45 protein-coding genes (1 of these 45 running past the window's edge) are annotated in these 57,671 nt (G+C 64.7%); 29 read left to right on the top strand and 16 right to left on the bottom strand.

Annotated elements, in window-relative coordinates; translation table 11 throughout:
- On the top strand, positions 1 to 270 hold the 3' end of the coding sequence (gene rhtA, locus PVZ78_RS18945; RefSeq protein WP_124301934.1) for a threonine/homoserine exporter RhtA. Its footprint begins 618 nt before the window's first position; 270 of the gene's 888 nt are visible here — the last part of the coding sequence; its start codon lies off the left edge, out of view; its stop codon occupies positions 268 to 270.
- Between the two features lie 169 nt (positions 271 to 439).
- Positions 440 to 721: a hypothetical protein gene (locus PVZ78_RS18940; protein ID WP_009050041.1), complete on the top strand. Its 282-nt coding sequence runs from the start codon at positions 440 to 442 to the stop codon at positions 719 to 721.
- 11 nt (positions 722 to 732) lie between these two features.
- Here the strand turns inward: PVZ78_RS18940 and PVZ78_RS18935 are convergent, their stop codons facing one another.
- Positions 733 to 1,302: a TetR/AcrR family transcriptional regulator gene (locus tag PVZ78_RS18935; protein WP_009050042.1), complete on the bottom strand. Its 570-nt coding sequence runs from the start codon at positions 1,300 to 1,302 to the stop codon at positions 733 to 735.
- A gap of 93 nt (positions 1,303 to 1,395) precedes the next feature.
- Here PVZ78_RS18935 and PVZ78_RS18930 point away from each other — a divergent pair, with 93 nt between their 5' ends.
- Positions 1,396 to 2,136, top strand: a complete 741-nt coding sequence (locus PVZ78_RS18930; protein ID WP_009050043.1) for an SDR family oxidoreductase — start codon at positions 1,396 to 1,398, stop codon at positions 2,134 to 2,136.
- A 37-nt stretch (positions 2,137 to 2,173) separates the two neighbouring features.
- Positions 2,174 to 2,764: a 2-hydroxychromene-2-carboxylate isomerase gene (locus PVZ78_RS18925; RefSeq protein ID WP_009050044.1), complete on the top strand. Its 591-nt coding sequence runs from the start codon at positions 2,174 to 2,176 to the stop codon at positions 2,762 to 2,764.
- Positions 2,765 to 2,833: 69 nt separating this feature from the next.
- Here the strand turns inward: PVZ78_RS18925 and PVZ78_RS18920 are convergent, their stop codons facing one another.
- The 3 genes from PVZ78_RS18920 to PVZ78_RS18910 form a co-directional block, all read right to left on the bottom strand.
- Positions 2,834 to 4,642, bottom strand: a complete 1,809-nt coding sequence (locus PVZ78_RS18920; RefSeq protein WP_124301935.1) for an aminopeptidase P family protein — start codon at positions 4,640 to 4,642, stop codon at positions 2,834 to 2,836.
- Positions 4,643 to 4,697: 55 nt separating this feature from the next.
- Positions 4,698 to 5,867 (bottom strand): aminotransferase class V-fold PLP-dependent enzyme, encoded by a 1,170-nt coding sequence (locus PVZ78_RS18915; protein WP_101283011.1) that lies wholly within the window; start codon positions 5,865 to 5,867, stop codon positions 4,698 to 4,700.
- Positions 5,868 to 6,187: 320 nt separating this feature from the next.
- On the bottom strand, positions 6,188 to 6,454 hold the full coding sequence (locus PVZ78_RS18910) for a hypothetical protein (RefSeq protein ID WP_009050047.1): 267 nt from the start codon (positions 6,452 to 6,454) through the stop codon (positions 6,188 to 6,190).
- 402 nt (positions 6,455 to 6,856) lie between these two features.
- On the opposite strand from PVZ78_RS18910, the gene msuE reads away from it, so the two are divergent.
- The 4 genes from msuE to PVZ78_RS18890 all read left to right on the top strand — a co-directional run bounded on the left by msuE (position 6,857) and on the right by PVZ78_RS18890 (position 11,064).
- Complete coding sequence (msuE, locus tag PVZ78_RS18905; protein WP_009050048.1) at positions 6,857 to 7,420, top strand: FMN reductase; 564 nt, start codon at positions 6,857 to 6,859, stop codon at positions 7,418 to 7,420.
- A 9-nt stretch (positions 7,421 to 7,429) separates the two neighbouring features.
- A complete protein-coding gene (gene ssuD, locus PVZ78_RS18900) occupies positions 7,430 to 8,581 on the top strand; it encodes an FMNH2-dependent alkanesulfonate monooxygenase (protein ID WP_053269619.1) in 1,152 nt (383 codons plus the stop codon).
- 165 nt (positions 8,582 to 8,746) lie between these two features.
- Positions 8,747 to 9,934: an acyl-CoA dehydrogenase family protein gene (locus tag PVZ78_RS18895; RefSeq protein WP_273829078.1), complete on the top strand. Its 1,188-nt coding sequence runs from the start codon at positions 8,747 to 8,749 to the stop codon at positions 9,932 to 9,934.
- Positions 9,935 to 9,957: 23 nt separating this feature from the next.
- Positions 9,958 to 11,064 (top strand): sigma-54 interaction domain-containing protein, encoded by a 1,107-nt coding sequence (locus PVZ78_RS18890; RefSeq protein ID WP_110175667.1) that lies wholly within the window; start codon positions 9,958 to 9,960, stop codon positions 11,062 to 11,064.
- Here the strand turns inward: PVZ78_RS18890 and PVZ78_RS18885 are convergent.
- Complete coding sequence (locus PVZ78_RS18885; protein WP_028683023.1) at positions 11,061 to 11,426, bottom strand: antibiotic biosynthesis monooxygenase; 366 nt, start codon at positions 11,424 to 11,426, stop codon at positions 11,061 to 11,063. The two genes, PVZ78_RS18890 and PVZ78_RS18885, sit on opposite strands and share 4 nt — an antisense overlap.
- 118 nt (positions 11,427 to 11,544) lie before the next feature.
- On the opposite strand from PVZ78_RS18885, the gene soxR reads away from it, so the two are divergent.
- The 11 genes from soxR (at position 11,545) to PVZ78_RS18830 (ending at position 20,356) form a co-directional block, all read left to right on the top strand.
- Positions 11,545 to 12,000 (top strand): redox-sensitive transcriptional activator SoxR, encoded by a 456-nt coding sequence (gene soxR, locus PVZ78_RS18880; protein ID WP_110175668.1) that lies wholly within the window; start codon positions 11,545 to 11,547, stop codon positions 11,998 to 12,000.
- A gap of 294 nt (positions 12,001 to 12,294) precedes the next feature.
- Positions 12,295 to 12,756 carry a VOC family protein gene (locus PVZ78_RS18875; RefSeq protein WP_009050054.1) on the top strand — a complete coding sequence of 154 codons (462 nt, stop codon included), beginning with the start codon at positions 12,295 to 12,297 and terminating at the stop codon, positions 12,754 to 12,756.
- Between the two features lie 308 nt (positions 12,757 to 13,064).
- A complete protein-coding gene (locus PVZ78_RS18870) occupies positions 13,065 to 14,276 on the top strand; it encodes a PepSY-associated TM helix domain-containing protein (protein WP_110175669.1) in 1,212 nt (403 codons plus the stop codon).
- 17 nt (positions 14,277 to 14,293) lie between these two features.
- Positions 14,294 to 14,815, top strand: a complete 522-nt coding sequence (locus PVZ78_RS18865; RefSeq protein ID WP_009050056.1) for a hypothetical protein — start codon at positions 14,294 to 14,296, stop codon at positions 14,813 to 14,815.
- Positions 14,812 to 15,156 (top strand): hypothetical protein, encoded by a 345-nt coding sequence (locus tag PVZ78_RS18860; RefSeq protein WP_041987762.1) that lies wholly within the window; start codon positions 14,812 to 14,814, stop codon positions 15,154 to 15,156. Before PVZ78_RS18865 ends, PVZ78_RS18860 begins: the two co-directional genes overlap by 4 nt.
- On the top strand, positions 15,153 to 15,725 hold the full coding sequence (locus tag PVZ78_RS18855) for a DUF6162 family protein (RefSeq protein WP_009050058.1): 573 nt from the start codon (positions 15,153 to 15,155) through the stop codon (positions 15,723 to 15,725). Before PVZ78_RS18860 ends, PVZ78_RS18855 begins: the two co-directional genes overlap by 4 nt.
- Before the next feature lie 35 nt (positions 15,726 to 15,760).
- Positions 15,761 to 16,690 carry a metal ABC transporter substrate-binding protein gene (locus PVZ78_RS18850; protein ID WP_273829077.1) on the top strand — a complete coding sequence of 310 codons (930 nt, stop codon included), beginning with the start codon at positions 15,761 to 15,763 and terminating at the stop codon, positions 16,688 to 16,690.
- Positions 16,687 to 17,442 (top strand): metal ABC transporter ATP-binding protein, encoded by a 756-nt coding sequence (locus PVZ78_RS18845; protein ID WP_273829076.1) that lies wholly within the window; start codon positions 16,687 to 16,689, stop codon positions 17,440 to 17,442. The genes PVZ78_RS18850 and PVZ78_RS18845 overlap by 4 nt, the downstream gene beginning before the upstream one ends.
- On the top strand, positions 17,442 to 18,341 hold the full coding sequence (locus PVZ78_RS18840; RefSeq protein WP_009044895.1) for a metal ABC transporter permease: 900 nt from the start codon (positions 17,442 to 17,444) through the stop codon (positions 18,339 to 18,341). The genes PVZ78_RS18845 and PVZ78_RS18840 overlap by 1 nt, the downstream gene beginning before the upstream one ends.
- Positions 18,342 to 19,322, top strand: coding sequence for a metal ABC transporter solute-binding protein, Zn/Mn family (locus tag PVZ78_RS18835; protein ID WP_124340551.1), 981 nt, complete (start codon positions 18,342 to 18,344; stop codon positions 19,320 to 19,322). It abuts the gene before it with no gap.
- Positions 19,323 to 19,528: 206 nt separating this feature from the next.
- A complete protein-coding gene (locus PVZ78_RS18830) occupies positions 19,529 to 20,356 on the top strand; it encodes a class I SAM-dependent methyltransferase (protein WP_273829075.1) in 828 nt (275 codons plus the stop codon).
- Positions 20,357 to 20,592: 236 nt separating this feature from the next.
- Here the strand turns inward: PVZ78_RS18830 and PVZ78_RS18825 are convergent, their stop codons facing one another.
- From PVZ78_RS18825 to PVZ78_RS18810, 4 genes are all read right to left on the bottom strand, one after another.
- Entirely contained in the window at positions 20,593 to 20,817 is a 225-nt protein-coding gene (locus PVZ78_RS18825) for an MbtH family protein (RefSeq protein WP_016704262.1), read from the bottom strand.
- Between the two features lie 81 nt (positions 20,818 to 20,898).
- Positions 20,899 to 22,311, bottom strand: coding sequence for an aspartate aminotransferase family protein (locus PVZ78_RS18820; protein ID WP_273829074.1), 1,413 nt, complete (start codon positions 22,309 to 22,311; stop codon positions 20,899 to 20,901).
- Positions 22,312 to 22,576: 265 nt separating this feature from the next.
- The gene (locus PVZ78_RS18815) at positions 22,577 to 23,899 is read right to left on the bottom strand and encodes an ATP-binding protein (protein ID WP_273829073.1); all 1,323 of its coding nucleotides are present in this window, start codon (positions 23,897 to 23,899) and stop codon (positions 22,577 to 22,579) included.
- Between the two features lie 3 nt (positions 23,900 to 23,902).
- Complete coding sequence (locus PVZ78_RS18810; RefSeq protein ID WP_009050065.1) at positions 23,903 to 24,580, bottom strand: response regulator; 678 nt, start codon at positions 24,578 to 24,580, stop codon at positions 23,903 to 23,905.
- 154 nt (positions 24,581 to 24,734) lie between these two features.
- On the opposite strand from PVZ78_RS18810, the gene dsbD reads away from it, so the two are divergent.
- The 4 genes from dsbD to PVZ78_RS18790 all read left to right on the top strand — a co-directional run bounded on the left by dsbD (position 24,735) and on the right by PVZ78_RS18790 (position 31,540).
- On the top strand, positions 24,735 to 26,474 hold the full coding sequence (dsbD, locus tag PVZ78_RS18805) for a protein-disulfide reductase DsbD (protein ID WP_053269627.1): 1,740 nt from the start codon (positions 24,735 to 24,737) through the stop codon (positions 26,472 to 26,474).
- A complete protein-coding gene (locus PVZ78_RS18800) occupies positions 26,474 to 27,346 on the top strand; it encodes a TlpA family protein disulfide reductase (RefSeq protein ID WP_009050067.1) in 873 nt (290 codons plus the stop codon). The genes dsbD and PVZ78_RS18800 overlap by 1 nt, the downstream gene beginning before the upstream one ends.
- Positions 27,322 to 28,089 carry a thiol:disulfide interchange protein DsbG gene (dsbG, locus tag PVZ78_RS18795; protein ID WP_016704291.1) on the top strand — a complete coding sequence of 256 codons (768 nt, stop codon included), beginning with the start codon at positions 27,322 to 27,324 and terminating at the stop codon, positions 28,087 to 28,089. The genes PVZ78_RS18800 and dsbG overlap by 25 nt, the downstream gene beginning before the upstream one ends.
- Before the next feature lie 148 nt (positions 28,090 to 28,237).
- Complete coding sequence (locus PVZ78_RS18790; protein WP_273829072.1) at positions 28,238 to 31,540, top strand: DEAD/DEAH box helicase; 3,303 nt, start codon at positions 28,238 to 28,240, stop codon at positions 31,538 to 31,540.
- A gap of 139 nt (positions 31,541 to 31,679) precedes the next feature.
- Here PVZ78_RS18790 and PVZ78_RS18785 read toward each other — a convergent pair whose 3' ends face one another.
- From PVZ78_RS18785 to PVZ78_RS18770, 4 genes are all read right to left on the bottom strand, one after another.
- The gene (locus PVZ78_RS18785; protein WP_009050070.1) at positions 31,680 to 32,024 is read right to left on the bottom strand and encodes a DUF6124 family protein; all 345 of its coding nucleotides are present in this window, start codon (positions 32,022 to 32,024) and stop codon (positions 31,680 to 31,682) included.
- A 554-nt stretch (positions 32,025 to 32,578) separates the two neighbouring features.
- A complete protein-coding gene (locus PVZ78_RS18780; RefSeq protein WP_009050071.1) occupies positions 32,579 to 33,631 on the bottom strand; it encodes a hypothetical protein in 1,053 nt (350 codons plus the stop codon).
- A gap of 286 nt (positions 33,632 to 33,917) precedes the next feature.
- Positions 33,918 to 34,736 (bottom strand): alpha/beta fold hydrolase, encoded by an 819-nt coding sequence (locus tag PVZ78_RS18775; protein ID WP_273829071.1) that lies wholly within the window; start codon positions 34,734 to 34,736, stop codon positions 33,918 to 33,920.
- Between the two features lie 196 nt (positions 34,737 to 34,932).
- Complete coding sequence (locus tag PVZ78_RS18770) at positions 34,933 to 47,949, bottom strand: non-ribosomal peptide synthetase (protein WP_273829070.1); 13,017 nt, start codon at positions 47,947 to 47,949, stop codon at positions 34,933 to 34,935.
- Between the two features lie 375 nt (positions 47,950 to 48,324).
- Between PVZ78_RS18770 and PVZ78_RS18765 the strand changes: the two genes are divergently transcribed.
- The gene (locus PVZ78_RS18765) at positions 48,325 to 48,873 is read left to right on the top strand and encodes an RNA polymerase factor sigma-70 (protein ID WP_009050074.1); all 549 of its coding nucleotides are present in this window, start codon (positions 48,325 to 48,327) and stop codon (positions 48,871 to 48,873) included.
- A gap of 56 nt (positions 48,874 to 48,929) precedes the next feature.
- On the opposite strand, the gene PVZ78_RS18760 is transcribed toward PVZ78_RS18765, so the two are convergent.
- The 3 genes from PVZ78_RS18760 to PVZ78_RS18750 all read right to left on the bottom strand — a co-directional run bounded on the left by PVZ78_RS18760 (position 48,930) and on the right by PVZ78_RS18750 (position 50,955).
- The gene (locus PVZ78_RS18760) at positions 48,930 to 49,367 is read right to left on the bottom strand and encodes a hypothetical protein (RefSeq protein ID WP_041987728.1); all 438 of its coding nucleotides are present in this window, start codon (positions 49,365 to 49,367) and stop codon (positions 48,930 to 48,932) included.
- A gap of 72 nt (positions 49,368 to 49,439) precedes the next feature.
- Entirely contained in the window at positions 49,440 to 50,231 is a 792-nt protein-coding gene (locus PVZ78_RS18755) for a substrate-binding periplasmic protein (RefSeq protein WP_009050076.1), read from the bottom strand.
- A 100-nt stretch (positions 50,232 to 50,331) separates the two neighbouring features.
- Positions 50,332 to 50,955 carry a TetR/AcrR family transcriptional regulator gene (locus PVZ78_RS18750; RefSeq protein ID WP_009050077.1) on the bottom strand — a complete coding sequence of 208 codons (624 nt, stop codon included), beginning with the start codon at positions 50,953 to 50,955 and terminating at the stop codon, positions 50,332 to 50,334.
- A gap of 210 nt (positions 50,956 to 51,165) precedes the next feature.
- Here PVZ78_RS18750 and PVZ78_RS18745 point away from each other — a divergent pair, with 210 nt between their 5' ends.
- From PVZ78_RS18745 to PVZ78_RS18725, 5 genes are all read left to right on the top strand, one after another.
- Positions 51,166 to 52,956 carry an acyclic terpene utilization AtuA family protein gene (locus PVZ78_RS18745; protein WP_009050078.1) on the top strand — a complete coding sequence of 597 codons (1,791 nt, stop codon included), beginning with the start codon at positions 51,166 to 51,168 and terminating at the stop codon, positions 52,954 to 52,956.
- Between the two features lie 12 nt (positions 52,957 to 52,968).
- Positions 52,969 to 53,838 (top strand): SDR family oxidoreductase, encoded by an 870-nt coding sequence (locus tag PVZ78_RS18740; RefSeq protein ID WP_101283037.1) that lies wholly within the window; start codon positions 52,969 to 52,971, stop codon positions 53,836 to 53,838.
- Positions 53,839 to 53,841: 3 nt separating this feature from the next.
- A complete protein-coding gene (atuC, locus tag PVZ78_RS18735) occupies positions 53,842 to 55,458 on the top strand; it encodes a geranyl-CoA carboxylase subunit beta (protein WP_273829069.1) in 1,617 nt (538 codons plus the stop codon).
- Between the two features lie 208 nt (positions 55,459 to 55,666).
- Positions 55,667 to 56,824 carry a citronellyl-CoA dehydrogenase gene (gene atuD, locus PVZ78_RS18730; RefSeq protein WP_273829068.1) on the top strand — a complete coding sequence of 386 codons (1,158 nt, stop codon included), beginning with the start codon at positions 55,667 to 55,669 and terminating at the stop codon, positions 56,822 to 56,824.
- Complete coding sequence (locus tag PVZ78_RS18725; protein WP_038634090.1) at positions 56,821 to 57,618, top strand: enoyl-CoA hydratase/isomerase family protein; 798 nt, start codon at positions 56,821 to 56,823, stop codon at positions 57,616 to 57,618. The genes atuD and PVZ78_RS18725 overlap by 4 nt, the downstream gene beginning before the upstream one ends.
- Positions 57,619 to 57,671: the final 53 nt, after the last annotated feature.

Genomic DNA, 57,671 nt, shown 5'->3' with positions numbered 1-57,671 from the left:
AGTCTGATTCCCATTGCCATCGGTGTGGCCATTCTCTCCACTGCCCTTCCCTATAGCCTGGAGATGGTCGCCCTGACCCGAATGCCAGCGAGAACCTTCGGCACGCTGATGAGTATCGAACCCGCTTTCGGTGCCTTGTCCGGGCTGCTGTTCCTCCACGAATACCTGTCTCTCGCACAATGGATGGCTATTGCCTGCATCATCCTGGCGTCAGTGGGTGCGACCCTGACCATGCGCAGCGAATCGAAACCTTTGGTAGCGGCGGATTGATTCTCGGTTGTACATAGCTCTGGCATTTGCCGCTCAATTAGGCCATGTTTAGGCGCTGTAACTCAGCGCCAGTCATGGATTTTTCGGGCAAGGACCGCACAGACGCCAAAGTGACAGCTAACGCAGTCGAACCCGGACAACAGATCCGGGATCAGCAATAGGGACAGGAATGAAACGTTTTTTGATTCTGTTAGCCGTACTTGCCATCGCAGGTTGCGCCGCAACTTCGAAAACCGAGGTCAAGCGCGGAAAGAAGGGCCTGCATATCAACTGCTCCGGCCTGTCCTCCTCCTGGGACAAATGCTACGCCAGTGCTGCTACCTCCTGTGGCCCCAAAGGCTACAAAGTGATCGCCAAGTCCGGCGATACGGTGGAGGATCCGGGCGATTACCCCTTCGGCCTGAACCCCGCCGGCTACACCAGCCGCAGCATGATCGTCATCTGCAAGTAGGCAGCACCTGCCTACTGCACATCCTGCGTTGGCAACTGACGAACAATTTCGTCATGGCTCGATTTCAGGACCTGGCGCTGAATGTCCGGACTGACCAACATTCGCGCCACCACCAACGCCCCTACACATTGCGACAGGATCGACCAGGCCAGGCTGTCACTGCCCAGGGTGTGCGCCCAGCTCTGCTGCAAGCGGCAAATCCAGTCTTCCGCCTGCTGTCGAACCACCTCGTCCGCCCGTGATATTTCCGCACCCAAGGTCGGCAGCGCACAACCCGTTTCCGGGCTCTCGACATGCGCCATGCTCAAGTAGTGCTTGAGGCAACGTTCAAGCCGCATCCGGCTTTGCTCGCCATCGGCGCCCAGGCGCTCAAGGCTCTGGCTCAGCTCCCGCTCGACAATCGAACCGAACAGCTCATCCTTGGACGAAAAGTGGCTGTAGAACGCCCCGCCGCTCAGCCCGATCGCTTTCATCAGGCCATCGACCCCTACAGTCGAAAACCCTTCCTTTTTGGCTGACACGGCGCTGCTCTGCAGCAACCGCTCCCTGGTTTCCTGCTTGTGACTGGCTGAATAACGCATGACGCCCCTCTCCTCTCTTCGCCTTGACGCTCGGCGAATCGTAGCATAACGTTCGTTTAGTTAACGACCGTTTACCAATAGAGCGATCCCACCATGACTACAGCTACAGAGAACAAGAAAGTCGTTTTGGTCGTCGGAGCCGGCGATGCCACAGGCGGTGCCATCGCCAAGCGTTTTGCCCGGGAAGGTCTTGTGGCCTGTGTCACCCGACGCAGCGCGGACAAGTTGCAGCCACTGGTGGAGGCCATCCAGCAATCGGGAGGCGAAGCCCACGGGTTCGCCTGCGACGCTCGAAAAGAGGAAGAAGTGATTGCCTTGATCGAACAGATCGAGAGCGAGATCGGCCCGATCGAAGCCCTGGTGTTCAATATCGGCGCCAACGTGCCGTGCAGCATCCTCGAGGAAACCGCGCGCAAGTACTTCAAGATCTGGGAGATGGCCTGCTTCTCGGGTTTCCTCAATGCGCGGGAAGTGGCCAAGCGCATGGTCACTCGCAAACGCGGGACCATCCTGTTCACCGGGGCCACCGCGGGATTGCGTGGCGCTGCGGGTTTTGCCGCCTTCGCCGGAGCCAAGCATGGCATTCGCGCGCTGGCGCAAAGCATGTCTCGGGAACTGGGACCGCTGAACATCCACGTCGCTCACGTGGTGGTCGATGGCGCCATCGACACTGACTTTATCCGCAACAGTTTCCCGGAAAAGTACGCGCTCAAGGATGAAGACGGCATCCTCAACCCCGAGCACATCGCCGACAACTACTGGCATCTGCACAGCCAGCCACGGGATGCCTGGACCTTCGAACTGGATCTGCGGCCCTGGAACGAACGCTGGTAGCCCCCTCCTCCACAACAACAAAAAAGGAGCATTACCGATGAGCAAAACCGTCGAGTTCTTTTTCGACCTGGGCAGCCCGACCTCGTACCTGGCCTACACCCAACTGCCGAAGATCTGTGCCCAGACGGGCAGCCAACTGATTTACCAACCCATGTTGCTCGGTGGCGTATTCAAGGTCACTGGCAACGCCTCGCCAATCAGCATCCCCGCCAAGGGACGCTACATGCTTCAGGACCTGGCGCGTTATGCCAGACGCTATGAGGTGCCATTGGCATTCAACCCGCACTTCCCGATCAACACCCTGCTGCTGATGCGCGCGGTGACCGGCATGCAACTGCGACACCCGCAGCGCTTTGTTGCCTTTATCGACTGCCTGTTTCGCGCACTCTGGGTCGAGAAGCGCAACCTGAATGATCAGGCCACAGTGGCAGCGGTACTCAGTGAGGGGGGATTCGATCCGCTGGAGGTGCTGGCCCTGACCAACGATGAAGAGGTCAAGAACGCCCTCAAGGACAAGACCGAACAAGCCTTGCAGCGCGGCGTGTTTGGCGCGCCGAGCATGTTCGTCGATAACCAGCTGTTTTTCGGCCAGGATCGCCTGGACTTTGTCCTCGAAGCCTTGAGTTAAGCCAAGACGTCGATATGACGAGCAACGCCATTCGCGCTGCCAGCCCAAAGCCGGCAGCGCGATTAACGTTCAGATAGTTGCGGTACGGGTATTCAGCCATTCCAGCGCCGCGCCTTGCAGCAGCGGGCTCAGGCGCCGACGCACTTCGGCGTGGTAGGCGTTGAGCCACTCACGCTCGTCCTGGGTCAGCAGCGAAGGCTCCAGGCAGCGGCTGTCGATCGGGCACAGGGTCAGGGTTTCGAACTTGAGGAACTCGCCGAATTCGGTGGTGCCCGCCTCACGGTTCATCGCCAGGTTTTCGATGCGCACGCCCCAACAGCCCGGACGATAGGTTCCCGGCTCGATCGAGGTGATCATCCCTGGCTGCATCGCGGTTTGCGGTGCCGGCGCCGCCTGATAGGCGATCACTTGCGGGCCTTCGTGGACATTGAGGAAGTACCCCACGCCATGGCCGGTGCCGTGCCCATAGTCCACGCCCTCGGCCCAGATCGGCGCGCGGGCGATGGCGTCCAGCAGCGGCGACAGGATGCCCCGCGGGAAGTGCGCCCGGGACAAGGCGATCACGCCTTTGAGCACCCGCGTGCAATCGCGTTTCTGCTCGGCACTCGGGGTGCCGACCGGCACCATGCGGGTGATGTCCGTGGTGCCGCCCAGGTATTGGCCGCCGGAGTCGATCAGCAGCAGGCCATCGCCTTCGATCACTGCGTGCTCTTCTTCGGTGGCGTGGTAATGCGGCATCGCGCCATTGGCGTTGAACGCGGCGATGGTGTTGAAACTCAGGGACACGTAGCCGGGGCGACGGGTGCGGGCCGCGGTCAGGTGCTCGTCGATCGTCAGCTCGGTGATGCGTTCACGGTCCCAGGCCGACTCCAGCCAGGCGAAAAACTCGCAGAGCGCGGCGCCATCCTGCTCCATGGCCTGACGGATATGCTCGGCATCAGCCAAGCTCTTCTGGGACTTGGCCAATGTCGTCGGGTTCAGGCCTTCCAGCAGCTTCACGCCGCTACCGAGGTTATCCAGCAAACCGGCAGTGACCCGCGCCGGATCCACCAGCAGGCTGGCGCCGTCGGGGATCGCACTCAGGGCCGCGGCCACTTCGCTGTAGTCACGCAGGGTGATGCCATCCTGTTCCAGCACGGCACGCAAAGCGTTATCGACCTTGCTCAGCGCCACAAACAACGTCGCCTGCTGCTGGCTGATCAGGGCGAAGGAGATGAATACCGGGTTGAACGAGACGTCACCGCCGCGCAGATTGAACAACCAGGCGATGTCGTCGAGGGTGGCGATGAAATGCCAATCCGCGCCTCGCTCTTTCAGGGTTTCGCGCAACTTGCCGAGCTTCTCGACCCGGCTGACCGTGGCCTGGGGTGGCAAATGCTGATAGATCGGCTGATCCGGCAGGCTCGGACGGTCGCTCCAGACTTCGTTCAGCAGATCGATATCGGTGCGCAGGCGAGCGCCACGTTCCTGCAGCTTGTTGCCCAGGGTACGCGCCGAAGCCACCGCCATCACCGCGCCGTCGACCGCGACCACGCCCCCTTCCGGGGTCTGCTCGGCCAGCCAGTCCAGCGGACCGGGCTGACCCGGCAACAGTTTGACCAGTTCGATACCGCTGCCCTTGAGCTCCTTGGTCGCCTGCTCCCAATAACGGCTATCGGCCCAGACCCCGGCGAAATCCGCCGTGACGATCAGGGTGCCGACCGAACCGTGAAAGCCCGACAGCCACTGCCGGCCTTGCCAGTAACCCGGCAGGTACTCCGACAGGTGCGGATCGGCCGACGGCACCAGCAGGGCATGAATGCCCTCGCGGCTCATCAGCTCACGGGTGCGCGCCAGGCGCTGGGGGACCACTCCATTGGTCAAGGGCTGCGTACTCATTGTGTCTCCTGCTACCAGGTGAATCATTGTTATTGGATACCGAGGGCATAAGCCCTCAGGGTTGGGCAACCGCCCAGAACGCCGGTGCACTGGCGGATGAAGCCTTGATCAGTTGGACGGCCTGATCGATGTCCTGCTCGGTGGTGAAGCGGCCCAGGCTCAGGCGGATGGTCCGCCCCGCCGTCCGGGCGTCGAGCCCCAGCGCCAGCAACACATGGGACGGCGCATTGCTCGCCGAGTTGCAGGCCGAGGTCGCGGAAAACGCGATGGAGGCACTCAGGGCCGCCGGATTGAACTCCCCTTCACCAAAGGTAAGGCTCAAGGTATGGGGAATGCGTTGGGCCGGGCTGCCGTTCAGGCACAGCCCCGGCAGGTCGGCCAGCTGTTCGAGCAGGCGCTCGCGCAGCCGAGCGATGGTCGCCGCTTCTTCATCGAAGTGTTCGGCGGCCAGGGCAAAGGCGGCGCCCATGGCGGCAATCTGATGGGTCGCGAGCGTCCCGGAGCGCAAGCCGCCCTCATGGCCGCCGCCGTGGATCTGCGCCTGCAAGCGCTGCTGCGCGCGAGGGCCGACGTAAAGCGCGCCGATGCCCTTGGGGCCATAAATCTTGTGGGCGGAAAAGGACATCAGGTCCACCGGCCACTGCGCCAGGTCGATCGCCACCTTGCCCGCGCCCTGGGCCGCGTCGACATGCAGCAGCGCCCCGCGCTCGCGGACCACGCGGCCAATGCCAGGAATGTCATTGACCGTACCCAGCTCGTTGTTGACCAGCATCAGCGACACCAGGAAGGTGTCGTCGCGCAGGGCTTCGCTGACCGCCTCGGGCGTGATCAGCCCGTCGCGGTCCGGCACCAGGTAAGTCACTGCCACGCCGGCAGCCTGCAGCTGGCTGGCGGTATCGAGAATGGCCTTGTGTTCGATCTGGCTGGTGATGATGTGCCCGCCGGATACGCCCCGGGCCTGAGCCACGCCCTTGAGCGCCAGGTTGTTGGATTCGGTGGCGCCGGAGGTCCAGACGATCTGCTCGGGCGCCGCCCCCACCAGTTGGGCGACCTGCTGCCGCGCCAGCTCGACGCTGCGCCGGGCCTGTTGGCCGAAGGCATGGGAACTGGACGCCGGGTTGCCGAAGTTACCGTTGAACCCCAGGCATTCCACCATCACCTGAATGACTCGCTCATCCACCGGCGTGGTGGCGGCGTAGTCGAAATAGAGAGGACGTTTATTCATCGCAAAAATACCCGCAGAGCCTGTTCCAGGATCAAGGTTCGCTCGGTGCCGAACGCTGATACGCGCCCTTTCGGCAACGCAAAAACGGCAGACCGTCAGCAATACCCGATCGGATGCAGTTAAAGAAGGACAACTTCATTTAAAAGTGCGTAGGAACGCTCCCGAGGGGCAGCTTAACAGGCTCCGGGAGCCGGGTTAAGCGAGGTTCGGCCAAGGGGCCGAAGAACAAGGCAGGAGGCGGGAAAATCATCACAGGGTTTTGCCGACTGTCACCGGCAGTCCGTCAGCCTCTGCGGGCAAGGCCACGGAAGATCGACAAATCAGCTGGCACGGCCATGCAGGGTCACGCTGTGTTCGGCGTTCATTTCGCCCTGCTGGTCGAAACCGAAGGTCCGTTGCGGGGCAAGCAGCTCGGCCTTCTTCTGCTGGTATTCGTCAAAGGAAAGTCCGCGCCGGTTCAGGGCTTCCAGCGCCAGTTCGCGAGTTTCCTCGGCGGTATAAGGGCGCGATTCCGGACCCGGCTGGCTGGCACAACCGGCCAGGACCGAAGTGACGACAAGCAGGGATAAGACGAGCGAACGGTTCATGGCAAAGGCTCCTGGATCTGGGCTGCGAGGCAATGGACACAGGCTACCGTCGCCCTTCCCGGGGCAGAAATCATCACGCTCGATAGTGGCTATCGATTCCCCCTATCGCAGCCCATAGCGCCCTCTCTTATTTCCAAAAGATCTATAAATATGGAAATAAAGTATTTTTTAGGAATATCAGTAAGCCTTTATAACAGGCCCATCGCGCCGCCTGCTGTTGCCTGAGCAACTGTTCGCCAGGCAACAGCCAATCAACAAAACAGTGTCTCCCCAACAACAGCCTGATCCTGCAACAGCGCCACGAGCCCCGCCACTCAAGGCTTTGCCCCGCTGGTACAGCTCTTGCTCAAGCCCTGGGACTACTCACTGCTCGTTGAGCCCTGTTCAACAAAGGAACTGATCATGTCGCGTCCATTAAAAGTCGTTGCCCTGTCCGGTGGAACCTGGCGCCCCTCGCGCACCCTGGTGCTGACCCAAGCGCTGCTCGCCGAACTGGCAGGGCAATTGCCGATCGAGAGCAAGCTCATCGAACTGGGCGACATCGCCCGCCCATTGGGCGCGGCCCTGTCCCGCCAGGAACTGGCGGCGGAAGTCGAAGCCGAGTTGCAGGCCATCGAAAGCGCCGACCTGCTGATCGTCGCAGCGCCCGTGTATCGAGGCTCCTACCCGGGCCTGCTCAAGCACCTGTTCGACCTGATCGACCTCAACGCCCTGATCAATACCCCGGTGCTGCTGGCCGCCACCGGAGGCAGCGAGCGTCACGCCCTGGTGCTGGATCACCAGCTGCGGCCGCTGTTCAGTTTCTTCCAGGCCCTGACCCTGCCCATCGGGGTCTATGCCACCGAGGCCGACTTCGCCAACTACCAGATAACCAGCGAGCCCTTGAAGGCCCGCATTCGCCTTGCGGCAGAACGCGCCGCGCCCCTGTTCGGCGTGCATCCGAAAAATCTGCTGAAAATCGCTTAAGGACCTGTCATGGATGTTTTCTGGTTTCTTCCGACTCACGGCGACGGCCATTACCTGGGCACCACCCAGGGCGCGCGTCCGGTCACCCTCAACTACCTCAAACAAGTGGCCCAGGCCGCGGACAGCCTGGGTTATCACGGCGTACTGATCCCCACCGGCCGCTCGTGCGAAGACTCCTGGGTGATCGCCTCGGCGCTGGTGCCCCTGACCGAACGCCTGCGCTACCTGGTGGCGATCCGTCCGGGAATCATCTCGCCGACCGTCTCGGCGCGCATGGCCGCCACTCTCGACCGGCTGTCCAACGGCCGCCTGCTGATCAACGTGGTGACCGGCGGCGACCCCGACGAGAACCGTGGCGACGGCAGTTTCCTCAGCCACAGCGAGCGCTATGAAGTCACCGACGAATTCCTGAGGATCTGGCGCCGCGTGCTGCAAGGCGAAGCCGTGGATTTCGAAGGCAAGCACCTGCATGTGCAGAACGCCAAGGCCCTCTACCCACCGGTGCAGAAGCCCTACCCGCCGCTGTATTTCGGCGGTTCCTCGGACGCCGCCCATGACCTCGCCGCCGAACAGGTAGATGTCTACCTGACCTGGGGCGAACCGCCGGCCGCGGTCGCCGCGAAACTCGCCGATGTGCGTGAGCGGGCCGCCCGCCATGGCCGCACGGTGAAGTTCGGCATCCGCCTGCACGTGATCGTGCGCGAAACCGCGGAAGAGGCCTGGAAGGCCGCGGACAAGCTGATCGAACACATCAGCGACGAGACCATCGCCGCCGCGCAGCAATCCTTCTCGCGCTTCGACTCCGAGGGTCAGCGGCGTATGGCTGCCTTGCACGACGGGCGGCGCGACAACCTGGAAATCGCCCCCAACCTCTGGGCCGGCGTCGGCCTGGTGCGTGGCGGCGCCGGCACCGCGCTGGTGGGCAACCCCGAGCAGGTCGCGGCGCGGATCAAGGAATACGCGGACCTGGGGATCGAGAGCTTCATTTTCTCCGGCTACCCGCACCTGGAAGAAGCCTATCGCTTTGCCGAACTGGTGTTCCCGCTGCTGCCGGAACCCTACGCCAGCCTGGCCGGACGTGGCGTGACCAACCTTACCGGGCCGTTTGGCGAAATGATCGCCAATGATGTGCTGCCGAGCAAAAAAGCGGCTGAGGCTTAAGGGTATTTATTGCCTGATAGAACGCTATCGCGGGCAAGTCGGATCGCCGCCCGCTCGCTCCTACAGGGTGCAGGTGTTTTCTGTAGGAGCGAGCTTGCTCGCGATCATCCCCACAGCCCCACCGATTTCACGGCCGCGCAACCGGCCCCCAACGAGGAACACCGCGTGACTGCCAAGCCGCAAAGCGCCCTGTTGTCCCCCTTGCAGACCGCCCGCCAGCTGGCGGCCGAGTTTGCCCTGACCGCCGTCGAACGCGACGAACGCGGCGGAACCCCCAAAGCCCAGCGCGACGCCCTGCGCCAGAGCGGCCTGCTGGCCCTGAGCATTCCCACCCTGTACGGCGGCCTCGGCGCCAGCTGGAGCGAGACCCTGAACATCGTCCGCGAGTTCGCCAAGGTCGACAGTTCCATCGCCCACGTCTTCGGTTTCCATCACCTGATGCTGGCCACCGTGCGCCTGTTCGCCCGCCCGGAACAATGGCAACCCTGGTTCGAACAGACCGCGCGCAAGAACTGGTTCTGGGGCAACGCCCTCAACCCGCTGGACACCCGTACCGTGGTGAAGAACCTCGGCGGCTGGCGCGAGTTCTCCGGCAAGAAGAGCTTCTGCTCCGGCGCCAGCGATTCGGAAATGCTCATCGCCTCGGCGGTCGACGAAGGCAACGGCGGCAAGCTGCTGATCGCCGCCATCCCCAGCGGCCGCAGCGGCATCACCCTGCACAACGACTGGAACAACATGGGCCAGCGCCAGACCGACAGCGGCAGCGCCAGCTTCGAACGGGTGCGGGTCGAGGAATCGGAGCTGCTGCTGGACCCGGGCCCCTTGAGCACGCCCTTTGCCTGTCTGCGCCCACTGATCGCTCAGTTGACCTTCACCCACATGTTCCTCGGCATCGCCGAAGGCGCCTTTGAAGAAGCCCGCCAGTACACCCTCAGCGAAACCCGGCCCTGGCATAAGTCCAGCGCACAGGAGGCCTATCAGGACCCTTACGTACTGGGCCATTACGGTGATTTCTGGGTGGCCCTGGAAGGCATGCGTCTGTTGGTGGAGCGCGCCGCGGAGCTGCTGGACAAGGCCTGGGCCAAGGGGCCGAACCTGAGCGCCGAAGAACGCGGTCACCTGGCCACGGCCATCGCCACCGCCAAGGTCGCCACCACGCGCCAGGGCCTGGAACTGTGCAGCCGCCTGTTCGAGGTCACCGGCGCCCGCTCCACCCACGCCTCCCTGCGCCTGGACCGGCATTGGCGCAACCTGCGCACGCAAACCCTGCACGACCCGGTGGATTACAAACTCCATGAGTTGGGCGACTGGGCCCTGAACCAGTCCCTGCCGACCCCGACTTTCTATTCCTAGCCTTCTGTTCCCGGAGCTTGTCCATGCAGCTTTTGACCTTACCGCCCTCGCCCGCCCTGGCCACCTCGATCCGGGCCACCGCCCAGGTATTCGAAGACCCGAAATCCCAGGCCTTGCTGGCGCATCTGCAGCAGGTCGCGCCGAGCGAGGCCAGTGTGCTGATCATCGGCGAGACCGGTACCGGCAAGGAGCTGGTGGCGCGCCATATCCACAACCTCAGCGCCCGGCGCAACCGGCCGTTCGTGGCGGTGAACTGCGGGGCGTTCTCCGAGTCGCTGGTGGAGGCCGAGCTGTTCGGCCATGAAAAAGGCGCCTTCACCGGGGCCCTGAGCGCCAAGGCCGGCTGGTTCGAAGAAGCCAATGGCGGGACTCTGTTCCTCGACGAGATCGGCGACCTGCCGATGGCGATCCAGGTGAAATTGCTGCGGGTGTTGCAGGAGCGCGAAGTGGTGCGCCTGGGTTCGCGCAAAAGCATTCCCATCGATGTGCGGGTGCTGGCGGCGACCAACGTGCAACTGGAGAAAGCCATCAACGCCGGGCATTTCCGCGAGGACCTGTACTACCGCCTCGACGTCGTCAGCCTGGAACTGAGCCCGCTGCGCGAACGTCCCGGAGACATCCTGCCGCTGACCCGGCACTTCATCGAAGCCTACAGCCAGCGCCTGGGCTACGGCGCCGTGACCATCAGCAGCGAGGCCGAGCACAAGCTGCGCAGCTACAGCTGGCCGGGCAATATCCGCGAACTGGAAAACGTCATCCACCACACCCTGCTGATCTGCCGCGACGGCGTGATCGAGCGCGACGACCTGCGCCTGTCGAACATGCGCATCGAGCGCCAGGACGACAGCCATCACAGCCATGACGACTCAGCCGAAGCCCTGCTGGAGCGGGCCTTTCACAAACTCTTCGAAGAGCAGGCCGGCGCCCTGCATGAAAAGGTCGAGGATACGCTGCTGCGCGCGGCCTACCGTTTCAGCCACTACAACCAGGTGCATACCGCCAATCTGTTGGGCCTGAGCCGCAACGTCACCCGCACCCGGCTGATCAAGATCGGCGAACTGGCGGTGAACAAGCGCCGTCCGCCGGAAAAAACCGGCCAGCATGAACGCACCCTGCAACTGTCGATCTAGCTGGCCAAACGGCAATGCAGCGCGTTATCCGGGCTGCGCTCGATGCTGCGCACCACCTGGAACGAGCCGAAGGTCACGGTCTTGGCCTGATAGGCGCGCAGCAGTTGCCAGAAGTCTTGTTCGCCCTTCTCGAAACTCTGGAAGGCCGCTTCGCCAGCTTCCCGGGTTTGCCATTGCAGGTAGTTGAGCACCCGCCGGCCGTCTTCGCTGGCCTGCACGCTGCCACTCAGGAACCCCGGGTAACCCTGGGCCAGGCGTTCGGTCTGCTCGGACAGCGCCGACACCAGGCCGGATTGTTGATGGGGTTCGATTTCGAATTCGATCAATTGCGTAAAGCTGCGATTTTGCGCAAACGCGTGCATGGCAAGTCCCCACTGACGGATAAACGGAATCTTGTGATTCGAAGGCCTGCAGGGTAAAACCTCCAGTTAAGTAAAGGTCAAGCGACTTTTGCTCATTCCCCACCCGCAGGAGTGCTGCATGCTCACCCCCGAAACCGTGCACAAGGAACTCACCGTCGGCCAAGTGGCCGCCCGCAGTGGCGTAGCGGTCACCGCGCTGCATTTCTATGAAACCAAGGGGCTGATCAAGAGCAACCGCAACGCCGGCAACCAGCGCCGCTATCCGCGGGAAGTGCTGCGCCGGGTGGCGCTGATCAAGGTGGCGCAGCGCCTGGGCATTCCCCTGGCCGAGATCGGCCAGGCCCTGCGCAGCCTGCCGGAGCACCGCGCACCGACGGCCGCCGATTGGAAGCGGCTGTCCGAACAGTGGAGCCATGAGCTCGATGAGCGGATCAAGCAGCTGACCCTGCTGCGCGACCGCCTCAATGGCTGCATCGGCTGCGGCTGCCTGTCGATGCAAGACTGCCCGCTGCGCAACCAGGGCGACCAGCTGGGCGAACACGGCCCGGGCGCGCAATTGCTGGAAACCGACTGAGCGGACGGCGCAGCGGTTTCCCCAGCCGGCAATCGGTGGAGCAGCCGCTGCTGGCGTCTTTTCAGGTCAAAACGCACTGCCAGGTCTGGCGAGCGCTACCTCGAAATGCCGCCCGGCCCGATCGCGGCCTGCGGCAGCGGCGACATATCTTCCCCTGATCGCTGGCTCACTGTTGCCTGGCGAACACCTCGTCAGTTCAAACCAGGCTGTGGATTCCCCGGGCCTATAGTGAACCGACCGGAAAACCGGCCAGGTTCACTTCGACGAACACCCAGACAAGAAAGGAGAACCGAGATGAGCGTCAAACCCATCCCCGAGGGTTACCCCAGCATCACGCCCTACCTGGGGATCACGCAGGCTGCCGAGGCTATCGAGTTCTACAAGAATGCCTTCGGCGCCACCCAGGTCATGCGCCTGGACATGCCCGACGGCAGTGTCGGCCATGCCGAACTGCGCATCGGCGACTGCCCGATCATGCTGGGAACGCCCTGCGACCAAGGGCCATTGAGCAATCCCGACCAATCGCCTTCGGTCGGCCTGCACCTGTACGTCAACGATGTCGACAAACAGTTCGCCCAGGCCATCGCCGCCGGCGGCCAGGTGGTGTCCGAGGTCAAGGACCAGTTCTACGGCGACCGCAGCGGCACCCTCAAAGACCCGTTCGGCCACCTGTGGTTTCTCGCCACCCGCAAGGAAGACCTGAGCGAAGAGCAGATCAAGCAGCGGGCCGTGGAGATGTTTAAACAGCAGGGATAAGCCCTGAGCCTGTAAACCGCTGATCGCGGGCCAGTCGGATCGCCGCCCGCTCGCGCCTACAGATGCGCGCTCCCTTGTAGGAGCGAGGCTTGCCCGCGATAGCGCCCTCAACGCCCCACAGCACCGGCCTTTTGCACGCCATTGGTCGCGCGGAAACATTTACTTTCATATCGTCTTTCGGGATTTACGATTCTCATTCGTCTTAATTAGATGCAGCAGGTCGCGTTGGCGAAGGCTACGCCGCGGGTTTATCTCCGGGCTCGGCAAACGCCCCGCAACTCCACTCCTCGAATCAAGACGCGTGCTCAATGTCGAAGAAGTCCCGCTCGAAAATCTGGTTTCTCGTTCACAGCTGGCTGGCGCTGCCCATCTGGTTCTTTGTGCTGATCGTTTGCGTCACCGGCACCCTGGCCGTGGTCAGCCAGGAAATCGTCTGGCTGGCCAACCCCGACATCCGCGCCAGCAAACCCACAGGCGATGCCCAGCCGCTGAGCTACGACCAGATCGTCAAGGCCATCAAGCAGGCCGAACCGCAGACCCTGGTCGAAAGTATCAACACCCCCGACGAAGCGCATTTCGCCCTGACCGTGGGCGTCAGCTACCCCGATGGCCGTTCTGTCGAGGTCTATGTCAATCCGTACACCGGCGTGATCCAGGGCGTCAGCCCGCCGTTCAACTTCCAGGCCTTCACCCGCGCCCTGCACGGCTGGTGGCTGGTGCCGTTCACCAATGGCTACAGCTGGGGCTGGTACCTGGTATCGCTGCTCGGCCTGCCGATGCTGGCGTCGCTGGTCACGGGCCTGGTGGTCTACAAGAAGTTCTGGAAGGGCTTTCTCAAGCCGACCCTGCGCCTGCGCCATGGCGCGCGGATTTTCTGGGGCGATTTCCATCGCCTGAGCGGCATCTGGTCGATCTGGTTTATCGCGGTGATCTCCATCACCGGCACCTGGTTCCTGATCGAGGCAATCCTCAGCGACAACCAGATCACCATTTCCAGCGAACCCATAGTGCCGGTGATCGCCCGCGAAAACGTGCCGACCTCGGCCGACGGCAGCCCGGCGTCGATGATCGGCGTCGATGAAGCCATCCGCATCGCCACCCAGCAGATCTCGGGCTTCGAGGTCGGCTTCGTCATGCTGCCGAGCAACGCCTACAGCCATATGTTCATCGGCGGCCGCGGCTGGTACCCGCTGATGTACCAGACCGCCAACCTCAACCCTTACAGCGGCTCGGTGGATACCGCGCACCTGCTGTCCCATCGCTCGGCCCTGGAATTCGTCACCGAGTCCATGCGCCCGCTGCACACCGGTGACTTCGGCGGCCTCTGGATCAAGCTGATCTGGTTCTTCTTCGGCCTGCTACTGAGCATGATGGTCCTCAGCGGCCTGCTGATCTGGACCAAACGCACCGCCCTGGCCACCGCCGCGGCCCTCAAACGCAGCACCAAGACGCCGCGCCCCGCCCTCGCCCCGCGCCCGCTTGCGGCCCTGCACAGCGACACGCCGGAGGGCAACCTGTGAGCAAGACAGACAACCCAATGCCGGTTTCGCCCCTGCGCCAGTTCTGGCTGAAATGGCGTTTCCACCTGAACATCCTGCTGTTGCTGATCCCCCTCGGTTTCATGCCCAAGTACTTTGCCGACGCGGCGCTGGCCCGTGGCGACAGCGGCCTGGGCGAACGCGAGGTGGGCGAGATCCAGGTCGGCCCCTGGAGCCTGCGCCTGGCCGAACTGCGTAACGAAGCGCCGCAACTCCAGGGGCCGGCCGGTTATATGAAGGGCTTCAATGCCGCCCTGTGCGATGCCTGCATCGACCAGGTCAAGGCCACCTACCTGCGCATCGGCAAACCCCGCAGCCTGCGCGCCGCCGGGGTGATCTTCTTCGGCACCCCATACCGCATGGGGGCCAGCCTGCCCGTTGCGGAAAAGACCAAGGCCGACGCCGAGCTGTGGATCACCATGGAAGGCTGGGACGGCAGCATGCACCAGGCGGCCATCCCCCTGGGCCAGGCATCCCCGGCGACCCTCGCCTGGCTGAACAAACAAGGAGGCAAACCATGATTGCTGTATCCACCGCCCGCCTGCGCCTGCTCGGCGCCGGCGCGCTCCTGCTTGCCAGCGCCGTGTTCAGTGGCGGCGCCCTGGCCCACAACCCGATGTGCGAGTGCAAGCAGATCGACGGCGAGCAGATCCGCTGCACCGGCGGCTTCTCCGATGGCAGCGGCGCCCCGGGGGTGACCCTGGACGTGATCGGCTACGACGAAACCATCCTGGTGCCCGGCAAACTGGGCGCCGACTCCACCCTGACTTTCAAGAAACCCGACGCCGAGTTCTATGTGCTGTTCGACGCCGGCCCCGGCCATGTGGTCGAGATCGACCAAGCCGACATCGAGGCCCCATGAGCACCTCCCCTCCCCAAGTCGTGCGCCCGGCCGGCGCCGGCCATGAAACCCTCTACGTCCTGTTGTTGTGCCTGTTGATCCTCAGCGTGGCCGGCTCCGTGGTGCTCTGGCGCGGCGAAACCCGCGAAGTGGCGAGCGTCGACAGCCACCAACTGGACGCCCGCCGCGACCTCACCGCCGGCGAACAGGGCCTGTACGCCGACCTGCGGGTGACCCTCGACGAAATCCGCCTGCTGCGCGAAGAAGCCCAGGCCCTGCCGCCCCCCGAGCAACTGGCCGAGGAAGGCTTCGCGCCCTTTGCCCAGGACGCCAGCTCGGTGAGCCGTGGCGGGCATGTCTGGCAACTGCGGCAACAGGCCTATGTCGGCCTCAGCCAGAACAACGCAGTGGCCGGTTCCTTGCTGATGCGCATCGCCACCGACCCGGCCGCCACCCCGGACATCTGGCTCAACCGCGGCCCGTCCCTCGCCGCCCCCGACGACCTCAGCGACGCCGCCCTGGCCAGTGCCGGCTGGCAGCAGGTGGTCGCGCAATTCGATGCCGGAGTGACCCGCCAGCATCGCCACTGAACCCACGCATTCACCCGAGAGAAGACCGCTAGCCCATGCCTATTTCATCTCAACGCCGCCCGTTCCTGCGGGTGCTGCTGGTCAGCCTGTTCGCCCTGTTGCTCAGCCCTCTCGCCATGGCCGACCAGGCCAAGCGCCTGCGTATCGGCATCACCCTGCATCCCTACTACAGCTACGTGGCCAACATCGTCGGCGACAAGGCCGAGGTCGTGCCGCTGATTCCCGCCGGCTTCAACCCCCACGCCTATGAACCGCGCGCCGAAGACATCAAGCGCATCGGCACCCTGGACGTGATCGTGCTCAACGGCGTCGGTCACGACGACTTCGCCGACCGCATGATCGAGGCCAGCGAGCGCCCGGACATCCCGGTGATCGAGGCCAACCAGAACGTGCCGCTGCTGGCCGCCACCGGCATCGCCGCGCGCGGCGCCGGCAAGGTGGTCAACCCGCACACCTTCCTGTCCATCAGCGCCTCCATCGCCCAGGTCAACAACATCGCCCGCGAGCTGGGCAAGATGGACCCGGCCAACGCCAAGGCCTACACCCAGAATGCCCGCGCCTACGGCAAACGCCTGCGGCAGATGCGCGCCGACGCCCTGGCCAAGCTGACCAAGGCGCCCAACGCCGACCTGCGGGTGGCCACGGTGCACGCCGCCTACGATTACCTGCTGCGCGAGTTCGGCCTGGAAGTCACCGCCGTGGTCGAGCCGGCCCACGGCATCGAGCCCAGCCCGAGCCAGTTGAAAAAGACCATCGATCAACTGCGTGAACTGGACGTCAAGGTGATCTTCTCCGAGATGGATTTCCCGTCCACCTACGTCGACACCATCCAGCGCGAGTCCGGGGTCAAGCTGTACCCGCTGTCGCACATTTCCTACGGCGACTACAGCGCCGAGAAGTACGAGAAGGAAATGGCCGGCAACCTCAATACCGTGGTCCGGGCGATCCAGGAGGCCGGCGCATGACCGCCCTGCACACTCTGGCCCGCGGCCCGTCCATCGAGTTCGACCAGGTCAGCCTGACCCTGGGCCGCACCACCATCCTCGACAACGTCAGCTTCAAGGTGCAGCCCGGCACCCTGCATGCCCTGGTCGGCCCCAACGGTGGCGGCAAGAGCTCGCTGATCAAGACCCTGCTCGGGCAGATGCCCCACCAGGGCCGGTTGAGCCTGCACTGGCCGGGCGAACCGGGGGTGATCGGCTATGTGCCGCAAGCCCTGGAATTCGATCGCGGCCTGCCGATGACCGTCGATGACTTCATGGCCGCCATGTGCCAGCGCCGCCCGGCCTTCCTCGGCCTCAGCCGGCATTACGCCGCGGCCATAGGCGAGGCCCTGGAGCGGGTCGGCATGCAGGACAAACGCAAGCGGCGCATGGGCGCCCTGTCCGGCGGCGAACGCCAGCGGGTGCTGCTGGCCCAGGGGCTGATCCCGGCGCCGCAGTTGCTGGTGCTGGACGAACCGATGTCGGCCCTCGACGAGGCCGGCATCCAGGTCTTCGAGCGCCTGCTCGGCGACTGGCGCCAGGCCGGCATCACCCTGCTGTGGATCGAACACGACCTGGAAGCGGTCGGCCGCCTGGCGGACCGGGTCACCGGCCTGCATCGCCGGGTGCTGTTCGACGCCCAGCCGCAACAGGCGCTGACCCCGGAACGTCTGCTGACGCTGTTTTCCACCCACCCGCGCAGCACGGACATTGTCAGCGGGAGTGTTGCCTGATGAGTTACGAAGCCTTTCGTCTGATGATCCAGGGCTGGGCCTCCTCCGGTTACCTGCCGGAAGCCCTGGCCTATGGGTTTGTGGTCAACGCCCTGCTCGCCGGATTGCTGATCGGCCCGGTGCTCGGCGGCCTGGGCACCTTGGTGGTGGTCAAGCGCTTTGCCTTCTTCTCCGAAGCGGTGGGCCACGCGGCCCTGACCGGCGTGGCCATCGGCATCCTGCTCGGCGAGCCCTACACCGGCCCGTACGGCAGCCTGTTCGGCTACTGCCTGTTGTTCGGCATCCTGCTCAACTACCTGCGCAACCGCACCGGCCTGGCGCCGGACACCCTGATCGGCGTGTTCCTCTCGGTGTCCCTGGCCCTGGGTGCCAGCCTGCTGCTGATCCTCGCCGGCAAGATCAACGTGCACATCCTGGAAAACGTGCTGTTCGGCTCGGTGCTCACGGTCAACGGCAACGACCTGCTGGTGCTGCTGATCGTCGGCGCTTTGGTGATGGGCCTGAGCCTGCCGCTGTACAACCGCATCATGCTGGCCAGCTTCAACCCGCAACTGGCGGCGGTGCGCGGCGTCGCGGTGAAAACCCTGGACTACCTGTTCGTGATCCTGGTGACCCTGATCACCGTGGCCGCGGTGAAAGTCATAGGCGCGATCCTGGTGGGCGCCCTGCTGGTGATCCCGGCGGCGGCCGCGCGCCTGTTGAGCCAGTCGCTCAAGGGCTTTTTCTGGATCTCGGTGCTGATCGCCACGGTCAGCACCCTGTGCGGCATCCTGCTGCCGATCCTCTTCGACCTGCCGGTGCCCTCCGGCGCCGCGATCATCCTGGTGGCCGGTGTCGCCTTCGCCCTGGCCGCCATTGCCCGCGGCATTGTCCCCAGCCTCAAAGGGAATATCGGATAAATGCACAGTTCATTACGTCACCTGACACTACCCTTGACCCTCGCCCTGGCCGGGCTGAGCAGCGCTCCGGCCCTGGCCCAGCCGGATCGTTTCGAACCCATGCGCGTCACCGCCAACCAGAGCCTGGGCACCACGGCGCTGCACAGCGCCAGCTCACACAAGCCGCTGACCGTACTGGCCTCGCTGCCGGTGACCTTCGGCCTCGGCCAGTTGCTGCTGCAAGGCACCGATGTGCAGCTCGAGCGCGCCGCCCCCGACAACCTGCCGGGCTCGCGCCAGACCGCTTACTTCACCGGCCGTGGCGCCCCGGCGCTGCACAAGCTGGCCCTCGACGCCGACGCGGTGATCGGCCTGCGCTCGATCTGGCCGGACGACCCGCTGTACCCCAACGCGCGGCGCAGCAACATCCGCATCGTCGAAATCGATGCCGCGCGCCCGGTGGACGGCGCCCTGCCCGGCGTCGCCCTGCAACCCGGCAAGAGCGATGGCCTGAACAGCCAGCCGTGGCTGTCGAGCAACAATTTAGGGCGCATGGCCGATGTGCTGGCCGCCGACCTGGTGCGCCTGGCCCCCGCCGCCAAGCCGAAGATCGACGCCAACCTGGCCAGCCTCAAGCAACGCCTGCTCAAGCTCAGCGCCGATACCGAGGGCCAACTGGCCAACGCCGACAACCTCAGCGTGCTCAGCCTCAGCGACCACTTCGGTTACCTGGTCAGCGGGCTCAACCTGGAACTGCTGGAGGTCGACGCCCGCGCCGACAACGAGTGGACGGCCGAAGCGCTGCAGCAGTTGCAAGCCCGGCTCAAGGACAACGACGTGGCCATCGTCCTGCATCACCGCCAGCCGTCCGACGCGATCAAGGCCGCCATCAGCGCCGCCGGCAGCCAGTTGCTGGTGCTGCAAACCGACAGCGCCGACCCGCTGGCGGAGCTGGAGAGCAACATCAGCCAGATCACCAGCGCCCTCGCTCCGAAAACCTGACCCGCCACTACCTCTGTAGGAGCGAGCTTGCTCGCGATAAACGTCAACGATGATGCGTATTGCCTGAGTGAACGCGTTGTTCTTGCGCTCATCGCGAGCGAGCTCGCTCCTACAGGGGAAATGGCGCGGCTTACAAATTCCCCCAAGAAACGCCCGCCTCGCCGGTGCTAGCCTGCTGCTCCCTTGAACGGACAGGAAGCCCCGCCATGAGTGATTACCTCAAGCTCAACCAGGCCAACTGGGACGAGCGCGCACCGCTGCACGCGGCCTCGCCGGACTACCAGGTACAGATGTTTGTCGACGACCCGCGGCACCTGTCCGAGGTGGTGCGTTTCGACCTGCCGCTGCTGGGCGACATCAGCGGCCTGCGCGGCGTGCATCTGCAATGCCATATCGGCACCGACACCCTGTCGCTGGCGCGCCTCGGCGCGCGGATGACCGGGCTGGATTTCTCCCCCGCGTCCCTGGCCGAAGCCCGCAGCCTGATGGCGCGCACGGGTACCACTATCGAGTTCGTCGAGTCCGACGTCTACAAGGCCTCCGAAGTACTGCCCAAGGGAGCCTTCGATCTGGTCTACACCGGTATCGGTGCCCTGTGCTGGCTGCCCAGCGTCGATACCTGGGCGCGTAATGTCAGCGAACTGCTCAAGCCCGGTGGCCGGCTGTTTATCCGCGAAGGCCACCCGATGCTCTGGGCCCTGGACGAAAGGCGCGAGGATACGCTGCTGGTGGAGTTGCCCTACTTCGAGCACAGCGAACCGCTGGTGTGGGACGACGACAGCACCTACGTCAGCACCGACCGGCCGCTCAAGGCCACGGTGACCCATGCGTGGAACCACGGCCTGGGGGAAATCGTCAGCGCGCTGCTCAAGCACGACCTGCAGATCAGCGGCCTGGTGGAACACCAGAGCATCCCCTGGGACGCCCTGCCCGGGCAGATGCGTTGTGACGAACACGGCGAATGGCACCTCAAGGAAGCGCCCTTGCGCCTGCCATTGAGCTACACCTTGCAAGCCATCAAGCGCCCGATCTGACGCCCACAAAAAAAGCCCGCAGGACTGTATCTCCAGCGGGCTTTCCACATCCCCACACTCCCTGTAGCCGCTGCCGAGCCCTGGCGAGGCTGCGATCGGGCTGGGCGGCATTCCGACGAAGCGGCCGCAATGGGGCCAACGCGATTATCCTGACCCAACGCATTCTCAGGTTTTGCGCCTGCTGCGCAGTCGATCGCAGCCTCGCAGGCTCGGCAGCGGCTACAGCGGCGGGGTAATCAGTTGGTGGCCGCCTGGGCGTCCATCTTCTGCCGCAGGCTCAGCGGGCGCATGTCGGTCCATACCTCTTCGATGTAGGCCAGGCACTCCTTCTTGAAGCCGCTCTTGCCCACGGTGCGCCAGCCTTGTGGCACAGCCTTGTAGTCCGGCCAGATCGAATACTGCTCCTCATGGTTGACCACTACCTGAAAGAGGATGTCCTCGCGGTCAAATACTGAAGTCATTACGTGTCTCCATCGCTGTAAGGCTCGCTGCGCCGAGCGCGCAGCGGTTGTGAATAAGGAACGTTCGAGGCCCGTGGAAAATTAGAGGCTGGCGACCGCCGCCGCCAAAGCCCGGCTGAAAATATCCGCCACCTGGTCGATCTCCGCCGCGGTGATCACCAGTGGCGGCAGGAAACGCACCACGCTGCCATGGCGCCCGCCCATTTCCAGGATCAACCCGCGCTTGAGGCATTCACGCTGCACCAGCGGCGCCAGGCGACTGAACTGCGGCGGATGGCCCAGGGCGTCTTTCTCGCCGGCCGGGTCCACCAGCTCGATCCCCAGCATCAGGCCCCGCCCGCGAATGTCGCCCATCTGCGGGAAGTCGCGCTGCAGGATCCGCAGGTGCTCGCGCAAGCGCTCGCCCATGGCGGCGGCATGCTCGGCCACCTTGTGTTCCTTGAGGTAGCGCATCACCGCGGAACCGGTGGCCATGGCCATCTGATTGCCACGGAAAGTGCCGGCATGGGCGCCCGGCAGCCAGGTGTCGAGCCAGTCGCGGTAGACCACCACCGCCATCGGCAGGCTGCCGCCGATGGCCTTGGACATCACCACCACATCCGGGATGATCCCGGCGTGCTCGAAGGCGAACATCTTGCCGGTACGGCCGAAACCGCTCTGGATCTCGTCGACGATCAAGGCCACACCGGCCTTTTCAGTGATGCGACGCACACCGCGCAGCCAGTCGAGGTCGGCGGGAATCACCCCGCCCTCGCCCTGCACCGCCTCGACGATGATCGCCGCCGGCAGTTGCACGCCAGCTTCCGGATCGCTCAGCAGGTTTTCCAGGTAGCTCAGGTTGGCCTTCACCCCCGCCTCGCCACCCAAGCCGAACGGGCAGCGGTAGTCGTAAGGAAACGGCAGGATCTGCACGCCATTGGTCAGCAGCGCACCCAACGGCCGCTTCGGCCCCAGGCTGCCCATCAGGCTCAAGGCGCCCTGGCTCATGCCGTGGTAGGCACCCTGGAACGACAGCACGGTGCTGCGGCCGGTGGCGGTACGGGTCAGCTTCAATGCCGCTTCCACCGCATCGGTGCCGGTGGGGCCGCAGAACTGGATTTTCGCCTCGGCGGCCAGGGCCGGCGGCAGCAGGCCGAACAGGTCCTGGACGAACTGGTCCTTGACCGGGGTGGTCAGGTCCAGGGTCAGCAGCGGCAACTCATCGGCCAGCACCTGCTGGATCGCCTCGATCACCACCGGGTGGTTGTGGCCCAGGGCCAGGGTCCCGGCACCGGCCAGGCAGTCGATGAAGCGCCGGCCTTCGACGTCCTCGACATAAATCCCGCGCGCGCGCTTGAGCGCCAGGGGAATGCGCCGCGGGTAGCTGCGGGCATTGGATTCCTGCTGGTTCTGCCGGGCCAGCAACGGCGATTCGGTGAACTGGTAAAGCGTTTCGGCCGGCGCGGGACTGGTCCGCGCGGGCTGATCGTCGACAAGGCTGGTAGCAACTGACATCTCTCGAATCCTCACGCTGATGAGTTGAGCGAAACCGCACACCACACAGGTACGCAGCCGGTTCAGCGCGCACTCGCAGGTTTTCCTGTTCTGGAAACGCATCAGCGACGAGAGGATTTACACCCGGGAGAGGGTTTATTGCGTATCAACCGCGAAGGTGGTGGCGAACATCAGAATGTCATCGCGGGCAAGTCGGATCGCCGCCCGCTCGCTCCTACAGATCGGCGTGACCTCGTAGGAGCGAGGCTTGCCCGCGATAAGGCCGTCAGGCCGATTGCAGAGGCATGGTCAGCTCGACCCGCAAGCCATCCGGCCGGCTGTCGAAATGCAGCACGCAACCGCAGCGCTGGACAATCGCCTGGACGATGGCCAGGCCCAGGCCGCAGCCGGTGCTCTGGCCGTTGCGCCAGAAGCGTTGGGTCAGGTGCTGCAAGTCATCCTCGGGAATGCCGCTGCCATGGTCGCGCACCTGGAAGCGCACGCGGTTGCCGAGGGCTTCCAGGTTCAGCTCCACCGGCGCATCGCTCGGGGTATGGCGCAGGGCGTTGTCCAGCAGGTTGCGCAGCGCGGCGATGGCCAGCACCGAGGGCATTTCCAGCGGTGCCGCCGACACCCGCTCGTCGATATGCAGCCGGATCCGTTGCCGGGCACCGCTGGCGGCGTCCTGGATCGCGGTTTTCGCCACCTGTTCGGCGCTGCACTGCACGCCGTCCTCGAACGACAGGCTGCCCTCGACCCGCGCCAGCAACAGCAGCTGCTCCAGGGTCCGGTGCAGACGGTCGGCGCCTTCTTCGGCGCGCGCCAGGGATTGATCGCGGGCCGCGCCGTCGGTCATGCGCGCCACTTGCAGGTGGGTCTTGATCGCCGTCAGCGGGCTGCGCAATTCGTGGGCGGCGTCGCCGGTCAGGCGGCGCTCGCGCTCGATGGTCTTGCCGATGCGCTGGAACAGCTGGTTCTGGGTTTCCAGCAACGGCCGCAACTCGCTGGGCAGCGGCTGGATCTGCAACGGCTCCAGGGAGTCGGCGCTACGGCGCATCAAGGCATCGCGCATGCGGTTCAGCGGCGCCAGGCCCTGGCCGATCCCCAGCCACAACAACCACAGGCAGCCCAGCAACGCCACGCCGACTGGCACCGAGGCAGCCAGCAGCACCGACATGTTCAACGCCTCGCGCTCGACCTGCCGATCGGCAGTGGTGATGCGCAGGTCGCCCCGGGCCAGGGTGAAACTGCGCCAGCGCACGCCATCGATCATCTGGTCGTGAAAGCCCATGCGTTCGGCTTCGAGTTTCTCGTCAGGGTGGTTATGGCTGCGGGCAAGGATCTCGCCGCGCAGGGAGCTGACCTGGCAGGCCATGCCCCCGGGAATGTTCAGTTGTTCGGCGCTGAAATGGGTGCCTTCGCCCTTGCTCGACAACGGCGGCAATTGTTCCAGGAGGCCGGCGACCATGCGCGCCGAAGCCACCAGGCGCTGGTCGAGGGAAAACATCATCTGGTTGCGCAAGTCGCTGAACATCCAGGCCGCGGCCAGTGCCCAGATCAGCACGAAGGCCGCGCCGATGGTCAGGCTCAGGCGCAAACGCAGGCTCATCACTTACGACTCCTCCCCGCCATCCGCCGGCCCCAGGCGATAGCCCAGGCCGCGCACGGTCTCGACGATGCCGTTGCCGAGTTTGCGTCGCAGGTGGTGGATGTGCACGTTGAGGGCATTGCTTTCCAGTTCGTCGTTGAAGCCGTAGACGCTGTCCTTGAGCTGCTCGCTGGACAGCACCCGGCCACGGTTGTGCAGCAGTGCCTGGAGCAGCGACTGCTCGCGCCGCGACAGGTCCACCGGCTGGCCGCCGAGCAGGGTTTCGCGGGTGCTCGGGTCGTAGGTCAGGCGGCCGTGTTCGATCAGGTTGACGCTGCGCCCCGCCACCCGGCGCAACAGGGTATGCAGGCGCGCCGCCAGTTCCCGCAGGTCGAAGGGTTTGAGCAGGTAATCGTCGGCGCCGGCCTGCAGGCCGTCGACCCGGTCGCTGACCGAGTCCCGCGCGGTGAGGATCAGCACCGGGATTTCCAGGCCGTTGTGGCGCAGCTGCTTGAGCAGCTTCAGGCCATCTTCGTCGGGCAAGCCGAGGTCGAGCACCATCACGTCGAACTCCGCCACGCCGAGCATGGCCCGCGCCGCCGAGGCGGTGGCCACGTGTTCGACCGTCAGGCCCTGGGCCGTGAGGCCGGCCACGATCCCGCTGGCAATCAGTTCATCATCTTCACAGACCAGTACGTGCATGGTGAAACCTGTAGAAAAGGGGTGCATTAAAACTATCGCCGATTAAGCCGACATTATGCCCGCACCGCCAGTGTCACAAGGCGTGCAGGGTTAATCATCGGTTAATCGCCGTCGGCCATTGTGCCCCCCACTTGCACCGGTTTAAGGCTTTTCCATGCGTCGTCTGTTCATCCTGTTGTTCATGCTGCTGTCGGGCCTGGCCCAGGCGGGTAACAACCCGTTCGAGGTCAAACCCGACTTTCTCCCGGTCGGCAAAGCCTTCGTCTTCACCTCCGAACGCCTGGCCTCGGGGGAAACCCAGCTGTTCTGGCAAATCGCCGACGGTTATTACCTGTATCAGCAGCGGCTGAGATTCGACGGCCTGGCGGACGCGCAAAAACCGGCGCTGCCCGAGGGCGAGGCCCACAGTGACGAATTCTTCGGCGCGCAGCAGGTGTATCGCCAGGGCCTGGAACTGAAAATCCCCGCCGGCGCCACCGGCAAGGTCAAGCTCGGCTGGCAGGGCTGCGCCGACGCCGGCCTGTGCTACCCGCCGCAATCCTTGGAAGTGGACCTGGGCGGCAGCCCGGCCGCCGCCAATGCAACCAATACCCCTGAGGCCAGCGACCAGGTCCTGGCCAGCGGCCTGCAACAGCGGGCCCTGGGCTGGAGCCTGCTGGTGTTCTTCGGCCTCGGCCTGCTGCTGGCCTTCGCCCCCTGCTCGCTGCCGATGCTGCCGATCCTCGCCGGCCTGGTGGTAGGCAGCGGCGCCAGCCCGCGTCGCGGCTTCGCCCTGGCCGGCAGCTATGTGGTGTGCATGGCGTTGGTCTACGCCGCCATGGGCGTACTGGCCGCGCTGCTCGGCGCCAATCTGCAAGCCCTGCTGCAACAGCCCTGGCTGCTGGGCAGCTTTGCCGCGGTGTTCGTGATCCTTGCGTTGCCGATGTTCGGCTTCTTCGAGCTGCAACTGCCGGCGGCCCTGCGCGACCGCCTGGAAAACGCCAGCCGTTCGCGCCGCGGTGGCAGCCTGGTCGGCGCCGGGGTGCTCGGCGCCCTGTCCGGCCTGCTGGTCGGCCCGTGCATGACCGCGCCGCTGGCCGGCGCCCTGCTGTACATCGCCCAGAGCGGCAACGCCCTGCATGGCGGGCTGATCCTGTTCGTCATGGGCCTGGGCATCGGCCTGCCGCTGTTGCTGCTGGTGACCCTGGGCAACCGCTTCCTGCCCAAGCCCGGTCCGTGGATGAACCTGCTCAAGGGTGTGTTCGGCTTCCTGTTCCTCGGCACCGCCATCGTGCTGCTGCGCCCGGTGCTCGACGAGTCGCTGTGGATCGGCTTGTGGGGCGCGCTGGCGCTGGTCCTGGCCTACACCGCCTGGTATCAGATGCGTGCCGCCGGGCGCGCCGGGCACCTGTTCGGCGCCGGCTCGGTGGTGTTCGGCCTGTGGGGCAGCCTGCTGCTGGTGGGCGCCGCCGGTGGCAGCGACGACCTGTGGCGACCGCTGAAGGTCTACAGCGGCGGCAATGCCGTGGCGGCGGTCAGCGCCCACGACGCCTTCACCACCGTCAAGGCGCCGGCCGACCTGCAAGGCGCTCTCGACGCCGCCAGGGCCCAGGGCCAGTGGGTGCTGCTGGACTACTACGCTGACTGGTGCGTGTCCTGCAAGATCATGGAGAAACAGGTGTTCGGCCAACCCCAGGTCCTCGACGCCCTGAAAGACGTGCGCTTGCTGCGCCTGGACGTGACGGCCGACAACGCCGCCAGCCGCGAACTGCTCAACCGGTATAAAGTGCCGGGGCCGCCGAGCCTGCTGTGGATCGGCCCGGACGGCGAAGAACGACGCAGCCAGCGGATTACCGGCGAGGTAGACGCCGCTGGCTTCCTGCAACGCTGGACCGCTACCCGAGAAGCCCGTTGATGCTGACCTTTACCATCGGCACCTTTGCCATCGCGCTCAACCACCTGCTGCTGATCAGTGCCCTGGCGCTGGCCACCTTGGTTGGCTGGCGAGTCGCCAAGCGCGGTGGCGAGAACCCGGAATCGGTGCTGTTCGGCCTGTTCCTGCTGGGCATGCTGGCGGCGCGCATCGGCTTCGTGGTCGCCTACTGGAAGCATTACCGCCACGACCTGTGGCAGATCATCGACCTGCGCGACGGTGGTTTTCTCCCTTGGCCGGGAGCGATCGTCCTACTGCTGGCCGCCCTCGCCTGGGGCTGGCGCCGCCCGGCCCTGCGCAAGCCGCTGGGCGCCGGGGTCGGCAGCGGCCTGGCGTTCTGGCTGCTCGCCACCCTGTCCCTGAGCATTTTCGAACAAGGCACACGGCTGCCGGAGATCGCGCTGCGCAACGCCGACGGCGGCACCGTGCAACTGACCAGCTACCAGGGCAAGCCCCTGGTGATCAATCTCTGGGCCACCTGGTGCCCGCCCTGCCGCCGGGAAATGCCGGTGCTGGAAAGAGCCCAGCAGCAGCGCCCGGACCTGACCTTCCTGTTCGTCAACCAGGCCGAAAGCATGCAGAGCGTCAGCACCTTCCTGGCCACCCAGGACCTCAACCTGAACAACGTGCTGTTCGACGGCAGCGGCCGCCTGGGCCAGGCCGTGGGCTCCATGGCGCTACCGACTACGCTGTTCTACAGCGCTGACGGGCGCATGCTCGGCAGCCACCTGGGCGAGCTGTCCGAGGCCAGCCTGGCCCGCGCCCTGGAACATTTCGACCGACCGCATTCGACCACGGCCACGCAGGCCGCCCCTTCAAGGAAACTGCCATGCCCTTCATCCGCCACCTGCTGAGCCTGTCCCTGGGCGCGGCGCTGCTCCAGGCACCGTTGCTGCACGCCGAAGAACTGCCCCAGGCGATCAAAAACATCGAAGCCAAAGGCGCCAAGATCGTCGGCCGCTTCGACGCCCCGGACGGCCTCAAGGGTTATGCCGCGCAGTACCAGAACCGTGGCATGGCCCTGTACCTGACCCCGGACGGCAAGCATGTGCTGCTGGGCAACCTGTACGACGCCGACGGCAAGGACCTGAGCGCCGAGCCGCTGCAGAAACTGGTGTATGCACCGATGGCCAAGGAAGTCTGGGCCAAGATGGAAAAGAGCAACTGGATCGCCGACGGCAAGGCCGACGCACCGCGCGTGGTCTACCTGTTCAGCGACCCCAACTGCCCCTACTGCAACATGTTCTGGGAACAGGCGCGGCCCTGGGTGAACGCCGGCAAGGTCCAGTTGCGGCACATCATGGTCGGCATCATCCGCGAAGACAGCCCGGGCAAATCCGCCGCCCTGCTGGCCGCCAAAGACCCGCAAAAAGCCCTGCAGGACCACGAAAAAGCCGGCAAGGGCAGCAGCCTCAAACCCCTGGACAAGATCCCCGCCGAAGTCCAGGCCAAGCTCGACGCCAACATGGCGCTGATGGACGAACTGGAGCTGTCCGCCACCCCGGCGATCTTCTACATGGACGACCAGGGCGAACTGCAACAGCAACAAGGCGCGCCGGCACCGGGCAAGCTGGTGAAGATTCTCGGACCTAAATGAATGAGATGCGCCAAGACCTGACCCGTAATGGCCTTTAGCCTTACCGACAGCGTTACACTACTGCCTTTATTCACGCAGACAGGGAAGTGACGTTTTGATAGCTCAAGGACAAGCTAGGCTTTTAGACATTCTCGATTACTGGCACAAGGTGGAGTTCTTTCTACCTTATGCCCTCGAGAAATATGTCGAGGACTTCAAGGAATGGGAGACCCGATGGCTCTCCCAGGAAGATCTCCAGCAGAGCAAGGACAGCCGCTGGCGCAACTTTTCCATCCCCGACGACCTTCAAGTCAAAGGCTTCAACCTCTACATCGGAGTCTTTGATGCCTCCGTCATTGCAACTCTTTGCGAACCGCACCTGGCCGCTTTATCGGTAGACGAGAACACCTTCTATGAAGAGCAGGAACGGGTGGAGCTTGAAGGGCTGACGTGCTTTGCCAAGATCAAGCTCAACGCTCAAGCCGTCCCGCAACTGGATGCCGTGTCACTGTCGACGGCTCCCTGGGCCCTGGGGCAAACGGTGAGCAAAGGGCTTGGCGCTCTTGGCCATCAAGCCTTCGAAGACGCCAAGGAGCAGTTGATCAAACTGCTGCACAACTTCCATGGACAGCGCCAGCAAAACGATGACCCGAGCTTGATGGCTGAGGAAGTCCTGCATTTACATCAACTGCTGTGCAACTGGGCCAGTTTCACGCCTGAGCAGAACAGCGGTACCGCGGTCGCATTGCTTCAAGTCCTGACCCAGCCCAAGGTCGAGAAACCACTCACCCAGCCCTCTGCGGCACAGGCACCGGAAGTCGAGGATGAAGAAGAACCCGATACCGAGATCGACATTCTCAACAGCTTTTTCATAAAAGACATCGAGCGTGCGATCGCCAGCTTGCAGCGCGCAGAGCAGCCGCTGCCTTTGCTTCAGTACCTGGGCGAAGCCGACCCGAGCAAAAGAATCGACCTGTATACCGATCATGGCCGCACGGCCATTTACCAGGCCCTGCAACCGCAATGCATAAACCCCGGGCATTGGCCGGATGAGCCCGGCCATGCCATGAGCCTGATGCAACAGTTCGCGATCAATACCGCGCTCGGCACCTTGGAAAACAGCGGGGTGTTCTCCGTTAACGGACCACCCGGGACAGGCAAAACGACCTTATTGCGCGACATGTTCGCCGAGAACATTGTTCGTCGAGCGCGGGTATTGGCGGGATACAGCGAGGCGGCAGACGCTTTTGTTGGCGGGAAAAAACCGCAGGTCACCTTCAAGGGCATGCCGAATACCTACACCATCCGCGCGCTCAAGCCTGAGCTGACCGGCTATGAAATGGTGGTGGCCTCCTCCAACAACGCCGCCGTGGAAAACATTTCCCGAGACCTGCCCAAACGCAAATCCCTGGGAAAATGCTGGAACAACGTGCAGTACCTGCAACCGGTCGCCCATAAGATTGCTGCCCAGAAAAGCGATGGCAGCATCAGCCCCCTGTCCGATGAGGACAAACCCTGGGGGTTGATCTGCGCCGCACTCGGTAACAGCAGCAACCGAAAAGCCCTGCAGGAACGTTTGTTTTTCAACCCGGTAGACACCACCGAGCCCAATCCGCCCCTGACGATTCGGCAATGGGTGGATGACTATAAGGGCCCCACCTTCAAGGAGGCCTGCGCAGCCTTCAAAAAAGCCGACGAGGAGGTCAGCAAGGCGCTGGAGGAGCGAGCCCGCTACGCCAGCCTGCTGGAAGAAATGGCGGCTACCGATGAGCCGGCCTTCCTGCACCCTCAACAGCAGTCATTCAATCAGGCCGAACAGACCAGGGCGTCCGCCCAGCAAGCCCTCGACCGCCAGCAACAGCAACTTCAAGCAACGGCGCAACACCTGAGCAGCCTGCAGGAACTGGAGCGCCTGATAGATCGCAGTCGTCCGGTCTGGTGGAAGCGCTTGTTCAATACTCAAGCAGCTAAAACCCACCGTAATGAACAACTGGAAAATGCCCGGCTCCAGCGTCTGGCGCATGAAGAGATCAACCGCGCGAAAAGCCTTCTGAACAATAGCCTGAGACCGGAACTTGAAAGCGCGCAAACCGCATTGCTGTTCTGTAAAAGCGAACTCGATGCCCGTAAAGCGCAATGGCAAGGCAAGTGCCAATGCCTGGACGATTTCGCCAGCCGCCTGGGCCGTCCGAACCTGCCAGGCCAACTGAGTGAACTGGAGAACAGCGACTTCCAGATCAATGGGCTTTGGCATGATGCCGCGCTCAACCGATTGCGCTCGACCGTGTTCGCCGCGGCGTTGACCCTGCATGAGGCCTGGCTTGCCGAGGTCGCGCCCTCAGGCTCGAACGGCAAGGGCTTCAGCGCCAACCTTGCAGCCATCAGCCTGTTGCTGAGCAACAAGACACCCGAGGATGAGCGACTGACCCAGGTGCTCTGGCAAAGCCTGTTCATGGTGATCCCGGTGGTCTCGAGCACCTTTGCCTCCTTTGGCAACCAGTTCCGTGGGCTGGGTGCCGGCTCTCTGGGCTGGCTGTACATCGACGAGGCAGGGCAAGCCGTGCCCCAGGCCGCCGTCGGTGCCTTGTGGCGGGCGCAGCGCGCCATGGTGGTGGGCGACCCCCTGCAAATCGAGCCGGTCTTCACCCTGCCGCAACGCCTGGTCAAGACACTGGGCCAGCTATCGGCGCACACGGCAAACGATGCCTTCGCCCCCAATCGCGTGTCGGTCCAGAGCCTGGCGGACCAGAACAATCGCTATGGCAGCGTGTTCAAGAACGACACCGATGAAGAGCTGTGGATCGGCAGCCCGCTGAGGGTCCACAGACGCTGCATCGAACCCATGTTCAGCCTGTCGAACCAGATCGCCTACGGTAACAAGATGGTCTTTGGCCTGCCCAACGCCCACGCCGAACAGGACGCCCCGGTGTACAGCTCCAGTTGCTGGGTCGATATCCCTGGCAATGTCGAACACAAACAGGTCGTCCCCAGGCAGATCGAGTTCATGGTCGATCTTCTCGGGCAGCTGTACCTGCGCGATGGAGAACTGCCGCAGCTGTACGTGATCTCGCCGTTCAAGGCCGTGCGCCTGGCCCTGCAGAAAGCCATACGCGCGGCGGCCTGGGCCAGGCCCAACCATCGCCCGAAATTACCCGCGGGCGAGTTGAAACAGTGGTTGAAAGCCTCCATCGGCACCGTGCATACCTTCCAGGGCAAGGAACAAGACACCGTGTTCATGCTGCTGGGGGCAGACCCCGAGCATGCGGGAGCGGCGCAGTGGGCCGCCTCCAAACCCAACCTGTTGAACGTTGCCCTCACCCGGGCCAAACGTCGGGTCTATCTGGTGGGGGATTTTGACCTCTGGGGGTCGCTGCGCTATTTCGATGCGGTGAGTCGCGGCAAATTCCCGCTGCAAAGAATGGGGCCTGCTGCCTTTCTGGCAAAACTGAATGCTCTGGAAGAGCAGGCCTAACGTTGAACACTGTCAGCGCCTGACGCTGACCTGAAGATATTTGGTGAACGCGCTCGCCCCCCACGGATACCTGATTGTGAAAAAACGATCAGGCCCCTGTGGGGGCGAGCCCGCTCAGGATGAACGCTTCAAAAACGACTCAACGGGCGCCGCGCCCATCCAGCAACGCATCCACCACCGCCCTGGCCATTTCCACGGAATGGACCATCGACCAGATCAACCCACGCTCCAGGCCACTGCCGCGTTCGGTGATTTCATCGCTGACTTCTTCAGCGCATTTGAGCAGCAACGACACATGCACCAGGGCTTCTTCGGCGCTGATGCCTTCGCGTACACAAAAAAGAGAATCCGGACCTACCGGCCCTGCCGTAGTGGCGTGGAGAGAATCAAATGCTTCAGGAGGCGAACTGGCCAGCGCCTGACGCAAGGTTTGATTGGCGGTTTTCAACTCAGGGTAACGATATACAGGGATTGGCTTTTTCATGGATGCGGTCCTCAACACAGTGGATATGAACACCCAGCAAATACTTCTGGGTCTTCGTACGTTCCCGATATGTTTCGGACTTGCACATCCGGCCATTGATTTCGCAATGACCTGTGCAGGCTAGTGCGTCAGGCCCCCCGTATTCAAGCGGCAAACCACTTCCCGGAAATGCCCTACAAAAGAAAGCGAATCGGCCCCCTGTAGCCGCTGCCGAGCCTGCGAGGCTGCGATCGACTGCGTAGCAGGCGCCAAACCTGCCCATGCGGTGTGTCAGGAAAAATACCGTCGCCTGGTTTGCGGCCGCTTCGCGCCCGATCGCAGCCTTCGGCAGCGGCTACAGGGGAGTGTCAGAATTCGGCGCCTGTGGATAAGCGACTGCCGACGGCGCGATCGGCTCGGTCCGCGTTCGGGCGCAGCAAGTGCCAAACCTGCCAATGCGGTGTGTCAGGCAAAACCCCATCGCCTGGTTTGCGGCCGCTTCGCGCCCGATCGCAGCCTCGCGGAGCTCGGCAGCGGCTACAGGGGCGTCAGCATTCGGCGTTTGTGCGTAAGGCTCAGGCGAACTCGTCTGGTGCTTCGCGGGCAAGGATGTTCTCCAGTTCGTCCGTGTCTCCCCGTTCGTTGAGGATGGCGCTGACCTGATCGACCCAGACCTTTTCCGAGGCAATCCCGGCCCACGACTGGCTGCCGAAGCCGTGATATGGACGGTCATCGAAGGTGCTGATCAGTAGTTGGTTGAAGCGCACCGTCTCCAGGTTCTTGCGCTGGATCTGCATCTGCAGGGCCCCCAGCACCTTCTGCTGCTCTTGCGGGTTCGGGCGATAGCTGAAGAGCCGCGGCGAGCTGAGCACCAGGAACTGCGGTGGAAGGTTTTCATCGATGGCCGCCTGCAAGCGGTAATGGCCATCGAGAATCAGGTGGCAGCTCAGGCCGCTGACGTACCACAGCAGGATGGGCGGCAAGCTGCCTTCACGGGCTTTCTTGCGCCACCATTTGAGGCGCCCGGAATGCGGGTCCACTGCATGCAGGCCGACCACTGCGCCGCCACTCTCGCCCAACTCGACCCAGCGCGCCGCGCCGGGTTGCCGGTTGTCGAGGATGTTGCGGCCGTAGATCGCCCACTGCGGCATATGGCTCAGGGCGTCTTCACCGCCCTTGAAGTACCAGGCTTCGGTGCCGCTCAGCAACGGCCGCATCGGTTTGAGGGATTCCGGGCGCAGGGCCCGTACCAGCCAGTAGCCGGGGTAGAAAAAGTCCGGCTGATGCTGCATCAACTGCTGGACGAAGAAGCGGCTCCAGGCCTTGAGGCGCAGGGCCGGGTCGAGGCGTATCTGTTGCTCCACCTGAGGCGAGTCGATGGGGCCCACCAGGGTTTGCGGCAATTGCTCCAGCAGGTGATTGCGTACCAGCCACACGCCGTAAAGGCAGCGGGACATGCTGCCCCACAGCAGCGTCTGGTCACCCAGCACCAGTTGCATGCGTCGGTTGTTGCCACTGAGCAGGCGCAGGTTCGGCTTGCCGCTGGCCGGGCGCTTGACGTCCACCCCGAGGCCGTTCCAGTTGCCGGCCAGGTCCTCGATATCGCGCCAGTAAATCTGTTCCGTCATGGCCCCTGTCCCTGAATGAAAACGCCCGACGCAGGTGCTTGGACCTGCGCCGGGCGCGACTATAGCAGAGGGGTCGGGTGGTAGCCTTGAGATCGAATCGCGGGCAAGCCTCGCTCCTACAGAAGCGCCGTCAACCGGAAGATTCGGCGGCATTACGCAGTCGCATCGCGGGCAATCGAGCATCGACCGGCCGCTCCTACAGAAGCCGCGATCCACCAGGGAAAATACGGCTTCTGTAGGAGCGAGGCTTGCCCGCGATGACGTCAGCCCAGACGCCGCCGAGGCATCAGCAGGAATACCGCTCCGCCAAAAACGCCAACAACGCCTCGGTGACAAATTCCGGGTTCTCCAGGTTGGAGATATGCCCCGCCTCAAGCACCAGCTGATAAGGGCAGCCAATCAGCTCGGCCATTTCCCGGGTTTCCGACGGTGGGCGCGGTTTGTCCTGGTCGCCGCACAGCAGCAAGGTGGTGTTGGGGTCCAGTTGGTTGAGGCGCGACAGCAGGTCTGCGCGGCTGAAGGTGATACGACCCATGGGCACCACGCTTTCGCGCAGGCGTTCGCTGGGCAGTGCCGCGAGGACTGCGCGGAAGTCCTGGTACAGCGCCGACTGCGGGTCGATGCCCGGACGGAAGAAAATCGGCACCACGATGTCCAGCAGTTGCGGGGCGATCGTCCCGCTCTCTTCGATCTGCTTGAACAACGAGAAGTAATACTGGCGGGTCGGCTCCGGCTCGGCCCCGAGATAGGTGTCCATCAGCACCAGGCCATTGATCCGTTGCGGCGCCGCCAGGGCCAGGCGCGCGCCCCACATGCCGCCCACGGACAGGCCGACCAGGGTGATGCGCTCGATCTGAAGATGATCCAGCAGCGCCAGCACCTGCCGGGCGATGTCATCCAGCGAAGCAGTGCCTTGCGGCAGCGCGCCGGATTGGCCGTGGCCCCACAGGTCCGGGGCGATCACCCGGTACTGCCGGGACAGCGCCTCGATCTGCGGCGCCCACATGTTCAGGTCCCACAGGTAACTGCCGGCCAGCAGCACCGCGGGGCCGCTGCCCTGGTCCAGGTAGTGAAGGGCTTGTCCATCAATAGTCGCGAAGGGCATCAACTGTCTCCTGTCAGGTGGGCTGCGAAAAAACTTCGGTAGACTGTGCCGGTGAAGGGTTGCCGTCAATCGGACAAGTCCTAAGGGCCGTGCAAGCCTGGAGGTTTTTCGCGAGCAAGCTCGCTCCTACATGGGACATATCGCCTTCTGTAGGAGCGAGCTTGCTCGCGATAGGGCCAGCACTGACAACACTGGATTACAGCCCCTCCAGCTCCGCCATCAGATCGCTCAGGCGATCGACTTTCTCCTCGCTGATTTCACTGCTCGCCAGGCTGTCGATGTACTGCGCCAGTTCCTCCACTGTGCTGCACTCGAACATCGCCCGCAGCGGCACGTTGCGTTGCAGGGTCTTCTGCACCCGCGAGGCGATCTGCGTGGCCAGCAGCGAATGCCCGCCCAGTTCGAAGAAGTTGTCCCGGACCCCGACCCGTTCGACCTTGAGTACCTCGGCCCAGATAGCGGCCAGGGTCTGCTCCAGCTCGCTGCGCGGCGCCAGGTAGTCCTGGCTGTGCAGCTGGCCGATCTCCAGGGCCGGCAGGACCTTGCGGTCGAGCTTGCCGTTGGCGTTGAGCGGCAGGCGTTCCAGCCACAACCAGTGCAGCGGCACCATGTATTCCGGCAGCTCGGCGCGCAGGCGTTGCTTGATGCGCTCCAGGCGTTCCGTCGGGTTCAGCGCCGAGTCGCTGGCCACCAGATAACCCACCAGATGCTTGCCGTTGACGCCTTCCTGCACGCCGACCGCCGCGTCGCGGACTTCCGGTTGTTCGTGCAGGCGGGCTTCGATTTCCCCCAGCTCGATGCGGTAGCCACGGATCTTCACCTGGTGGTCGATGCGCCCGACGTATTCCAGCACGCCATCGGCGCGACGGCGTGCCAGGTCGCCGGTGCGGTACAGGCGTTCGCCCGGGGCACCGAACGGATGGGGCACGAACACCTGCGCGGTGCGCAGCGGATCGCTGACGTAACCACGGCCGACCCCGGTACCGGCGACGCACAGCTCGCCCACCGCGCCCAGCGGCACCAGATCCAGCGCGCCATCCATCAGGTACAGGCGGTTGTTGTCGGTCGGCGTACCGATCGGCAAGTAGCTGCCACGGGTCGAGGCCATATCGACGCGGTAGAAGGCCACGTCATCCGAGCACTCGGCCGGACCATAGGCGTTGACCAGGCCGATCTGCGGGTAACGCAGCAACCATTGATGCGCCAGCTCCGGCGGCATCGCCTCGCCGGTGGGCAGCATCCAGCGCAGGCCATCAAGGTGGATGGACTCCTGGGCGAGCATGCCCTGGATCAGCGACGGCACGCTTTCCAGCACGCTGATGCGCTGCGCCTGTACATGGGCCAGCAAACCTTGCGGGTCATGGGCGATGGCGTTCGGCACGATGTCCACCCGCGCGCCGAACAGCGGCGCGGCGAGGAACTGCCAGACCGAAATGTCGAAGCTCTGCGACGCGGTCTGGGCGATCACGTCGGCTTCGCTCAATTGCAGGTACGGCACCTTGCTCAGCTGGTTGTTGAGCATGCCGCGCTGCTCGACCATCACGCCCTTCGGCAGGCCGGTGGAACCCGAGGTGTAGATCACATAGGCCAGGTTGTCCGGGCCGCTGTAAATGCCTGGGTTGTCCAGCGAATGATCGGCCGCTTGCACCTCTTCCCAGACCAACAAACGGGGTCGGTTGGCGCAGGCGAATTCGTCCAGCAAGGCTTGCGCCTGTGCCTGGCAGGCCGCGGTGCACACCAGCAACGGCGTGCGGCTCAGCTCGATGATCCGCCCCAGGCGCTGGCTCGGCAGGCCCGGGTCCAGCGGCAGGTAGCCGGCGCCGGCCTTGAAGCTGCCGATGATCATGCCCAGCAGGTCCAGGCTGCGCTCGGCCAGCAGGGCCACCGGCTGGTCCAGGCCCACGCCGTTGGCGATCAGGGCGTGGCCCAGGCGGTTACTGCGCTGGTTCAGTTCGGCGTAGCTGTATTGCAGCTCCTGGCAACTGGCGGCGATGCGTTGCGGATGGGCCGCCACCTGCGCTTCGAACAGTTCGACGTAGCTGCGCTCCAGCGGGTACTCATGTTCGCTCTGGTTGCAGCCGGCGAGCAGGAAGTCCTGTTCTTCTGCGCCCAGCAGCGGCAGCTCGGCCATGTCGCCATGGAAGCCCTGCACCAGCGCCAGCAGCAGGCGCTTGAACTCGCCGAGCATGCGCTCGATGGTCGCTTGCTCGAAGTAGCGCTGGTCGTAGGACAGGTGCAGCCCCAGGTCATCCCCCGGGTAGCACACCGCGGTCAGCGGGAAGTTGGTGTGGGTGCGGCCGGAATCCGAGGTGGCGTTCAGGCTTTGCGCGCGGTCCAGCACCGAGACTTCCACCGGCGCGTTCTCGAACACGAACAGGCTGTCGAACAGCGGCTGGCCCTTGGGCAGTTCGCTGTTCTCCTGGATCGCCACCAGCGGCAGGTATTCGTACTCGCGCAGCTCCATGTTGCGTTCCAGCAGGCCGCCCAGCCATTGACGCACGCTCAGGCGCTGACCGTCTTCCGGCAACTTCACCCGCAGCGCGATGCTGTTGATGAACAGGCCGACGGTGCGCTGCATCTCCGGCATTTCCACCGGGCGCCCAGCCACGGTGACGCCGAACAGCACGTCACGCTCACCGCTCAGGCGCCGCAGGACCAGGGCCCAGGCCGCCTGGGCGAAGGTGTTGACGGTCAGTTGATGCTGCTGCGCCAACTCGCGCAGTTGCGCACCGTCGCGGGCATCGAGACGGGTGTAGCAGTCACCGACGATCATGCCGCCGCTGTCGCCGGCGTGTTCGCGCAGGAACGGCCGGTCGCTCGGAATCGGCGTGGTGCGCTCGAAGCCTTGCAGGTTGTTTATCCACCACTGGCGCGCCTCGGCCAGGCTCTGGCGTTGCAGCCAGCCGATGTAATCGCGGTAGCGCGGCGGCACGCTGAGCTGGGCTTCGCGACCTTCGCCCAGGGCGGTGTAGATCTCGAAGAAGTCGTTCATCAACAGCGAACGGCACCAGGCATCGATCAGGATGTGGTGGTTGCTCATCATGAACCAGTAGCGCGCGGCCCCCACGCGGATCAGCCGCAGGTGGAACGGCGCCTGCTCGAGCAGATCGAAACCGGCCTCGCGTTCGCTTTTCAGCAGCGCCTGCAACTTCGGCTCCTGCTCGTCTTGCGCGACGGCACTCCAGTCCAGGAACTCGATCGGCGTGCCGCCCGGCTTGTGGATAACTTGCAGCATGTCTTCGCCGACGTTCCAGCAGAAGGACGCGCGCAGGGCTTCGTGACGAGCCACCACCGCCTGCCAGGCCTGGGCGAAACGCGCAGGGTCCAGCTCGCTGTTGATGCGGTAGCGGTCCTGCATGTAGTACAGGCCGGTGCCCGGCTCCAGCAGGGTGTGCAGCAGCATGCCCTCTTGCATCGGGGTCAGCGGGTAGACGTCTTCGATGACCCCGGCTGCTACTGGCAGCGCGTCCAGCTGCGCCTGGGTCAGGCGCGCCAGGGGGAAGTCCGACGGCGTCAGGCCGCCGGCATCGTCCTCCAGACAATGGGCGATCAGGCTGTGCAGTTCGCCGAGGTAGGCCTGGGCCAGCTCGTCGATGGTCTGCGGGTCGAAACGCTCGCTACTGAAGGTCCAGCGCAACACCAGCTCGCCGGCGTAGACCTGGCTGTCGACGCTCAGCTCGTTGGGCAGCGGCGCCTCCGGCGAATGGGCGGCGCCCACCGGCTCGTCCAGCGGACGGAACAGCGCGTCGCTGGCAAAGCTCTGGTCGAACTGGCCCAGGTAGTTGAAGGTGATCGGCGCCTTCGGCAAGGCCGCCATGCCTTGCTGGATCGCCGCGTCGGCCAGGTAGCGCAGCACGCCATAACCCAGGCCTTTGTGCGGTACGGCGCGCAGCTGCTCCTTGATCGCCTTGATCGAGGCGCCCTGCCCGGCCGCTTCCTCTATAGCCAGCGGGGTCAGGCGCAGCGGGTAAGCGCTGGTGAACCAGCCGACCGTGCGGGTCAGGTCGATCTCGTCGAACAGGGTTTCGCGGCCGTGGCCTTCGAGCTGGATCAGCGCCGAAGCCTCGCCGGTCCAACGGCACAGCACGCGGGCCAGGGCCGTCAGCAGCAGGTCGTTGACCTGGGTGCGGTAAGCGCTCGGCGCCTGTTGCAGCAACTGCCGGGTGCGCTCGGCATCCAGTTTCACGCTGACGGTCCGGGCATGCTTGTTCTGCCGCCCGCCCTCAGCGTGTTGCACCGGCAGCGTCGCTGCCGGGCCAGCCAGTTGGTCCTGCCACCAGCTCAACTCTTCGCGCAGCGACTCGCTGCCGGCATAGGCCTGCAGGCGTGACGCCCAATCGCGCAAGGCGCTGGTTTTCGCCGGCAGGCGCGGCGTCTGCTGAGCTTCAAGCTGGCGGTAGAGGTTTTGCAGATCCTCCAGCAGCACCCGCCAGGACACGCCGTCGACCACCAGGTGGTGGATGGCGATAAACAGGCGTTGCTGTTCCTGCGGACCGTCCACCAGCAGCGCGCGCAACAGCGGTCCGTTGCTCAGGTCGAGGCTGCGCTGGGCCTCGGCGAACAGCGCAACACATTGATCCATAGACGCCACATGCATCTGCACCAGCAGCGGCGCTTCGGACAACGGTTGATGTATCGCCTGCCATTGGCCGTCGACCTGGGTAAAGCGCAGGCGCAGGGCATCATGCTGCGCCAGCACCGCGTGCAGCGCTTGCTCCAACAACTGCCCATCGAGTGCCTGGGTCGGCGCCAGCAGCAGCGCCTGGTTCCAGTGTTGACGCTCGGGGATCTCGCTGTCGAAGAACCAGTGCTGGATCGGCGTCAGGCCCGACTCGCCGCTGAGCAAGCCTTGCTCGGCGATAATCTGCTCGCTGCGGCTGGCCACCGCGGCCAGGGTCTGCACGGTCTGATGCTGGAACAGGTCGCGCGGGCTGAAATGAATGCCCAGCTGGCGGGCGCGGCTGACCACCTGGATCGACAGGATCGAGTCGCCACCCAGTTCGAAGAAGTTGTCGTGCAGGCCGACCTGCGGCAGGTTCAGCACATCGCACCAGACCTGGGCCAGGGTTTGCTCCAGCTCGTTGCTCGGCGCCACGTACTGCTGGCGGTTGAGTTCCAGGTCCGGTGCCGGCAAGGCACGGCGGTCGAGCTTGCCGTTGGCGGTCAGCGGCATGCTCGCCAGCAGGACCAGATGGGTGGGCACCATGTAATCCGGCAGATGGATTTTCAGCTGGGCCTTGATCGCCTCGCGCAAGGCAGCTTGCTGCTCGTCACTCTGTTCGGCGACATCGGTCACCAGATAGCCGGCCAGCTGTTTGCCGCCCGGCATGTCCAGGGCCAGCACCACCGCTTCGCGCACGGCCTCATGTTCCAGCAGGCGGTTTTCGATTTCCCCCAGCTCAATACGGAAGCCGCGAATCTTCACCTGATGGTCGACCCGGCCGATGTATTCCACCTGACCGTCGGCGCACTGGCGCACCAGGTCGCCGGTGCGATACAGACGCCCGCCATGAGTGCTGAACGGGTCGGCGACGAAGCGCTCGGCGCTCATGCCCGGACGCTGGTGGTAACCCTGGGCCAGGCCGGCCCCGCCGACATACAGCTCACCGGTGGCGCCTTGCGGCACCAGGGCCAGATCGGCGTCGAGGATATAGGCCACGCGCTCACCGACCACCGTGCCGATTGGCACGCTGCCGGCGCCCTCCTCCAGTTGCTCCGGCGCCAGGCTGGCCAAAGGCATGACCACGGTTTCGGTGGGGCCATAGGCGTTGAAGAACAGGCTCGGCTTGAACGCCGCGCGAATGCGGTTCAGGTGCTCGCCGGTCAGCGCTTCGCCGCCGGTGATGCACATGCGCACCGGCAGGGTTTCGCCCTGGGTCGCCAGCCACTGCGCCAGCTGGCTGCCGTAGCTCGGGGTGAAGCCGAGGATGTTGATGCGGTGCTGGCGGATCAGCTGGCAGATCTCTTCGGTGTCCCACTGCCCTTGCGCCCGCAGCACCACCTGGGCGCCGCTGAGCAGCGGCACCAGCAGACGCTCGGTGGCGGCATCGAAGTTGATGGAATAGAAGTGCAGCTCGCAGTCGTCCGGGCGCATGCCGAAACGCTCGATCACCGCGCGGCAATGCATGGCGATCTCGCCATGGGACACCACCACGCCCTTGGGCTTGCCGGTGGAACCCGAGGTGTAGATCAGGTACGCCTGGTGCTGCGGCAGGCTGATAAAGGGCAGCTCGCTGGCCGGGTAGTTGGCCAGTTGCGCGCCGTCCTCTTCCAGGCACCAGCGCGCCACGCTCGGCGGCAGCTGGCCCAGGGCCTGGAACATCGCCGCGTCACTGAGCAGCAAGCCGATGCCACTGTCTTCGATCATGTAGTGCAGGCGGTCCAGCGGGTATTCCGGGTCCAGCGGCACGTAGGCGCCGCCGGCCTTGAGGATCGCCAGCAGGCCGATGACCATTTCCAGCGAACGCTCCAGGGCCAGGCCGACCCGCACCTGCGGACCGACGCCACGTTCACGGAGCATCCAGGCCAGGCGGTTGGCGCGGCTGTCGAGTTCGGCGTAGCTCAGGGTCTGCCCGGCGAACGTCAGGGCCGGCGCGTCCGGGCGCAGCAGCGCCTGTTCGCTGAACAGGTGGTGGATGCACTGGTCCAGGCGGTGCTCGCCGGGCTCGACGCCCAGGCTGTCCAGCAGCTGCTGTTGCTCGGCGCGGTCGAGCAGCGGCAATTCGCTCAGGCGTTGCTCGGGGCTCTCGATCAAGGCCTCCAGCAGGTTGCGCCAGTGCGTCGCCATGCGCGCGATGCGCGGTTCGTCGAACAGGTCGGTGCTGTAGGTCAGGCAGCAACCCAGGCGATGGTCGAGGTCGGTGACTTCCAGGTTGAGGTCGAACTTGGTGGCCCGCGCATCGTTGGCCAGGTATTCGACGGTCATGCCGGCCAGGCTGCGGCTCTGCTGGAACTCCCAGCGCTGGACGTTGCACATCACCTGGAACAGCGGGTTGTAGGCGGCGCTGCGCGGCGGTTGCAGGGCTTCCACCAGGTGGTCGAACGGCAGGTCCTGATGGGACTGGCCTTCGATCACGGTATGTCGCACCTGCTCGAACAGTTCACCGACGCTCATCTGCCCGTCGAGCTGGCAACGCAGCACCTGGGTGTTGAGGAAGGCGCCGATCAGCCCTTCGCTTTCCGGGCGGATGCGGTTGGCCACCGGCGCGCCGATGCGCAGGTCGGTCTGGCCGCTGTAGCGATAGAGCAGCACGGCCAAAGTGGCGGCCATGGTCATGAACAGGGTCAGGCCGTGTTCCGCATTGAAGCGACGCACCCGTGCCGCCAGTTCGTCGCTGAGGTCGAAGCGGTACAGCTCGCCCTGGTGGCTTTGCACCGGCGGCCGCGGACGGTCGCCCGGCAGTTCCAGCAGCGGGTGTTCGTTGCCCAGTTGCGTGGTCCAGTAATCCAGCTGGCGCTGACGCTCGCCGGACTCCAGCCACTGGCGCTGCCAGACGCTGTAGTCCAGGTACTGCACCGGCAGCGGTTCCAGCGGCGAGTCGCGGTCGTCGATAAAGGCTTCGTACAACGCGCTCAGCTCACGGGCGAAGATGTCCATCGCCCAGCCTTCGGTGACGATGTGGTGCAGGGTCAGCACGAAGTAGTGCTCATGCTCCGCCGCCTTGACCAGGCAGGCGCGCAGCAGCGGACCGGTTTCCAGGTCGAACGGCTGGTGCGCCTCGCTGTCGGCCAGCTGTTGCAGGCGTTGCTCGCGGGCCGCTGCATCCAGGCTGGAGAAGTCCTTCCAGGCCATGCGCACGCCGGTTTCGGCGTGCACCCGTTGCCGGGCCACGCCGTCGACGCTGGGGAAAGTGGTACGCAGGGTTTCGTGACGCAGGATCAGCGCCTGCAGCGCCGCCTCGAAACGCCCGACATCCAGCACGCCCTTGAAACGCGCCATGCCGCCGACGTTGTAGGCCGGGCTGTCCGGCTCCATCTGCCAGAGGAACCACATGCGCTGCTGGGAAAAGGACAGCGGTACAGGCGCGCTGCGGTCGACCTTGGCGATCGGCTGTTGCTGGTTGCGCTTGCCGGATGCCTGGATCAGCCGCACCTGCTCGGCGAAGTCGCCCAGCTCGCTGGCTTCGAACAAGGCCCGCAGCGGCAACTCGACGTCGCAGGCCTGGCGGGTCCGGGAGATGATCTGCGTGGCCAGCAGCGAGTGGCCACCCAGGGCAAAGAAATCATCGCGCAGACCAATGCACTGCTGCCCCAGCACCTCGCGCCAGATCGCCGCGATCTGTTGTTGCAGCTCGGTAACCGGCTCGATGTGTTCACGCACCTGCCATTGCGGTTCCGGCAAGGCGCGGCGGTCGAGCTTGCCGCTCGGGCTCAGGGGCATGGCCGAAAGAAGCATCAGTTGCGCCGGCACCATGTACTCCGGCAGCTCACTGGCCAGGGCGGTTTTCAGGCGCGCGATCTGCACCTCTTCATCTTCCACATCCGCAGTGGCGGTGTAATAACCGATCAGCTGTGCACCGGCCGCGGTCTCGCGTACCAGTACCGCGGCCTGGGCCACGCCCTCCTGGGCCAGCAAGCGCGCTTCGATTTCCTGGGGCTCGACCCGGAAGCCGCGCAGCTTGACCTGCTGATCGAGGCGCCCGAGGTATTCCAGCGCGCCATCGGCCGCCCAGCGCACACGGTCGCCGGTACGGTACAGGCGCGCGCCCTCGGAGCCCAGCGGGTCGACGACAAAACGTTCGGCGCTCAGCCCCGGCCGCCCGAGATAACCACGGGCCAGGCCGATCCCGGCAATGCACAGCTCGCCCGGCACGCCGGCCGGCACCGGGTTGAGGTCGGCATCCAGTACCCGGCAGATCACATTGCCCAGCGGCCGGCCGATGGGCGAGCGCTCGCCATCGCTGCGGCGGCAATGCCAGTGGGTGACGTTGATCGCGGTTTCAGTCGGGCCATAACGGTTGTGCAACTGGACGTTCGGCAGTTGCTCCAGCACCCGGTCGCGCAATTCGGCCGGCAAGGCTTCGCCACCGGAGAACACTCGGCGCAGGCTGCTGCATTCGGCGCTCAGCGGCTCATCGACGAACAGCTGCAACAGCGGCGGCACGAAGTGCAGCGTGGTCACGCCGTATTGCTGCACCAACTGGGCGATGCGATGCGGGTCGCGGTGTTCACCCGGCGCGGCCAGCAGCAGGCGGCAGCCGGTGATCAGCGGCCAGAAGCATTCCCACACCGACACGTCGAAGCTGATCGGCGCCTTTTGCATCAGCACATCGCTGGCATCCAGGCGGTAAGTGTTCTGCATCCACTGCAAGCGTTCGCTCAGGGCCGCGTGGGTGTTGCCCACGCCCTTGGGCTGGCCGGTGGAACCGGAGGTGTAGATCACATACGCCAGGTTGTCGCCGTGCAGGTGCAGGCCCGGCGCATGGCTCGGCCAGCTGTCGAGCTTGAGGCTGTCCATGGCGATGGCGCTGACACCCTCGGCCTGGGGCAGACGCTCGAGCAGTTGGGTCTGGGTCAGCAGCAGCTCGACGCCACTGTCGGCCAGCATGTAGGCCAGGCGTTCGGCCGGGTAGTCCGGGTCCAGCGGCACATAGGCGCCGCCGGCCTTGACGATCGCCAGCAGGCCGATCAACAGCTGCGGCGAACGCTCGGCGGCGATGGCCACGCAGACATCCGGGCCGACCCCTTTGTCGCGCAGGTAATGGGCCAGGCGGTTGGCCTGGGCATGCAGCTCGGCGAAGCTCAGCTCGCCGCCCTGCCACACCAGCGCGGTGCGCTCCGGGGTCTGTTGCAGTTGTGCGTCGAGCAGCTCGGGCAGCCATTGGCTGGCCGCCGCGCAAGGGGCTTCGCTCCACTGTTGCTGCTGCGCCTGCTCGCAGGGGTTGAGCAACGGCAAGTCGGCGATGGCGGTCTGCGGACGCTCGCAGGCCTCGCGCAGCAGGCTGACGAAATGCTCGGCCAGGCGCTCGACGGTCGCGGCCTCGAACAACTCGGCGGCGTAGTCGAACGACAGGCTCAGGCGGCCGTTGCGGTCTTCTTCACTGTGCAGTTGCAGGTCGAACTTGGCCTCGCGGCTGTGCCACGGCAGCTCTTCGGCCAGCAGCCCGGGCAACCGGCGCAGGGCGCCGAGGTCGCGTTGCTGGTGGTTGAACATGACCTGGAACAGACCCTGTTCGCGGGCCTGGGGGAAGGCTTCGAGCAGTTGCTCGAACGGCAGGTCCTGATGGGCCTGGGCTTCCAGCGCGGCCTGGCGGGTCTGCGCCAGCAACGCGCTAAATGGCAGGCGGCCATCCACCTCGGCGCGCAGCACCAGGGTGTTGATGAAGAAGCCGATCAGGCCCTGGGTTTCCAGGCGCGGACGGTTGGCGTTGGGCACGCCGATACGGATGTCGCGCTGGCCGCTGTAGCGATGCAGCAGGCTCTGGAAGGCCGTGAGCAACAGCATGAAGGGTGTCGATTCATGGGCCTGGGCGGTCTGGCGAATGGCTTCGCTCAGGCTCGCCCCCAGGCGCAGGCTGTGGCGCGCGGCGCTGTGTTGCCGCTGCGCCGAGCGCGGGTGATCGGTGGCCAGGCTCAGGCTTGGGTGCTCATTGCCCAACTGCTGTTTCCAGTAGGCCAGTTGCCGCTCGCCTTCGCCCTGGGCCAGCCACTGGCGCTGCCAGCTACCGTAGTCGGCGTATTGCAGCGGCAGCGGCGCCAGGCTCGCCGCCTGGCCTTGCACGGCGGCGGCATACAGGCGCGAGAACTCGTCGATCAGCACATTCAGCGACCAGCCGTCGGCGATGATGTGGTGCAGGGTCACCAGCAGTTGATGCTCTTCGTCGTCGAGGCGTACCAGGGTCACCCAGAGCAGCGGGCCTTGTTCCAGGTCGAACTGGGTACGGGCTTCCTCCTCGCGGATCTGTTGCGCCCGCGCTTCGCGCTCGGCCAGCGGCAGGTCGCTGAGGTCGATCACCTGCAGGTTGAATTCGCCGGCGGCTTCGACCTGTTGCAGCGCCTGGCCGTCGCGCTCGAAAAAGCGCGTGCGCAGGGATTCATGACGCTCGATCAGTTGCTGGAAGCTGGCGCGCAGGGCGTCTTCGTCCAGCTCGCCGCGCAGGCGCAGGCCGCCGGGAATGTTGTAGGCGCTGCTGTGCGGGTCGAGCTGCCAGGTGATCCACAGGCGGTTCTGCGCCAGGGACTGAGGCAACGCCTCGGTGCGCGACAAGGCATTGATCGCGCCCTGGGCCAGGCCGCCGTCCTGTTGCAGTTGCGCGACCTGCGCGGCAAAAGCGCCAAGGGTCGGCGCCTCGAACAGCAGGCGCAGGTTCAGCTCCAGGCCGAGTTCTTCACGCAGCCGCGCGACGACCTGGGTCGCGGCGATGGAGTTGCCGCCCAGCAGGAAAAAGTGATCGTCGCTCGCTACTTGCTCGACGTGCAGCTGCTCGCGCCAGATGCGGCCGATCAGCTCTTGCAGTTCGCTGCTCGCTTCACCGCTGGCCTCGCCGGCCACCGCCTGGCGACTCGGGAATTGGGCATAACTGTCGAGGCTGCCATCGGCCAGGCGGTTGCGGCAGGCCGAACGTTGCAGCTTGCCGCTGGAAGTCTTGGGCAAGGCGCCGGGGTTGAGCAGGACCACCACGCTCGGCGCTTGCTGATAGGCCTCGGCCACGGTCTGGCGAATCAGCTTGATCAGCGCGTCCGGCGTGAGGATCTTCTGCACGCTGCGGCTGATTTCCGTGGCGATGCCGATGCCTTCCTCGCCCTGTTCGGTGACGGCGAACGCCGCGACCCGGCCCTTGCGCACCACCTCGACCTCACGCTCGATGGTCTGCTCGATGTCCTGTGGATAAAGGTTGTGCCCACGCACGATCAGCATGTCTTTCAAGCGACCGGTAATGAACAGCTCGCCACCGCGCATGAAACCCAAGTCGCCGGTGCGCAGCCAGGTCTGGCCGGCGTGCTGAACGAAGGTCTTGGCCGACGCCTCGGGGTTGCGCCAGTAACCATGGGCGATGCTCGGACCGGCGGCCCAGACTTCGCCGACCAGGTTGTCTTCCAGCTCGGCCAGGGTGTGCGGCTCGACGATCAGCACCGCGTGCTCGGGTTGGCTGGTGCCGCAGCTCATCATGGCGTTGCCGCTGCCCGGCTCGGCGCGGTTCTGCGCCAGGGCCTGCTCGTCCAGGCGCAGGGCCGGGATGCCCTGGCCACGGGTGCCGCCAGCGACAAACAGGGTGGCCTCGGCCAGACCATAAGAAGCGAAGAAGTTATTCGGGGTGAAACCGCAGGCGGCGAACTTTTCGGCGAAGCGCTCCAGGGTGTCCAGGCGGATCGGCTCGGAGCCGGAATAGGCCACGCGCCAGCGGCTGAGGTCCAGGCGCTCCAGGGCCGACTCGCTGACCCGCTCGCTGCACAGGCGGTAGGCGAAGTCCGGGCCGCCGCTGATGGTGCCGCCGTATTGGCTGATCGCCTCCAGCCAGCGCAACGGCCGGCCGAGGAAGTAGGCCGGCGACATCAATACGCAGGGCACACCGCTGAAGATCGGTTGCAGCAGGCCGCCGATCAGGCCCATGTCGTGGTACAGCGGCAGCCAGCTGACGATCACGTCGTCGGGGTTGAGGTCGATGCCGAAGCCGCGGCGGATCAGCAGTTCGTTGGCCACCAGGTTGCCGTGGCTGACTTGCACGCCCTTGGGCAAGGCGGTGGAGCCCGAGGTGTATTGCAGGAAGGCGATGTCGTCGCCGCGCAGTTCGGTGGCCGTCCAGACTTCGGCCAGGCTCGCCTCCAGGGTGTCCACGCAGAGCAGCTGCGGCGCGTCGGCGCCTTGTAGCTCGTCCATCTGCGCCAGGGAATCGCGCAGCCCGCTGCTGGTCAGCAGCAGCCGCGGCTCGGCGTCGGCGATGATCGAGATCAGCCGCTCCTGGTGATGGCGTCGGCTCGACTCCGGCGGATAGGCCGGCACCGCGATGACCCCGGCATACAGGCAGGCAAAAAACGCCGCGACATAGTCCGGGCCGCTGGGGAACAGCAGCACCGCGCGATCGCCCAGGCCGGCATTGGCCTGCAGCGCCGCGGCGATGGTCCGGGCGCGCAGATCCAGGTCGCGATAACTGAGGACCACGCTCTGATCCTGCTCTTCGGCAAGAAAGCGCAAGGCCACTTGATCAGGGGTCTGAGCCGCCCGGCGTTGAAGGGCTTGAGCCAGAGTGCTGGGGAGTTCGAACGCGTCCATCATGGGGTTTCCTGCGCGGATTGTGCTTGCACGTAGAGCCGCGGACCAAGGCCGCGACCGTTACATAAACCTTTGAAAAATAAAGGCCCCTGCCCTCGGAACGGGGCATCTGGAGACTGCTGTGGCGGGATGTTCCACCCGTAGCCTTTCTCCAATGAGAACGGATGGCGTCTTGAAATAATTAGTCCCCACCCACCCCTCGAACACCTTCACAAAGTGCGACAACGAGCCGCAGTTCTCACTGCGCACCAAAGAGGATCATTAATTCTCTTTCTCAATTGACAATCATTATCATTCAACATAATTTGTCGCTCGATGTGTAAGACGAATCTGAAATTTCTGTCGTCCTACTAACCCTTTTGCAGCAAGGTGATTTCCATGACGGAACAAGTATCCACAAGCAGGTGCGATTCACCGCTACTCCAGGCCTTTGTCGACAACCGCCTGATCCTGGTCAAAATCGCGGCGCGCATTACCGGCTGCCGCTCCCGCGCCGAAGACGTGGTGCAGGACGCTTTCTTCCGGCTGCAATCGGCGCCGCAGATCACCTCGTCGTTCAAGGCGCAGTTGAGCTACCTGTTCCAGATCGTGCGCAACCTGGCGATCGACCACTATCGCAAGCAGGCGCTGGAGCAGAAGTATTCGGGCACTGAAGAAGAGGGCTTGAATGTGGTCGTGCAGGGAGCGTCGCCGGAAACCTCACACATCAATTTCTCGACCCTGGAACACATTGCCGATGCGCTGACCGAACTGCCGAGCCGCACCCGCTATGCGTTCGAGATGTATCGCCTGCATGGCGTGCCGCAAAAGGACATCGCCAAGGAGCTCGGGGTCTCGCCGACCCTGGTGAATTTCATGATTCGCGATGCACTGGTGCACTGCCGCAAAGTCTCGGGTAGCCGCGCCGACACCTACGCCCGCCACTGAGCCGCGCTGCCCGCTACTCCCGCACCTGATCGCGATAGCCACCGTCCGCCACGGCGCTACCGCGAACAGGAACGCTCCCGCCCGATCGTCTCGACCCCCTGATGCCGTTCGACACCACGCCCCTGTGCCAGAATCAGCAGGGCGGCGCGCTTGTGCGAAAAATCGAAGGCCCTGCCACAATGCAGGCAACGCTCCTGCTGCTCGAGCCTGTGGCCAGCGTCCTCGACCAGCCGCTCGCTCGGCCCGTGGTCTAGGCATAACGAATGCACCAGGGTCGACAACCAGCCGGCCATCCACTCCTCACGCCATCCGTCTTGCCCACGCAAGGCTTGCAGCACCTCGCTGCCCGCCGGTGGCAGCGGCGCGCCAGGCCCACGGCTGGCACCGCTGGTTTCAATGCCGGCGAGCCGCAGCGGTTGCAGGCCAGCGGCATCGGCGACGCAACGGCAGGTATCGGCAACGGCCACAGCGGACAGCGTATCGAGAGAGGACATGGCACGGACTCAGCGTCATCGGTGTTCAACCAAGTGACGTGAGCCGCAGAGAGAAATTTAGGCAGGCCGGCTTCACTTGGCCGGGGGCATGACCACGATGCGGTAGGGATCGAAGATCTTCAGCATTTCACCGCTGTCGCGCAAGCGCCCCAGCAACTTGGCGAAGTCTTCGCCGCTGATCGGCGCCATGGGGCGAATCAGGGCGTAGTGGTGGTAGACCTGATCGATCCGCTCGGACGCGAACAACTGCTGCGCCGTGTCGGCATTGTGCGAGAGGAAATCACTGAGGTAGGAACGGGTCACCAGCGCAATGTCGGCACGACCGCGCAGCACCATCAGCAGGTTGCTGTCATGGGAGTAGGTCAGGGTCGCGTTGTAGGTGTCGGCCAGGTACTTGGGGTCGGCATTGAAGTTGGCAAATGCATAGTGGTAACCGCTGAACAGGGCCAGGCGCTTGCCCTTGAGGTCGGCGAAATATTCCTGGCCGCGGCCGGGCTCGCGCTGGGCGGTGAAGATCTCGGCATCTTCCAGGCCCATGTCGACGCTGGTGTGGGGAATGTCCTGCCAGCCCCAGGCCGGGTTCTCGAAAATCGCCATGTCGACGCGGCCTTGCTCGAAATCGCGAAAACGCCGGGGAATCGAGGTTGGCACCAGTACGAATTGATAATCACTTTGCAGTACGTTCAAGGCCTCCACCAGTTGCGGCAGCAAACCGGTGTCGGCGCCCTGCTCGGGCCGCACGGTATAAGGAGGAAAGTGCGCCGCCCCCACCCGTACCAACTGTGCAGCACAGACCGGGAAAACCGTCAGGGTGGCCAGGCCCCACACAAGCATTCGCAAAGCCGTCCGCATTGGCGAAGACATCAGGTAACGTACCTCAAGAAAAGAAACAGGGGAGTGCCATTAAAGCTAGGCGGTTTCCCTCGCTTCGACAACTTTCCACTGAGTAATTAATTACTTGCGCTCAGGGCTCGTTGAGCACCAGGGTCAGCGCTTCCTCGGCCAGTTGTTCGAGGGTCAGGCTGCCCTCGGCGCGAAACCAGGTGGTGGTCCAGGACAGCGCCCCGGTGAGAAAACGCCGGGTAATGAACACATCGCCCTTGATAAAGCCGGCCTCCTTGGCCTCGCCCAGCACCTGCAGCCAGATCTGCTCATAAATGTCGCGCAGGGCCAGGACGTCGGCCTGGCCTTGCGCCGACAACGAGCGCCATTCGTAGACCAGCACCGCCATGGCCTCGCCGCTGCCGCCCATGATCGATTGCAGCTCGCAGCGGATCAGCGCCAGCACCCGCTCGCGCACGCTGCCGGCTTCGGCCAGTTCGGCGCGCATCAGGGCGGTGTTGTAGTGGATGGTTTCCTCCATCACCGCGCGCAGGATGTCGTCCTTGCTCTTGAAGTGATGAAAGATGCTGCCGGACTGGATGCCCACCGCGCTGGCCAGGTCGCGCACCGTGGTGCGTTCGTAGCCTTTGTTGCGAAACAGGTGAGCCGCGGTTTGCAGCAGCTTGCCGCGGGCGCTGTCCGGATCGGTCAGTTGCCCGTTGGCGACCAGCTGGCGCATCACCAGCAAGGCTTTTTGCTCGTCCACGGCCTCTCTCCTACATTCGCTCGATCGTTATGCGGCGCAGCCCGCTGAAACAGGGAGCTTGCGCGCGCAATTTAAGCCCGTGGGGACGACCAAGCAAGCGCTTGGGAAGAAGATATTTCCGACGTTTACAAACCAAGCGCTTGCTTGGTAGTCTCGATGCAGTTCTGTCATCGCGTCTTTTATCGAGTCTTTTATCGAGAGCCCCCTGCCATGACCAAGACCCTCCGCATCGGCTGCGCCAGTGCCTTCTGGGGCGACACCTCGAGCGCCGCCGCGCAACTGGTGCAGGGCGGCCGCCTGGATTACCTGGTGTTCGACTACCTGGCCGAGATCACTATGTCGATCATGGCCGGCGCCCGGATGAAGGATCCCACTGCCGGCTACGCCACGGACTTTGTCGAGGTCTTGAGCCCGCTGCTGGGCGAGATCGCCCGGCAAAACATCCGGGTCATCAGCAATGCCGGCGGGGTCAACCCACAGGCCTGCGCCGCGGCCCTGCAAGCGGCCTGCGACCAGGCCGGCGTGGCCCTGAAGATCGCCGTGCTACTGGGCGACGACCTGCAACCGCGCTTCAAGCAACTGAGCGGCAGCGGCATTCATGAAATGTTCAGCGGCGCGCCGCTGCCACCCATGTGCGTGTCCACCAACGCCTACCTCGGCGCCCCGGGAATAGTCGAAGCCCTGAAGCTCGGCGCCGACATTGTCATCACCGGCCGCGGGGTTGACAGCGCGGTGGTCAGCGCCGCGCTGGTGCATGAGTTCGGCTGGTCCTGGCACGACTACGACAAGCTGGCCCAGGCCGCCCTCGCCGGGCACATCATCGAATGCGGCGCACAGTGCACCGGCGGCAACTTCACCGACTGGCGCGACGTGCCGGACTACGAACACATCGGTTTTCCCATAGTCGAGGTCGGCGCCGACGGCCAGTTCGTGGTCAGCAAGCCCGAAGGCTCCGGCGGCCTGGTCACGCCGCTGACCGTCGGCGAACAACTGCTATATGAGATCGGCGACCCTCGGGCCTATCTGCTGCCCGACGTGGTCTGCGACTTCACCCAGGTCAAGCTGCGCCAACAGGGCAAGAATGCGGTCAGCGTGCACGGCGCCAAGGGCCTGCCGCCGACCGGCCAGTACAAGGTCAGCGCCACCTACCCGGACGGTTTCCGTTGCACCGCCAGTTGCCTGATCGCCGGTATCGACGCAGTGGCCAAGGCGCGCCGGGTCAGCCAGGCGATCATCGACAAGACCGCGGAAATGTTCGCCCAGCGCGGCTGGGCGCCTTACAGCGAAGTCAATATCGAACTGCTCGGCAGCGAAGCCACCTACGGCCCTCACGGCCAGCGCCAGGACAGCCGCGAAGTGGTGATCAAGCTCGCCGTGCGCCACCCGGACAAGCGCGCGCTGGTGCTGTTTTCCCGGGAGATCGCCCAGGCCGCCACGGGCATGGCCCCGGGCCTGACCGGCATCGTCGGCGGCCGGCCCACGGTCTATCCGCTGATCCGTCTGTTCTCGTTCCTGATCGACAAAAGCGCCTGCACCCTGGAAGTCGAGATGGCCGGCCAACGCCACCGGGTCGAGTTGCCCGAGCTCGACAGCCTCGACTCCAGCGCCCTGCCCGCGCCCCATGCCGTGGCCAGCCCCGTGGGCCGCGCCGATGCCAGCGTGGCGCTGGTCAAGCTGGCGGTGGCGCGCTCCGGAGACAAGGGTAACCACAGCAATATCGGAGTCATGGCCCGCGCGCCCGAATACCTGCCGTGGATCGCCGAAGCCTTGACCCCCGCAGTCGTGGTGGACTGGATGAGCCATGTGCTGGACCCGATCCATGGCCGGGTCCAGCGCTGGTACCTGCCGGGCAGCCATAGCCTGAATTTCCTGCTGGAAAACGCCCTCGGTGGCGGCGGTGTCGCCAGCCTGCGCATCGACCCGCAAGGCAAGGCCTTCGCCCAGCAGTTGCTGGAAATCCAGATCCCGGTGCCGCAGAGCATCGCTGACGCCGTTAATTAGAGGACACCTATCGTGGGTTATGACTCGATTTTCAAACCCGACCTGTTCGCCGGCCAGACCATCATCGTCACCGGCGGCGGCAGCGGCATCGGGCGCTGCACCGCCCACGAACTGGCGGCCCTTGGCGCCCGCGTGCTGCTGGTGGGGCGCAAGGCGGACAAGCTGCACAAGGTGGCCGCGGAGATTGCCGAAGACGGTGGCCAGGCCAGCGGGCATGCCTGCGACATTCGCGACGAGGAAGCGGTCAAGACCCTGGTCAGTGAACTGATCCGTGAGCACGGGCCGCTGCATGGCCTGGTCAACAACGCCGGCGGGCAATACCCCTCGCCCCTGGCCTCGATCAATCAGAAAGGTTTTGAAACCGTGCTGCGCACCAACCTGGTGGGCGGTTTTCTCATGGCCCGGGAAGTCTTCAACCAGTCCATGAGCAAGCACGGCGGCAGCATCGTCAACATGCTCGCCGACATGTGGGGTGGCATGCCCGGCATGGGCCATTCCGGCGCCGCCCGTTCGGGGATGGACAACTTCACCAAGACCGCCGCATTCGAATGGGGCCATGCCGGGGTGCGGGTCAATGCCGTGGCGCCGGGCTGGATCGCCTCCAGCGGCATGGACACCTACGAAGGCGCGTTCAAGGCGGTGATCCCGACCCTGCGCGAACACGTGCCGCTCAAGCGCATCGGCACCGAGTCGGAAGTCAGTGCCGCCATCGTCTTCCTGCTCAGCCCGGCGGCCGCCTTCATCAGCGGCAGCACCTTGCGCATCGACGGCGCCGCCAGCCTCGGCAGCCGCGCCTGGCCGCTGCACAAGGCCTCCCATAGCCAGTCCTACAACGGCTTCCACCGCGCTTATCTGCCCGACGTGCTCAAGGATCAGGAGTAAGCCATGCCGGTCATCCAGTCCCAACTCGACCCTCACAGCCCGCAGTTCCTGCAGAATCGTGAAGCGATGCTGGCCGGCCTGGCGCAGATCCGCCAACTGGAACAGAACCTGCTGGCCAAGGCTGCCGAGGCCAAGGCGAAATTCGAAAAGCGCGGGCAACTGCTGCCCCGCGAACGCCTCAACCTGCTGCTGGACCCCGGCGCGCCCTTTCTCGAACTGGCGAGCCTGGCCGGCTACAAGCTGCACGACGACAAGGACGGCAGCCAGGCCGGTGGCGGGCTGATCGCCGGCATCGGTTATGTCAGTGGCGTGCGGGTGCTGGTGGTGGCCAACAACAGTGCGATCAAGGGCGGCACCATCTCCCCCAGCGGCCTGAAAAAATCCCTGCGCCTGCAACAGATCGCCATGGAAAACAAACTGCCGGTGGTGACCCTGGCCGAGAGCGGCGGCGCCAACCTCAATTACGCGGCGGAGATCTTCGTCGAAGGCGCGCGCAGTTTCGCCAACCAGGCGCGCATGTCGGCCATGGGCTTGCCACAGATCACTGTGGTGCACGGCTCGGCCACCGCCGGCGGCGCCTACCAGCCGGGGCTGTCGGATTACGTAGTGGTGGTGCGCGGCAAGGCCAAGCTGTTTCTCGCCGGCCCGCCCCTGCTCAAGGCCGCCACTGGCGAGGTGGCCACCGACGAAGAACTGGGCGGAGCCGAGATGCATGCGCAGGTGGCCGGCACCGCCGAATACCTGGCGGAAAACGACGGCGATGGCGTGCGCATCGTGCGGGAGATTCTCGACGCCCTGCCGTGGAATGCCCGGCTGCCGCTGCAGCCGACACGCGCCTACGCGGAACCGCTGTACCCGATCGACGAACTGCTGGGGCTGATTCCCGACGACCCGAAAAAGCCTTATGACGCCCGGGAAATCGTCGCGCGCATCGCCGACGGTTCGAACTTCCTCGAATTCAAGGGCGAGTTCGACCAGCAGACCCTCTGCGGTCATTTGCAGATCCAGGGGCGCCCTTGCGGTTTTATCGGCAATAACGGGCCGATCACCCCGAAAGGCGCAAGCAAGGCCGCGCAGTTCATTCAATTGTGCGACCAGAGCGGCACCCCGCTGCTGTTTTTCCACAACACCACCGGTTTCATGGTCGGCACCGAGTCGGAGCAGCAAGGCGTGATCAAGCACGGTTCCAAGCTGATCCAGGCGGTGGCCAATGCCCGGGTGCCGAAGCTGACGATCGTGGTCGGCGGCTCCTATGGCGCCGGCAACTACGCCATGTGCGGCCGCGGCCTGGACCCGCGCTTCATCTTCGCCTGGCCCAACAGCCGCACCGCAGTGATGGGCGGCGCCCAGGCCGGCAAGGTGCTGCGCATCGTCACCGAGGCCAAGCACGCCAAGCAGGGCCAGGCGGCCGATCCGCAGATGCTGGATATGCTGGAACAGGTCACCGCGCAGAAGCTCGACAGCCAGTCCACCGCCTTGTATGGCAGCGCCAACCTGTGGGACGACGGGCTGATCGACCCACGGGATACCCGCACCCTGCTGGGTTATCTGCTGGATATCTGCCATGAGGCGCAGGTGCGTCAGCTACAACCCAATAGCTTCGGTGTCGCACGGTTCTGATGTAGCCGCTGCCGTAGGCTGCGATCGGCCCCGAAGAGGACGTGCTCTTGAAGCCCTCGAAGGCCCTTCGGGCCTTATCGCAGCCTTCGGCAGCGGCTACAGGGACAGCGAGCAGTTCCGCAACGGCGGTGTTTTCGGCCTGCGGCAGCGGTTACAGGAGTCACAAGGTTCAGGGATTGCGTCACTCAACTTGAGGAGAACAATAAAAATGATCTTCACCCAGGAACATGAAGAACTGCGGCGCACGGTGCGCAACTTTGTCGAGCGCGAGATCAACCCGTACGTCGACGAGTGGGAAAAGGCCGGGCGCTTTCCGATCCATGAGATTTTCCGCAAGGCCGGCGAACTGGGCCTGCTGGGCATCTCCAAGCCGGAGAAGTTCGGCGGCATGGGCCTGGACTACAGCTATTCGATAGTCGCCGCCGAAGAGTTCGGCACCATTCATTGCGGCGGCATCCCGATGGCCATCGGCGTGCAGACCGACATGTGCACCCCGGCCCTGGCGCGCTTCGGCTCCGACGAGCTGCGCGAGGAATTCCTGCGCCCGGCCATCAGCGGGGAAATGGTCGGCTGCATCGGCGTCTCCGAAGTCGGTGCTGGCTCCGACGTGGCCGGGCTCAAGACCACGGCGCGCAAGGACGGCGACGACTATGTGATCAACGGCAGCAAGATGTGGATCACCAACTCCCCCAGCGCCGACTTCATCTGCCTGCTGGCCAACACCTCGGACGACAAGCCCCACGTCAACAAGTCGCTGATCATGGTGCCGATGAACAGCCCCGGCATCAGTCTCAGCCCGCACCTGGACAAGCTCGGCATGCGCAGCTCGGAAACCGCCCAGGTGTTTTTCGACAACGTGCGCGTGCCCCAGCGTTATCGCATCGGCCACGAAGGCGCCGGCTTCATGATGCAGATGCTGCAATTCCAGGAAGAGCGGCTGTTCGGCGCGGCCAACATGATCAAGGGCCTGGAGTACTGCGTCGACAGCACCATCGAGTACTGCAAGGCACGCCAGACCTTCGGCAGCGCGCTGATCGACAACCAGGTGATCCACTTCCGCCTGGCCGAGCTGTCCACCGAAATCGAATGCCTGCGGGCCCTGGTGTACCAGGCCACCGAGCAATACGTGCGGGGCCAGGATGTCACCCGCCTGGCGTCCATGGCCAAGCTCAAGGCCGGGCGCCTGGGCCGCGAAGTCAGCGACAGCTGCCTGCAATACTGGGGCGGCATGGGCTTCATGTGGGACAACCCGGTGGCCCGCGCCTACCGCGACGTGCGCCTGGTGTCGATCGGCGGCGGCGCCGACGAAATCATGCTGGGCATCATCTGCAAACTCATGGGCATCCTGCCGGGGAAAAGAAAATGAGCCGCCTGCCCGCCTGCGAAACCCTGCTGCTGGCGCCCCGCGGCGGCGTCCTGCACATCACCCTCGATCGCCCGGACAGCCGCAACGCCATGAGCCTGCAAATGGTCGCCGAACTGCGCGCGGTGCTGGCGGCGGTACGCGATGACCGCGACATTCGCGCCCTGGTGCTGAGAGGCGCCGGCGGGCACTTCTGCGCCGGCGGCGACCTGAAAGACATGGCCGCTGCCCGCGCCCAGGGCGCCAGCGCCTCTCAGGAACTGAACCGGGCATTCGGCACGCTGCTCGAAGAAGCCCAGCACAGCCCGCAGGTGCTGATCGTGCTGCTGCAAGGCGCGGTGCTGGGCGGCGGCTTCGGCCTGGCCTGTGTCAGCGATATCGCCATCGCCGATCATCAGGCGCAGTTCGGTATGCCGGAAACCAGCCTCGGCCTGCTGCCGGCGCAAATCGCCCCGTTCGTGGTCAAGCGCATCGGCCTGACCCAGGCCCGCCGGCTGGCGCTGACCGCCGCGCGCTTTGATGGCCACGAAGCCAAGCGGCTGGGCCTGGTGCATTTTGTCGAAAACAGCCCAGAGGCCCTGGCCGAACGCCTCGATGAGGTACTGGCCCATGTGTTGTGCTGCGCGCCCGAAGCCAATGCCGCGACCAAGGCCCTGTTGCTGGCCAGCGCTGAAGAACCGCTGGCGCCCCTGCTCGATCGCGCGGCGGAGCAGTTCGCCGCCGCCGTCACTGGCGCCGAAGGCATCGAGGGGACCATGGCCTTCGTGCAGAAACGCAAACCGGCGTGGGCGTCATGAGCCCCATCGCGAGCAAGCTCGCTCCTACAGGTCCGTGACCTGCCTACTCCTTG

Source organism: Pseudomonas sp. SBT1-2, from assembly GCF_028640875.1.
Classification (GTDB): domain Bacteria; phylum Pseudomonadota; class Gammaproteobacteria; order Pseudomonadales; family Pseudomonadaceae; genus Aquipseudomonas; species Aquipseudomonas chlororaphis_I.
Note: the sequence above shows the minus strand (reverse complement) of the source record. Positions and strands in the feature narration are given on the sequence as shown.

Coding starts and splice junctions, on each gene's coding strand:
- PVZ78_RS18825 (WP_016704262.1), bottom strand. CDS start 20,817: ATGACTTCAGTATTTGACCGCGAGGACATCCTCTTTCAGGTAGTGGTC.
- PVZ78_RS18910 (WP_009050047.1), bottom strand. CDS start 6,454: ATGAACCGTTCGCTCGTCTTATCCCTGCTTGTCGTCACTTCGGTCCTG.
- PVZ78_RS18785 (WP_009050070.1), bottom strand. CDS start 32,024: ATGAAAAAGCCAATCCCTGTATATCGTTACCCTGAGTTGAAAACCGCC.
- ssuD (WP_053269619.1), top strand. CDS start 7,430: ATGGATGTTTTCTGGTTTCTTCCGACTCACGGCGACGGCCATTACCTG.
- PVZ78_RS18850 (WP_273829077.1), top strand. CDS start 15,761: ATGCCTATTTCATCTCAACGCCGCCCGTTCCTGCGGGTGCTGCTGGTC.
- atuD (WP_273829068.1), top strand. CDS start 55,667: ATGATCTTCACCCAGGAACATGAAGAACTGCGGCGCACGGTGCGCAAC.
- PVZ78_RS18760 (WP_041987728.1), bottom strand. CDS start 49,367: ATGTCCTCTCTCGATACGCTGTCCGCTGTGGCCGTTGCCGATACCTGC.
- atuC (WP_273829069.1), top strand. CDS start 53,842: ATGCCGGTCATCCAGTCCCAACTCGACCCTCACAGCCCGCAGTTCCTG.
- PVZ78_RS18765 (WP_009050074.1), top strand. CDS start 48,325: ATGACGGAACAAGTATCCACAAGCAGGTGCGATTCACCGCTACTCCAG.
- PVZ78_RS18770 (WP_273829070.1), bottom strand. CDS start 47,949: ATGATGGACGCGTTCGAACTCCCCAGCACTCTGGCTCAAGCCCTTCAA.
- PVZ78_RS18875 (WP_009050054.1), top strand. CDS start 12,295: ATGAGCGTCAAACCCATCCCCGAGGGTTACCCCAGCATCACGCCCTAC.
- PVZ78_RS18840 (WP_009044895.1), top strand. CDS start 17,442: ATGAGTTACGAAGCCTTTCGTCTGATGATCCAGGGCTGGGCCTCCTCC.
- PVZ78_RS18835 (WP_124340551.1), top strand. CDS start 18,342: ATGCACAGTTCATTACGTCACCTGACACTACCCTTGACCCTCGCCCTG.
- PVZ78_RS18860 (WP_041987762.1), top strand. CDS start 14,812: ATGATTGCTGTATCCACCGCCCGCCTGCGCCTGCTCGGCGCCGGCGCG.
- dsbD (WP_053269627.1), top strand. CDS start 24,735: ATGCGTCGTCTGTTCATCCTGTTGTTCATGCTGCTGTCGGGCCTGGCC.
- PVZ78_RS18775 (WP_273829071.1), bottom strand. CDS start 34,736: ATGCCCTTCGCGACTATTGATGGACAAGCCCTTCACTACCTGGACCAG.
- PVZ78_RS18940 (WP_009050041.1), top strand. CDS start 440: ATGAAACGTTTTTTGATTCTGTTAGCCGTACTTGCCATCGCAGGTTGC.
- PVZ78_RS18755 (WP_009050076.1), bottom strand. CDS start 50,231: ATGTCTTCGCCAATGCGGACGGCTTTGCGAATGCTTGTGTGGGGCCTG.
- soxR (WP_110175668.1), top strand. CDS start 11,545: ATGCTCACCCCCGAAACCGTGCACAAGGAACTCACCGTCGGCCAAGTG.
- PVZ78_RS18820 (WP_273829074.1), bottom strand. CDS start 22,311: ATGTCAGTTGCTACCAGCCTTGTCGACGATCAGCCCGCGCGGACCAGT.
- PVZ78_RS18830 (WP_273829075.1), top strand. CDS start 19,529: ATGAGTGATTACCTCAAGCTCAACCAGGCCAACTGGGACGAGCGCGCA.
- PVZ78_RS18810 (WP_009050065.1), bottom strand. CDS start 24,580: ATGCACGTACTGGTCTGTGAAGATGATGAACTGATTGCCAGCGGGATC.
- PVZ78_RS18865 (WP_009050056.1), top strand. CDS start 14,294: ATGCCGGTTTCGCCCCTGCGCCAGTTCTGGCTGAAATGGCGTTTCCAC.
- PVZ78_RS18920 (WP_124301935.1), bottom strand. CDS start 4,642: ATGAGTACGCAGCCCTTGACCAATGGAGTGGTCCCCCAGCGCCTGGCG.
- msuE (WP_009050048.1), top strand. CDS start 6,857: ATGTCGCGTCCATTAAAAGTCGTTGCCCTGTCCGGTGGAACCTGGCGC.
- PVZ78_RS18930 (WP_009050043.1), top strand. CDS start 1,396: ATGACTACAGCTACAGAGAACAAGAAAGTCGTTTTGGTCGTCGGAGCC.
- PVZ78_RS18815 (WP_273829073.1), bottom strand. CDS start 23,899: ATGAGCCTGCGTTTGCGCCTGAGCCTGACCATCGGCGCGGCCTTCGTG.
- PVZ78_RS18885 (WP_028683023.1), bottom strand. CDS start 11,426: ATGCACGCGTTTGCGCAAAATCGCAGCTTTACGCAATTGATCGAATTC.
- PVZ78_RS18925 (WP_009050044.1), top strand. CDS start 2,174: ATGAGCAAAACCGTCGAGTTCTTTTTCGACCTGGGCAGCCCGACCTCG.
- PVZ78_RS18745 (WP_009050078.1), top strand. CDS start 51,166: ATGACCAAGACCCTCCGCATCGGCTGCGCCAGTGCCTTCTGGGGCGAC.
- PVZ78_RS18780 (WP_009050071.1), bottom strand. CDS start 33,631: ATGACGGAACAGATTTACTGGCGCGATATCGAGGACCTGGCCGGCAAC.
- PVZ78_RS18845 (WP_273829076.1), top strand. CDS start 16,687: ATGACCGCCCTGCACACTCTGGCCCGCGGCCCGTCCATCGAGTTCGAC.
- PVZ78_RS18800 (WP_009050067.1), top strand. CDS start 26,474: ATGCTGACCTTTACCATCGGCACCTTTGCCATCGCGCTCAACCACCTG.
- PVZ78_RS18915 (WP_101283011.1), bottom strand. CDS start 5,867: ATGAATAAACGTCCTCTCTATTTCGACTACGCCGCCACCACGCCGGTG.
- PVZ78_RS18855 (WP_009050058.1), top strand. CDS start 15,153: ATGAGCACCTCCCCTCCCCAAGTCGTGCGCCCGGCCGGCGCCGGCCAT.
- dsbG (WP_016704291.1), top strand. CDS start 27,322: ATGCCCTTCATCCGCCACCTGCTGAGCCTGTCCCTGGGCGCGGCGCTG.
- PVZ78_RS18870 (WP_110175669.1), top strand. CDS start 13,065: ATGTCGAAGAAGTCCCGCTCGAAAATCTGGTTTCTCGTTCACAGCTGG.
- PVZ78_RS18935 (WP_009050042.1), bottom strand. CDS start 1,302: ATGCGTTATTCAGCCAGTCACAAGCAGGAAACCAGGGAGCGGTTGCTG.
- PVZ78_RS18725 (WP_038634090.1), top strand. CDS start 56,821: ATGAGCCGCCTGCCCGCCTGCGAAACCCTGCTGCTGGCGCCCCGCGGC.
- PVZ78_RS18890 (WP_110175667.1), top strand. CDS start 9,958: ATGCAGCTTTTGACCTTACCGCCCTCGCCCGCCCTGGCCACCTCGATC.